General features: G+C 71.0%; 50 protein-coding genes (1 of these 50 only partly in view). 18 read left to right on the plus strand and 32 right to left on the minus strand.

Annotated features, from left to right (window positions below):
* Nucleotides 1-39: 39 nt before the first annotated feature.
* The 4 genes from ACFKCF_RS26005 to ACFKCF_RS26020 form a co-directional block, all read right to left on the minus strand.
* Complete coding sequence (locus ACFKCF_RS26005) at nt 40-480, minus strand: HIT family protein (protein ID WP_394497462.1); 441 nt, start codon at nt 478-480, stop codon at nt 40-42.
* 157 nt (nt 481-637) lie between these two features.
* Nucleotides 638-1,084: an NUDIX domain-containing protein gene (locus ACFKCF_RS26010; protein WP_394497464.1), complete on the minus strand. Its 447-nt coding sequence runs from the start codon at nt 1,082-1,084 to the stop codon at nt 638-640.
* Entirely contained in the window at nt 1,077-1,724 is a 648-nt protein-coding gene (locus ACFKCF_RS26015) for a class I SAM-dependent methyltransferase (RefSeq protein ID WP_394497465.1), read from the minus strand. Before ACFKCF_RS26015 ends, ACFKCF_RS26010 begins: the two co-directional genes overlap by 8 nt.
* Nucleotides 1,725-1,762: 38 nt before the next feature.
* Nucleotides 1,763-2,773: an NAD(P)-dependent alcohol dehydrogenase gene (locus ACFKCF_RS26020; RefSeq protein WP_394497466.1), complete on the minus strand. Its 1,011-nt coding sequence runs from the start codon at nt 2,771-2,773 to the stop codon at nt 1,763-1,765.
* 93 nt (nt 2,774-2,866) lie between these two features.
* Between ACFKCF_RS26020 and ACFKCF_RS26025 the strand changes: the two genes are divergently transcribed.
* The 4 genes from ACFKCF_RS26025 to ACFKCF_RS26040 all read left to right on the plus strand — a co-directional run bounded on the left by ACFKCF_RS26025 (nt 2,867) and on the right by ACFKCF_RS26040 (nt 4,387).
* Nucleotides 2,867-3,205 carry a hypothetical protein gene (locus ACFKCF_RS26025; protein WP_394497467.1) on the plus strand — a complete coding sequence of 113 codons (339 nt, stop codon included), beginning with the start codon at nt 2,867-2,869 and terminating at the stop codon, nt 3,203-3,205.
* Entirely contained in the window at nt 3,183-3,626 is a 444-nt protein-coding gene (locus ACFKCF_RS26030; RefSeq protein WP_394497469.1) for an acyl-CoA thioesterase, read from the plus strand. Before ACFKCF_RS26025 ends, ACFKCF_RS26030 begins: the two co-directional genes overlap by 23 nt.
* A 138-nt stretch (nt 3,627-3,764) precedes the next feature.
* Nucleotides 3,765-3,989 carry a type II toxin-antitoxin system VapB family antitoxin gene (locus ACFKCF_RS26035; RefSeq protein ID WP_364838048.1) on the plus strand — a complete coding sequence of 75 codons (225 nt, stop codon included), beginning with the start codon at nt 3,765-3,767 and terminating at the stop codon, nt 3,987-3,989.
* The gene (locus tag ACFKCF_RS26040; protein WP_394497470.1) at nt 3,986-4,387 is read left to right on the plus strand and encodes a PIN domain nuclease; all 402 of its coding nucleotides are present in this window, start codon (nt 3,986-3,988) and stop codon (nt 4,385-4,387) included. The genes ACFKCF_RS26035 and ACFKCF_RS26040 overlap by 4 nt, the downstream gene beginning before the upstream one ends.
* A 218-nt stretch (nt 4,388-4,605) precedes the next feature.
* Here ACFKCF_RS26040 and ilvC read toward each other — a convergent pair whose 3' ends face one another.
* The 5 genes from ilvC to ACFKCF_RS26065 form a co-directional block, all read right to left on the minus strand.
* The gene (ilvC, locus tag ACFKCF_RS26045) at nt 4,606-5,589 is read right to left on the minus strand and encodes a ketol-acid reductoisomerase (protein ID WP_394497642.1); all 984 of its coding nucleotides are present in this window, start codon (nt 5,587-5,589) and stop codon (nt 4,606-4,608) included.
* A 21-nt stretch (nt 5,590-5,610) separates the two neighbouring features.
* Nucleotides 5,611-6,135 (minus strand): acetolactate synthase small subunit, encoded by a 525-nt coding sequence (ilvN, locus tag ACFKCF_RS26050; protein ID WP_394497471.1) that lies wholly within the window; start codon nt 6,133-6,135, stop codon nt 5,611-5,613.
* Nucleotides 6,128-7,867: an acetolactate synthase large subunit gene (locus ACFKCF_RS26055; protein WP_394497472.1), complete on the minus strand. Its 1,740-nt coding sequence runs from the start codon at nt 7,865-7,867 to the stop codon at nt 6,128-6,130. The genes ilvN and ACFKCF_RS26055 overlap by 8 nt, the downstream gene beginning before the upstream one ends.
* 204 nt (nt 7,868-8,071) lie before the next feature.
* The gene (locus ACFKCF_RS26060) at nt 8,072-10,699 is read right to left on the minus strand and encodes a putative bifunctional diguanylate cyclase/phosphodiesterase (protein WP_394497474.1); all 2,628 of its coding nucleotides are present in this window, start codon (nt 10,697-10,699) and stop codon (nt 8,072-8,074) included.
* Nucleotides 10,700-10,935: 236 nt separating this feature from the next.
* Entirely contained in the window at nt 10,936-11,754 is an 819-nt protein-coding gene (locus ACFKCF_RS26065; protein ID WP_394497475.1) for a 2-hydroxyacid dehydrogenase, read from the minus strand.
* Between the two features lie 128 nt (nt 11,755-11,882).
* Between ACFKCF_RS26065 and ACFKCF_RS26070 the strand changes: the two genes are divergently transcribed.
* Complete coding sequence (locus ACFKCF_RS26070; protein WP_394497477.1) at nt 11,883-12,941, plus strand: PQQ-dependent sugar dehydrogenase; 1,059 nt, start codon at nt 11,883-11,885, stop codon at nt 12,939-12,941.
* Nucleotides 12,942-13,144: 203 nt separating this feature from the next.
* Here the strand turns inward: ACFKCF_RS26070 and ACFKCF_RS26075 are convergent, their stop codons facing one another.
* From ACFKCF_RS26075 to ACFKCF_RS26085, 3 genes are all read right to left on the minus strand, one after another.
* Entirely contained in the window at nt 13,145-15,136 is a 1,992-nt protein-coding gene (locus ACFKCF_RS26075; protein ID WP_394497479.1) for a VanW family protein, read from the minus strand.
* Between the two features lie 92 nt (nt 15,137-15,228).
* Entirely contained in the window at nt 15,229-15,891 is a 663-nt protein-coding gene (locus tag ACFKCF_RS26080) for a response regulator (protein WP_394497481.1), read from the minus strand.
* Between the two features lie 87 nt (nt 15,892-15,978).
* Nucleotides 15,979-17,571, minus strand: a complete 1,593-nt coding sequence (locus ACFKCF_RS26085) for an ATP-binding protein (RefSeq protein WP_394497482.1) — start codon at nt 17,569-17,571, stop codon at nt 15,979-15,981.
* 183 nt (nt 17,572-17,754) lie between these two features.
* On the opposite strand from ACFKCF_RS26085, the gene ACFKCF_RS26090 reads away from it, so the two are divergent.
* Genes ACFKCF_RS26090 through ACFKCF_RS26100 form a run of 3 tightly spaced genes read left to right on the plus strand, consistent with a single transcriptional unit; the run spans nt 17,755 to nt 20,720 of the window.
* Nucleotides 17,755-18,726 carry a tripartite tricarboxylate transporter substrate binding protein gene (locus tag ACFKCF_RS26090; RefSeq protein ID WP_394497484.1) on the plus strand — a complete coding sequence of 324 codons (972 nt, stop codon included), beginning with the start codon at nt 17,755-17,757 and terminating at the stop codon, nt 18,724-18,726.
* Nucleotides 18,726-19,211, plus strand: coding sequence for a tripartite tricarboxylate transporter TctB family protein (locus ACFKCF_RS26095; protein ID WP_394497486.1), 486 nt, complete (start codon nt 18,726-18,728; stop codon nt 19,209-19,211). Before ACFKCF_RS26090 ends, ACFKCF_RS26095 begins: the two co-directional genes overlap by 1 nt.
* On the plus strand, nt 19,212-20,720 hold the full coding sequence (locus ACFKCF_RS26100) for a tripartite tricarboxylate transporter permease (protein ID WP_394497487.1): 1,509 nt from the start codon (nt 19,212-19,214) through the stop codon (nt 20,718-20,720). It begins immediately after the preceding gene.
* On the opposite strand, the gene ACFKCF_RS26105 is transcribed toward ACFKCF_RS26100, so the two are convergent.
* The 7 genes from ACFKCF_RS26105 to ACFKCF_RS26135 form a co-directional block, all read right to left on the minus strand.
* Nucleotides 20,704-22,065, minus strand: coding sequence for an MFS transporter (locus tag ACFKCF_RS26105; RefSeq protein ID WP_394497489.1), 1,362 nt, complete (start codon nt 22,063-22,065; stop codon nt 20,704-20,706). The two genes, ACFKCF_RS26100 and ACFKCF_RS26105, sit on opposite strands and share 17 nt — an antisense overlap.
* A gap of 161 nt (nt 22,066-22,226) precedes the next feature.
* Nucleotides 22,227-23,714 carry an Asp-tRNA(Asn)/Glu-tRNA(Gln) amidotransferase subunit GatB gene (gene gatB / locus ACFKCF_RS26110; RefSeq protein WP_394497643.1) on the minus strand — a complete coding sequence of 496 codons (1,488 nt, stop codon included), beginning with the start codon at nt 23,712-23,714 and terminating at the stop codon, nt 22,227-22,229.
* Nucleotides 23,715-23,716: 2 nt separating this feature from the next.
* Entirely contained in the window at nt 23,717-25,207 is a 1,491-nt protein-coding gene (gatA, locus tag ACFKCF_RS26115) for an Asp-tRNA(Asn)/Glu-tRNA(Gln) amidotransferase subunit GatA (RefSeq protein WP_394497491.1), read from the minus strand.
* A 67-nt stretch (nt 25,208-25,274) separates the two neighbouring features.
* The gene (gene gatC, locus ACFKCF_RS26120) at nt 25,275-25,574 is read right to left on the minus strand and encodes an Asp-tRNA(Asn)/Glu-tRNA(Gln) amidotransferase subunit GatC (RefSeq protein WP_185068184.1); all 300 of its coding nucleotides are present in this window, start codon (nt 25,572-25,574) and stop codon (nt 25,275-25,277) included.
* Between the two features lie 254 nt (nt 25,575-25,828).
* Nucleotides 25,829-27,901, minus strand: coding sequence for a putative bifunctional diguanylate cyclase/phosphodiesterase (locus tag ACFKCF_RS26125; protein ID WP_394497492.1), 2,073 nt, complete (start codon nt 27,899-27,901; stop codon nt 25,829-25,831).
* A gap of 499 nt (nt 27,902-28,400) precedes the next feature.
* Nucleotides 28,401-30,590, minus strand: coding sequence for an NAD-dependent DNA ligase LigA (ligA, locus tag ACFKCF_RS26130; RefSeq protein ID WP_394497494.1), 2,190 nt, complete (start codon nt 30,588-30,590; stop codon nt 28,401-28,403).
* Nucleotides 30,591-30,696: 106 nt separating this feature from the next.
* Complete coding sequence (locus ACFKCF_RS26135; RefSeq protein WP_394497496.1) at nt 30,697-31,689, minus strand: methionine synthase; 993 nt, start codon at nt 31,687-31,689, stop codon at nt 30,697-30,699.
* Nucleotides 31,690-31,713: 24 nt separating this feature from the next.
* On the opposite strand from ACFKCF_RS26135, the gene ACFKCF_RS26140 reads away from it, so the two are divergent.
* Complete coding sequence (locus ACFKCF_RS26140) at nt 31,714-32,346, plus strand: MBL fold metallo-hydrolase (RefSeq protein ID WP_394497498.1); 633 nt, start codon at nt 31,714-31,716, stop codon at nt 32,344-32,346.
* Here ACFKCF_RS26140 and mnmA read toward each other — a convergent pair.
* Nucleotides 32,339-33,397 carry a tRNA 2-thiouridine(34) synthase MnmA gene (gene mnmA / locus ACFKCF_RS26145; protein ID WP_394497500.1) on the minus strand — a complete coding sequence of 353 codons (1,059 nt, stop codon included), beginning with the start codon at nt 33,395-33,397 and terminating at the stop codon, nt 32,339-32,341. The genes ACFKCF_RS26140 and mnmA overlap by 8 nt on opposite strands.
* A gap of 67 nt (nt 33,398-33,464) precedes the next feature.
* On the opposite strand from mnmA, the gene ACFKCF_RS26150 reads away from it, so the two are divergent.
* Complete coding sequence (locus tag ACFKCF_RS26150; RefSeq protein WP_394497501.1) at nt 33,465-34,508, plus strand: DUF695 domain-containing protein; 1,044 nt, start codon at nt 33,465-33,467, stop codon at nt 34,506-34,508.
* A 19-nt stretch (nt 34,509-34,527) separates the two neighbouring features.
* On the opposite strand, the gene ACFKCF_RS26155 is transcribed toward ACFKCF_RS26150, so the two are convergent.
* Entirely contained in the window at nt 34,528-35,691 is a 1,164-nt protein-coding gene (locus ACFKCF_RS26155) for a cysteine desulfurase family protein (protein WP_394497502.1), read from the minus strand.
* Nucleotides 35,692-35,744: 53 nt separating this feature from the next.
* Between ACFKCF_RS26155 and ACFKCF_RS26160 the strand changes: the two genes are divergently transcribed.
* The 8 genes from ACFKCF_RS26160 to ACFKCF_RS26195 all read left to right on the plus strand — a co-directional run bounded on the left by ACFKCF_RS26160 (nt 35,745) and on the right by ACFKCF_RS26195 (nt 43,135).
* Nucleotides 35,745-36,257, plus strand: coding sequence for a TetR/AcrR family transcriptional regulator (locus ACFKCF_RS26160; RefSeq protein WP_394497504.1), 513 nt, complete (start codon nt 35,745-35,747; stop codon nt 36,255-36,257).
* 450 nt (nt 36,258-36,707) lie between these two features.
* Nucleotides 36,708-37,904 carry an MFS transporter gene (locus ACFKCF_RS26165; protein ID WP_394497506.1) on the plus strand — a complete coding sequence of 399 codons (1,197 nt, stop codon included), beginning with the start codon at nt 36,708-36,710 and terminating at the stop codon, nt 37,902-37,904.
* 70 nt (nt 37,905-37,974) lie between these two features.
* Entirely contained in the window at nt 37,975-38,646 is a 672-nt protein-coding gene (locus tag ACFKCF_RS26170) for a rhomboid family intramembrane serine protease (protein ID WP_394497508.1), read from the plus strand.
* Nucleotides 38,643-39,089 (plus strand): HIT family protein, encoded by a 447-nt coding sequence (locus tag ACFKCF_RS26175; protein ID WP_394497510.1) that lies wholly within the window; start codon nt 38,643-38,645, stop codon nt 39,087-39,089. The genes ACFKCF_RS26170 and ACFKCF_RS26175 overlap by 4 nt, the downstream gene beginning before the upstream one ends.
* A 119-nt stretch (nt 39,090-39,208) precedes the next feature.
* Nucleotides 39,209-40,108 carry an ATP-binding cassette domain-containing protein gene (locus ACFKCF_RS26180; protein ID WP_394497512.1) on the plus strand — a complete coding sequence of 300 codons (900 nt, stop codon included), beginning with the start codon at nt 39,209-39,211 and terminating at the stop codon, nt 40,106-40,108.
* Complete coding sequence (locus ACFKCF_RS26185) at nt 40,105-40,869, plus strand: hypothetical protein (RefSeq protein WP_394497514.1); 765 nt, start codon at nt 40,105-40,107, stop codon at nt 40,867-40,869. The genes ACFKCF_RS26180 and ACFKCF_RS26185 overlap by 4 nt, the downstream gene beginning before the upstream one ends.
* 26 nt (nt 40,870-40,895) lie before the next feature.
* Nucleotides 40,896-41,597, plus strand: coding sequence for a response regulator transcription factor (locus ACFKCF_RS26190; protein WP_394497516.1), 702 nt, complete (start codon nt 40,896-40,898; stop codon nt 41,595-41,597).
* Nucleotides 41,594-43,135, plus strand: coding sequence for a sensor histidine kinase (locus ACFKCF_RS26195; protein WP_394497518.1), 1,542 nt, complete (start codon nt 41,594-41,596; stop codon nt 43,133-43,135). Before ACFKCF_RS26190 ends, ACFKCF_RS26195 begins: the two co-directional genes overlap by 4 nt.
* A 56-nt stretch (nt 43,136-43,191) precedes the next feature.
* Here ACFKCF_RS26195 and ACFKCF_RS26200 read toward each other — a convergent pair whose 3' ends face one another.
* The 11 genes from ACFKCF_RS26200 to ACFKCF_RS26250 all read right to left on the minus strand — a co-directional run.
* Entirely contained in the window at nt 43,192-44,052 is an 861-nt protein-coding gene (locus ACFKCF_RS26200; RefSeq protein WP_394497520.1) for a hypothetical protein, read from the minus strand.
* A 410-nt stretch (nt 44,053-44,462) separates the two neighbouring features.
* Nucleotides 44,463-45,416, minus strand: coding sequence for an electron transfer flavoprotein subunit alpha/FixB family protein (locus tag ACFKCF_RS26205; RefSeq protein ID WP_394497522.1), 954 nt, complete (start codon nt 45,414-45,416; stop codon nt 44,463-44,465).
* A gap of 19 nt (nt 45,417-45,435) precedes the next feature.
* On the minus strand, nt 45,436-46,215 hold the full coding sequence (locus tag ACFKCF_RS26210) for an electron transfer flavoprotein subunit beta/FixA family protein (RefSeq protein ID WP_394497523.1): 780 nt from the start codon (nt 46,213-46,215) through the stop codon (nt 45,436-45,438).
* 194 nt (nt 46,216-46,409) lie between these two features.
* Complete coding sequence (locus tag ACFKCF_RS26215) at nt 46,410-47,615, minus strand: serine/threonine-protein kinase (protein WP_394497525.1); 1,206 nt, start codon at nt 47,613-47,615, stop codon at nt 46,410-46,412.
* Between the two features lie 35 nt (nt 47,616-47,650).
* A complete protein-coding gene (locus ACFKCF_RS26220; protein WP_394497526.1) occupies nt 47,651-49,450 on the minus strand; it encodes a serine/threonine-protein kinase in 1,800 nt (599 codons plus the stop codon).
* Between the two features lie 16 nt (nt 49,451-49,466).
* Entirely contained in the window at nt 49,467-51,422 is a 1,956-nt protein-coding gene (locus tag ACFKCF_RS26225) for a protein kinase (protein ID WP_394497528.1), read from the minus strand.
* A 131-nt stretch (nt 51,423-51,553) separates the two neighbouring features.
* A complete protein-coding gene (locus tag ACFKCF_RS26230; RefSeq protein ID WP_394497530.1) occupies nt 51,554-52,066 on the minus strand; it encodes a YbaK/EbsC family protein in 513 nt (170 codons plus the stop codon).
* A gap of 75 nt (nt 52,067-52,141) precedes the next feature.
* Nucleotides 52,142-53,692, minus strand: a complete 1,551-nt coding sequence (locus ACFKCF_RS26235; RefSeq protein WP_394497532.1) for a flavin monoamine oxidase family protein — start codon at nt 53,690-53,692, stop codon at nt 52,142-52,144.
* 52 nt (nt 53,693-53,744) lie between these two features.
* Nucleotides 53,745-54,587 carry a M55 family metallopeptidase gene (locus ACFKCF_RS26240; protein ID WP_394497534.1) on the minus strand — a complete coding sequence of 281 codons (843 nt, stop codon included), beginning with the start codon at nt 54,585-54,587 and terminating at the stop codon, nt 53,745-53,747.
* A gap of 16 nt (nt 54,588-54,603) precedes the next feature.
* Nucleotides 54,604-55,809, minus strand: a complete 1,206-nt coding sequence (locus tag ACFKCF_RS26245; protein WP_394497535.1) for a DUF6395 domain-containing protein — start codon at nt 55,807-55,809, stop codon at nt 54,604-54,606.
* Nucleotides 55,800-56,167 carry the 3' portion of a hypothetical protein gene (locus tag ACFKCF_RS26250; RefSeq protein ID WP_394497537.1) on the minus strand. The gene runs 1 nt beyond the window's last position, so 368 of the gene's 369 nt are visible here — the last part of the coding sequence; only part of the start codon is in view: it crosses the right edge, with 2 bases visible at nt 56,166-56,167; the stop codon is at nt 55,800-55,802. Before ACFKCF_RS26250 ends, ACFKCF_RS26245 begins: the two co-directional genes overlap by 10 nt.

Consider the following 56,167-nt stretch of genomic DNA (forward strand, 5'->3'; position numbering starts at 1 on the left):
TTCGGCGAAAGCTGATCGCCGGGTGAGCGCCCCGCCGCTTCAGGAAAGGAGGCGGCGGGGCGCTGACTGGAACCGGCGGATCTCCGCCCCCAGCCCGCGCAGCGACTCGACCGGGAGCTCGACCTCCGTCCACGGAGGCGTGAGATCCGTGTCCGTGTAGCGCGGGACCACGTGAATGTGGAAATGGAAGACGCTCTGCCACGCGGTTTCGCCGCTCGCGTGCCACAGATTGACGCCCTTCGCCCCCAGCGCGCCCACGAGCCGGCGAGACACCTCCACGGTGGCCCGCATGACGTGGGCCGCCTCGTCGGGCGGGATCTCCGTCAGATCCCGGTGATGCGTTCTCGGCACGACGAGCGTGTGCCCTTCGGTGGCCTGGGCGACATTGAGGAAAGCGATCGTGTGATCGTCCTCGTGGATCGTCTGTGAGGGCTCGGTGCCCTCGGCGATCCGGCAGAAGGTGCATGTGGCGCCGCTCATGCCGCGGACTCCCGCATGCGACTGAAGGCCCCGGCGGACGAGACCGTGATGCCGCCGTCCGCGAGCACAGCGAGCCGGCGAGCGGCCTCGGTGTCCGTCATGGATCACGATGCTGGCAGCCCCTCCGAAACCCGCTCAACCGATTATCCGGCGCCGCTTATTGGGTGTCGTGCTCGAACAGGCGGTGGAGGAGCGCGCCCTGGCCGGATTGCAGCACGTGGCCGTGTCGGAGCGGGATCCAGAAGCACTCGAAACGCGTGGGCGGCTCGTTACCGTCATGGTCCTCGCTGCTCGCCCACCGGTCCGGGGTCTCCTCGTGGAGGGTCAGCTGGAAGATGTGGCGGCGTTGGAGCTCGGCGCGGTAGGGGGTCATGTCGTACTCGGCCACCCCGAGTTTCCGCACGACGGTGAGATCGTGGAGGCCGGTCTCCTCCCGCGCCTCCCTGAGCGCCGCGTCCCAGGGGTCCTCCCCTTCCCTGACGGTCCCTGCGGGGACCTGCACGCCCACTTCCTCAGGGCTGTAGTCGACGTGGCGGAACACGAGCAGCTCGTCATCTCGGACGATGTAACAGAGGGCCTTGTCGCGGATCGGTCTGTCAGGCATAGGCGATGATCGCATAGCGCTCGTCGTACACGGGACCGCCCCAAAGGTCGGCGTCGTCGCTGAGCGGCTCGACGCGCAGGTCGGCGACCAGCGGGCGGACGGCGGCGGCCAGGTCGGCGGCGCCGAGACCGCCGTGCCAGGGCAGCGAGCCGGCTCCCTCCACATAGGGCGACCCGGTCTCCCGCCAGCGGCCCTCCACGAGCACGAGCCTGCCGGACGGGCGCAGGCGGCCGGCCCACTCGCGCAGGGCCGCCTCGGGGTCGGGCAGGGTCCACACCAGGTGCCGGCAGAGCACCACGTCGAAGCGGTCGTCGCCGGTGGGCGGGGCGGCGGCGTCGCCGACCAGGAACCGCCCCGCGAGCCCGGCGGACGACAGCTTGGCGCGGGCCTGCTCGATCATCCGCGGCGCCACGTCCACACCGGTCACCCGGTGCCCGGCCGCGGCCAGCAGCAGGGACAGGGAGCCGGTGCCGCAGCCGACGTCGAGGACGTCGGCCGGATGGGCCGGGGTCCAGGCACGCAGGCGGCGGTCCCAGGCGGCACGCGTGCGGTCGGCCCGCAGGCCGTGGTCGGGCTCCTCGTCGAAGGTGGGGGCGGCGGCGTCCCAGTAGCCGGTGATCGCGGAGGTGAGATCGGACATGGGCCCGATCCTCTCAACCGCCACCGACAATCCCGCCCTCATGCCATCGTGATGACGACCTTGCCCCGGGCGTGCCCTCGCTCGAGGTAGGCGATCGCCTCGGGGACCTCGCTCAGCGGATGGGTTCTGTCGATGACCGGCCTGATCTTCCCCGCTTCGAGCAGGTCGCGCAGGGCCACGAGATCGTCGGTGCTCTCGTCGGCCACGTATCCGGCGACCAGGCTCTGCCGTGCGAACATGGACGACACCATCACGTGGATGATGCGGACCATGACCCCCAGCCAGCGTCCGCCCTTGTCGCCGCTGTTGTGGACGTAGACGCCCCGGGGAGCGAGCACGCGCCGGCAGTCCGCCAGCGAGCGGTTGGCCACGTTGTCGAGGATGACGTCGTAGCGCTCGCCGCCGCGCGTGAAGTCCTCCTTGGTGTAGTCGACGACGTGATCGGCCCCGATCGACCGCACGATCTCCGCGTTCCCGGGCCCGCACACGCCGGTCACCTCGGCGCCCAGCGCCTTGGCGATCTGCACCGCGAACGACCCCACCCCGCCTCCCGCCCCGTTGACCAGCACCTTCTGCCCGGCCCTGACCTGCGCCTTGTCGCGGAGAGCCTGTAACGCGGTGACGGCCGCGAGCGGCACGGCCGCCGCCTCCTCGAACGTCAGCCCGGCCGGTTTACGCACCACGAACCCCTCCGCCGCAAGGGCCACGTACTCGGCGAACGCGCCCCGGCAGAAGCCGTACACCTCATCGCCGGGCCGCAGCGCGGTGACGCTCCTGCCGACGGCCACGACCTCCCCGGCCAGGTCGGCGCCCAGCAGATGGGCCTTGGGCCGGGTCAGCCCGGCCTGCGCCCGGAAGATGTAGGGCAGGCCGCGCAGCAGGTGCCAGTCGCCCGCGTTGACGGAGGCCGCCCGCACGCGGACCAGCACGTCGTCGTCGCCGAGCTCGGGCTTGCCGACGTCCTGGAGCTTGATGACGTCGGGCGAGCCGTAGGAGTGGTAGCGGACGGCCTTCATGGCGATGCCTCCATGGTCAGAGTCTTCGTTCATATGTAAGATTCTTCTTACACATGAAAGACGGTAACACCGGCCGACCGCCGACGACAATGCTCATCGATCGGTAGCAATTGCTGACCTATGGAGATGGAGCCATGGCCGCAGAAGGATCAGATAGCCGCGGCGCTACGCCAGATCAGCGCCGGATTCGCGGCGCTGGCCGATGCGATCTCGGCTGATCCGGCCCAACCCTCAGCGGACAGCCGGCATCGAGCGCTCATCGCCGAATGGGGGCGCGATGGCCTGACCAGGACCGAAGCCAGCGCGCTGTTCCGCAAGCACGGCTTCTCCCCCCAGGCCGCCGGCGGCTGGGCCCGAGGCGACTGGCTGGAGGTCCGCGAGGACGGCCGCCGCTATCTCACCGACCGTTCACTGCGCCGGCTGACCGAGCAAGGAGCTCCCGATGACGCACAGCCCCGTGACTGAGCCCTTCAGCGTCCGCCTCGAAGTCCGCATTTACGAGATCGACCCACAGCTCCACCTCAACGGCGGCTTTTACATCCAGTACGCCGACCACGCCCGCTTCACCTGCGTCCGGGCCGCCGGGGTGTCGATCGAGGATCTGCTCGGCAGCGGCCTCGGCCCCGTCAACCTCGAGACCGTCATCAAATACCACCGTGAGCTGCGTGGCGGCGACGAGGTGGACGTCACCTGCGACTGGGAGTGGAGCGGCGGGAAGACCTATCGGGTGCGCCATCTCCTGCGGCGGGTGGACGGCACCGTGGCGGCCGAGGTGAGCCACGTGAGCGGCCTGCTCGATCTGAAGACCCGACGACTGGTTCCCGATCCTGACCGCGAGTGGCGCACGAGAGCCACCGAACCCGAACTCCTGGGCCTCATGCCCTAAGGGCAGCCCCTGCGGACCGGCCGACCGCAGGACCACCTGGTCAGGCAAGGCATCCCCCGGAGCCGCGCTTGACCTCGCCGTCTTACGTCCATGTGTATATACTGATTGAAAATCGTATATACACATGGGGTGACAGGCATGACCAAGACAGTGATCGACCTCGACGATGAAGCCTTGGCCGAGGCCGCAAAGCTCCTTGGCACCTCGTCAAAGAAGGACACGGTCAACGCCGCACTGCGGGAAATCGTTGACCGGCGCAGACGGGCGGCTGCAGTGGCTCGCATGCGTGAGATGGTGGCCACGGGGGAGATCGACTTCTCTGTCCTCGAGAAGGGCGACGACGCGAACCAGGCCGTGGCGTGACAGAGCTCTTTCTCGTCGACACCAGCGCGTTGATCCGCTTCTACAGAGGACAAGTCGGCGCTGAATGGGACCAGACAGTCTCTGCAGGTCTAGTTGGCATCTGTGAGCCGGTGCGGCAGGAGTATCTGCGCGCTGGCGGAGGGCGACCTGCCTTCTACGAGGCCGACAGCCTGCTCCATGAGACCTTTCCGTACTATGTGATTCCGCATTCGGCCTGGGATGAGACGAGCCGATTGCAGCGCGAACTGGCGGACAAAGGTTGGCACCAATGTGCTTCCCCGGTGGATCTCCTCATAGCCATTACAGCTCGACATCACAAGCTGACCCTGCTTCACGCTGATGGCGACTTCGAAACCATCGCGCGCCTGACAGGACAGCAGTCGCGCTGGATCAGTTAAGTGTCCCGCGATCGGTGAGTCTGATCCACATAGTCGCCGTTTAACATGCTTGGTCGGTTGGCGCGAAGCGCCCGCGCGCCGGCAGGCGCGCCCAGGAAGGACGCCCGAGCGCAGCGAGGACCGCTCGGGGCGGGATCCAGCAGGCCAATCACCCAGACGGGCAACGGGTGGGTGCGCCTGGCCCACCACACCCGTTGCCCAATCCAGCAAACCCCGAACTACGCCTTCAGCCAGCTCATCATCGGACGCAGCTTGGCGCCCGTCTTCTCGATCGGGTTCTCGGCCAGCTCCTCGCGGTAGCGGCTGAACTCCTTCTGGCCGCCGTCGAACTCCTCGACGAGCTGCCGCGCGAAGGTGCCGTCCTGGATCTCGCCCAGGATCCGGCGCATCTCCTGACGCGTCTCGTCCGTGATGACGCGCGGGCCGCGGGTGTAGCCGCCGTACTCGGCCGTGTCGGAGACGGACCAGTACATCTTCGAGATGCCGCCCTCGTACATGAGGTCGACGATCAGCTTCATCTCGTGCAGGCACTCGAAGTAGGCGACCTCGGGCTGGTAGCCCGCCTCGATGAGGGTCTCGAAGCCGGCCTTGATCAGCTCGGACACGCCGCCGCACAGCACGGCCTGCTCGCCGAACAGGTCGGTCTCGGTCTCCTCCGTGAACGTCGTGCGCAGCGCGCCGGCGCGGGTGCCGCCGATGCCCTTGGCGTACGAGAGCGCCAGGTCCAGCGCCTTGCCCGAGGCGTCCTTCTCGACGGCCACGAGACACGGCACGCCGCGCCCGGCCTCGAACTGGCGGCGGACGAGGTGGCCGGGGCCCTTGGGGGCGACCATGCACACGTCGACGCCCTCCGGCGCCTCGATGAGGCCGTAGCGGATGTTCAGGCCGTGGCCGAAGAACAGCGCGTCACCCTCGACCAGGTTGGGGGCGACGTGGTCGGCGTACAGGTGGCGCTGGATGTGGTCCGGCGCGAGGATCATGGTGAGGTTGGCCTCCTCGACCGCCTCCGCCGGGGTGACGACCCGAAGCCCGTCGTTCTCGGCCTTCTCGCGGCTCTTGGAACCCTCCGGCAGGCCGACGCGCACGTCCACGCCGGAGTCACGCAGGGAGAGCGCGTGGGCGTGGCCCTGGCTGCCGTACCCCAGCACGGCCACGTGGCGTCCCTGGATGATCGACAGGTCGGCCTGGTCGTCGTAGTAAATCTCGGTCACTTGCTAAACCTTTCAGGCGGTACGGTCCAGTGCCCTGAGGGACCGGTCAGTGATGGAACGGGCGCCGCGGCCGATGGCCACCATGCCCGACTGGACGAGTTCTTTGATCCCGAACGGCTCGAGGACCTTGACGAACGCCTCGAGCTTGTCGGGGGTGCCGGTGACCTCGATGGTCACGGCGTCGGCGGCCACGTCGACGCAGCGCGCGCGGAAGAGGTTGACCAGCTCCAGCACGTGGGACCGGCTGTCGGCGTCGGCCTTGACCTTGATCAGCATCAGCTCGCGCTGGACGGACTGCGACGGGTCGAGCTCGACGATCTTCAGCACGTTCACCAGCTTGTTGAGCTGCTTGGTGACCTGCTCAAGCGGCAGCTCCTCGACGCTGACCACGATGGTCATGCGCGAGATGTCGTCGTGTTCGGTCGGCCCCACTGCCAGCGAGTCTATGTTGAAGCCCCTTCGGCTGAACAACGCGGACACGCGTGCCAGTACGCCCGGCTTGTTCTCGACAAGCACCGACAGAGTATGCCTACTCATCCTCGTTCTCCCACTTGGGCGCCATGTCACGGGCGATCTTGATGTCGTCGTTGCTGGTGCCTGCCGCGACCATGGGCCAGACCATGGCGTCCTGGTGGACGACGAAGTCGACCACGACAGGCACGTCGTTGATCTCCATGGCCTTCTTGATCACGGCGTCCACGTCCTCGGCACGCTCGCATCGCAGGCCCACACAACCATAGGCCTCGGCCAGCTTGACGAAGTCGGGGATGCGGCGGACCGTCTGCAGGTCGGTGTTGGAGTAGCGCTGGTCGTAGAAGAGCGTCTGCCACTGGCGGACCATGCCGAGGTTGCCGTTGTTGATGACGGCGATCTTGACCGGCACGCCCTCCAGGGCGCAGGTGGCCAGCTCCTGGTTGGTCATCTGGAAGCAGCCGTCGCCGTCGATGGCCCACACCGTGGATTCGGGGCGGCCCATCTTGGCGCCCATCGCGGCCGGGACGGCGAAGCCCATCGTGCCGAGGCCGCCGGAGTTGATGAACGTGCCGGGGTTCTCGTAGTCGATGAACTGCGCGGCCCACATCTGGTGCTGCCCGACGCCGGCCACGTAGTACGTGTCGGGCCCGGCGATCGCGCTCAGCCGCTCCATGACGTACTGGGGCGCCAGCGTGCCGTCCTCGTACGTCTCGTAGCCCAGCGGGTAGGTCTGCTTGTAGCCGTTGAGCGCCGTCCACCACTCGGTGTAGTCGCCCTTCTGGCCGGACGCCTGGATCACCGCGACCAGGTCGCCGATGACCTCCTTGCAGTCACCCACGATCGGCACGTCGGCGTGGCGGTTCTTGGAGATCTCCGCCGGGTCGATGTCGGCGTGCACGACCTTGGCGTACGGGGCGAACGACGCCAGGTCGCCGGTCACCCGGTCGTCGAAGCGCACGCCCAGCCCGATGAGCAGGTCGGCCTTCTGCAGCGCGCCCACGGCCGACACGCTGCCGTGCATCCCCGGCATGCCCATGTGCTGCGGGTGGCTGTCGGGGAACGTGCCGCGCGCCATCAGGGTGGTGACGACCGGGATGCCGGTCAGCTCGGCCAGCTGCAGCAACTCGGCGGAGGCATGCGCCTTGTGGACGCCACCGCCGACGTACAGGACCGGCCGCTTGGACTCGGCGATCAGCTTGGCGGCCTCGCGGATCTGCTTGGAGTGCGGCCTGGTGACCGGGCGGTAGCCCGGGAGCTGCATGGTCGGCGGCCAGCTGAAGGTGGTGTCGGCCTGCAGCGCGTCCTTGGAGATGTCGACGAGCACCGGGCCGGGCCGGCCGGTGGAGGCGATGTGGAAGGCCTCCATGATCGTGCGGGGGATGTCCGCCGGGTCCGTGATCAGGAAGTTGTGCTTCGTGATCGGCATGGTGATGCCGGAGATGTCGGCTTCCTGGAACGCGTCCGTGCCGATGGCCGCGCTGGCCACCTGGCCGGTGATCGCCACGATCGGCACCGAGTCCATGTACGCGTCGGCAATCGGCGTCACCAGGTTGGTGGCACCGGGACCGCTGGTGGCCATGCACACCCCGACCTTGCCGGTCGCCTGCGCGTAGCCCTCGGCCGCGTGACCGGCGCCCTGCTCGTGGCGTACGAGCACGTGCCGGACCTTGGTCGAGTCGTAGAGAGGATCGTAGGCCGGCAGAATGGCACCGCCCGGGATCCCGAACACTGTGTCGACTCCAACGTGCTCCAGCGCCCTCACCAGGGCCTGTGCACCTGTCATCCGTTCGGTCATCGGCTCGTTCCTTGCGTGGCTACTCGCTTAAGGACATAAAAAATGCCCCTTCCCACCGGACGGCGGGTCTGGGGCGGCGCGCAGGTCGAAGTGCTTCGCTATCGGCCTGCGCGCCGGCGAAGTACTACGAGAATCTCACTGCGAAGCATGGCCTACACCATAGCCGCACCGAATGCCCTGGTGTCAACTTCGTGGACACTTGTCTCAAACAGTGAGACTCGTACGCATCAACGAGTCGACTCCGCGCGCCGCCATCGGCCGTGCGACCAGGAAACCCTGACCCTTCGTGCACCCCATCCGCTTGAGCAGATCGAGCTGCTCGGGACGCTCTATCCCCTCTGCCACCACGATAAGCCCGAGGTCGTGGCCGAGCCGCACGATCGTCCGGGTGAGCAGCGTCAGCGTGTCGTCCTTGCCCAGCCCCGACACGAACGACGGATCGATCTTGATCATGTCGACCGGGAGCTGCCGCAGGAACGCGAGCGACGCGTAACCCGTGCCGAAGTCGTCGATGGCCAGCCGCACGCCGAGCGCCCGCAGCTCCGACAGCCGCTTGATCGTCTCCTCGGCGTCCTCGACCAGCATCTCCTCGATCACCTCAAGGGTGAGCGCGGAGGCCGGCAGCCCGCTCTCGGCCAGCGCCTCCTCGACCGTCTCGACGAACCGCGGCGCGGTGATCTGGCGGGCCGAGAGGTTGAGCGACAGGCCGATGTCCCAGGCCGAGGCCCGCCAGGCGGCCACCTCGCGGCACGCCTCGCGCAGGATCCACTCCCCCAGCGGCACGATCAGCCCGGTGTCCTCGGCCGGGCCCAGGAACTGCTCCGGCGGCACGAACACCGACCCGCGCCACCACCGCACCAGCGCCTCGACCGAGGTCACCCGCGAGGTGGCGAGATCGACGATCGGCTGGTATTCGATCGCGAACTGCTGCTCGATCAGCGCCCGCTGCAGGTCGGCCGCCAGCTCCAGCCGGCGCACGACGTCGGCGTGCATCTGCGCGGCGAACACCTCCACCCGCCGCCCGCCCAGCTCTTTGGAGCGCGCCATCGCGACATCCGCGTTACGGATGAGGTCGCCCGCCGGCATGTCGTCCTCGGTGAAGGCCACGCCCACGCTCGCGGTGAGCGCCACGTCGCGGTCGGCGACGCGGAACGGCTCCTGCGAGACCGCGCGTACGAGCCGCTCGGCCAGATCGACCGCGACCTGCGCGTCGCCGCCCGTCTCCACGAGCACCGCGAACTCGTCGCCGCCCCACCGGGCGAGCGTGTCGTCGGCGCGTACGGCGCCGCGCAGCCGGCGCGCGGCCTGCCCGAGCAGGTAGTCGCCGCTGGCGTGGCCCACCGAGTCGTTGACCGAGGTGAACCCGTCGAGGTCGAGGAAGATGACCGCGACGTTGGCCGCTCCCGCGCCGGAGGTGCGCCCCGAGAGCACCTCGCGGGTGCGCTCCTCGAAGTAGGCGCGGTTGGGCAGCCCGGTGACGCCGTCGTGGAAGGTCAGGTGGGCGACCTGGTTGCGCAGCGCCTCCTCGTCGCTGACGTCCCTGGTGGTCACCAGCAGCAGCTCGTCGCCGCCGACGTGGCGGGTGGCGACCGACTCGGTGGGCCGCCACGTGCCGTCGGCCGCGCGCACCCGGCAGGCGATCAGGCAGGCGCCCGGCGCGGCGTTGTCCTCGTCGAGGTGCATGGCGCGCAGCGCGACCTGGATGCCGGGGACGTCCTCCGGGTGGATGTAGTCGAAGATCGATCCGCCGACCACGTCTTCGGGGCGGTAGCCGTACGTGACCTCGACCCCGGCGTCGATCTCGCTCACCACACCCTCGTAGTCACACAGGAACACCACGTCGCCGGTGCTCTGGGCGAGCTCCCTGAGCTGCCGCTCACCGAGCTTGACCAGGCCGCGCAGGCGCATGTTGGTCGCCGAGACGAAGAACAGGCGGACGAGCAGGAGCAGCACCACGGAGACCGCGACCACCACGACGCCGGTCACGGGCCGCTCGGCCCCGGCGCCCGCCAGGTGGGCGAGCAGCGTGCAGGCGGCCACGGCGACCAGCCCCATCGGCACCAGCGCGACCACCCCGCCGACGGCGGACCTGCCCGCCGCGCCCGGATGCGGCACCCACGGGACGGCCGCGAGCAGCAGGAACGCGACGGGCGCGAGCATGACGGTCCAGATCTGCGGGTCGCCGCCGTCGAGCCTGGCCACCCCGGCCGCCAGGCCCGCCACGGTCATGGTGGCGAGCGCGCCGACTCCTGCCAGGGCGAGCGGCCAGGAGGAGGCCCGGCTCGTCAGCACCGACGGGATCACGGCGCACGTCACCAGCAGCGCGATCATCGGCGGCAGCATGACCAACGTGAACGCCGCCGGGTCCGCCGCGTCGTCGTAGACGTGCCGCAGCGCGGCCACCCAGCCGATCAGGAAGAGCGAGGCGGCGCACAGGTAGGCGTCGGTGACATGCCGTAAAACGACCCGGGCCGGGAATCTGCGGTCGGCGGCGATCAGCGCGCCCCCCGCCGTCACCACGGTGCCGAGCAGCACGAACAGGTCGGCGAAGCTGACCAGGAAGCTCTCGGCGAACGGGCGCAGCGCCACGCCGGCGGCCCAGATGACGGCTCCGCCGCCCATCCAGCGCGCACCCAGCGCCGTCGGCCGGTGACCGGCCGACTTCGCCGAGGCGAACAGCAGCGAACCGGCCGCGATCAGCGCCGCCAGCCCGCCGGCGACAGCGCCGGTGAGCAAGGCCTGACCGCGTATGCCGAGCGCGGCGGCGAAGGCCACCGCGCCTGCCGCCGCCGCGGCGGTCAGCGGCACCCGTGGATCACGCCAGCGGATCACAGTCGTTGCCCATCCCGTCTCGAACCCTGCACCTGCGACCGCCGAAGCCCGGTCGATCACTTCGCCAGTGTGTGCGCTCGTGGGTGCGCGGGTGGTGACAACGCCGATGTCGTCACCGATCTGATAACCACACAGACCAATTTCCGCCAAGAGATCCTTGACAGCGAGTCAGGACCCCCTCGCAAAGGCAACCGTACGCACCGAAGGTCACGGACCAGCCACGTTCCGGGATCCTCTCAGTACGTGTCGGTGATGACGTTGACCAGCGGTTCGCCTGCGAGGTAGCGCAGCAGCTGGGCACGGATCAGGCGCAGCATGCGCCGCCCGGACGCGGGGGTGCTGCCCGCGACGTGCGGAGTGATCAGTACGCCCGGAGCGCTCCAGAGGGGGTGGCCCTCGGGCAGCGGCTCGGGCGCGGTCACATCCAGCGCGGCGCGTAGCCTACCGTTCTTGAGCTCCGCGATCAGTGCGTCCGTGTCGACCACGCCGCCCCTGGCGGCGTTGACCAGCACGGCGCCGTCCTTCATCCGCGCCAGGAAGGCCGCGTCGACCATGCCCGCGGTGTCGGCCGTGGCGGGCACGAGCAGCACCACGACGTCCGCCTCCGGCAGCAGGGCGGGCAGCTCGTCCATGGCGTGCACGCCGTCGCGGGCACTCCTGGCCACGCGTACGACCTCGACCTCGAAGCCCTCCAGCCGCCTCTCCAGCGCGGCGCCGATGGAGCCGTGGCCGACGATGAGCACGGTCGAGTCGGCCAGCACGTCGGTGTGGTGGTAGGTCCACTCGCCCCTGCGCTGCGCGTCCACGAAACCGGGGAACTCCCGCAGCACCGCGACCATCGCCCCGACGGCCCACTCGGCGGTCCCGGCGTCGTGCACGCCGCGGGCGTTGCACAGCACCGCGCCGTCCGGCATGTGCGGCTGGTACGGCTCCACGCCCGCGGTGACGGTCTGCACCAGCCGCAAGGAGCTCATCCTGGCCAGGGTGCCCGGCACGTCCGGCACGGTGACGAGCGGCGGGATCCAGACCTCCACCTCCTCGATTCCTTCCGGCATCGGGGCCGTGCCATCGTAAACAGCACATTCGACCCCAGGCAGGTCGGACAGGACATCAGCCACCGAATCGGACGCAACCCAGGTCTTCATGCCGAGAACCTTACGGCTCCAAGGGAAGTATGGAACACATGAGGAAGCTCTGGACGATCATGCTCATGGCCGTTCTCACCGCCTGTTCCAGCGGTCTGGCCAGCGACGGGGAGGTGACGCCGACCTCCACCGTGCCGGCCGGGGCCGGGCCGGGGGAGCCCAGGGACGTGGTGACGGGGCTGGCGGTGCCGTGGGCGATCGCGTTCCTGTCCGGAGGCGACGCGCTGGTCACCGAACGTGACACGGCCAGGCTGCTGCGCCTGACCCGGGACGGGAAGGTCACCTCGCTGGGCACGATCCCCGGGGTGAGCCCGGCCGGCGAGGGCGGGCTGATGGGGGTGGCGGCGAAGGATCAGCAAATCTTCCTTTACTACACCGCCGAACAGGACAACCGGATCGTCCGCTACCAGCTCACCGGCGACCGTCTCAGCGACGAGCGGGTCCTGGTGCGGGGCATCCCCAAGGGCGGGATCCACAACGGGGGACGGCTCGCGTTCGGACCCGACGGATTCCTGTACGCCTCCACCGGCGAGACCGGCGACGACCAGCTGGCCCAGCAGCGCGACTCGCCGGCCGGCAAGATCCTCCGCATGACCGTGGACGGGGCTCCCGCGCCCGGCAACCCGTTCGGCACGCTCGTCTACAGCTACGGCCACCGCAACGTCCAGGGGCTCGCCTGGGACGCGTCCGGCCGCCTGTACGCGTCGGAGTTCGGCCAGAACACCTACGACGAGGTGAACCTCATCAAGGTGGGAGGCAACTACGGGTGGCCGGAGGTCGAGGGGCGCAGCGACGACTCGCGCTACGTCAACCCCATCGTCACCTGGTCCACCGACGAGGCCTCGCCGTCGGGGCTGGCGTACGCGAACGGCTCGCTGTGGGTGGGGGCGCTGCGCGGGACCCTGCTGTGGCAGGTCCCGTTGGGGGCGGACGGGTCGGCGGGCACGCCCGTCGCCCACTTCACCGGCCGCTACGGCCGCCTCCGCGCCGTCACCGCGGCTCCGGACGGCACGCTGTGGGTCGGCACCAGCAACCAGGATGGCCGCGGCTCCCCACGGCCGGGCGACGACCGCATCCTCTCGGTCCCGCTCTCGTAACCGCCTCAGAGGCCCCCAGACCGGAGCACATGCCCTCGGGGTGCCCCGGTACCGGGTGGACGGGTCCCGCGCCGCTCACAACGCCATACACCGCCCGCACGTAGGCGGCCTGCCACGGCCCTGGGCCGGGCGGGCGGTGACAGGCGAAACGCCTTCCGCCCGCCGCGGGACACCGCCGCGCCCGGGGCGCGGCCTGGGGAGGGTCAGCTCGTGGTGCAGGTGGTCTGGGGCTGGGGCCGGTACTTGGTGGTCAGCTTCTTGTCCTTCTTGACCACCTTGCCGTCCTGGTGGAACACCCGGGTCACGTCGATCGTGAACCCCTGCTCCCCCACCGTCGGCAGGCACCCGGGCGCCGAGCTGCTCTCCGTCCGGAACGGCCGGAAGTCCCGCTTCTCGGAGGTCACCGCCTCCACCTCGTCGTACCGCTTAGTGCTCCACAAGGTGACCGTCACCGACGTCTCCGTGAAGGCCGTCTTGACCAGCACGCCGAAGTCGGAGTCGTTGCGCCACTTCAGGTCCGTGTCCGGATAGAGCAGCGCCACGTCCCGCCCAGGCGGATAGCGAGGGGCGTAGTAGTCCATCGGCTGGTGCTCGACCAGGTCGAACCCGCCGAAGAAGGCGGCGTTGTACATGGTCGTGGCGAACTGCGAGACCCCGCCGCCGACGATGCTCACCATCCGCCCGCCGACGATCTGTCCCGCCTCGACGTACCCGTCCTCGACGGTGCGCTCGCCCACGATCTCGTTGATCGAGAACGTCTCCCCGGGCTTCACCAGGTGCCCGTCGAGCTGCTGCGCCATGCGCTGGATGTTCTTGACCCGAGGCTGGCCGGCGTCGAACGACGTGGTGAACGCGCCCACGTTCTCCTTGATCCCGAGGTCGCGTACCTGCTCCGTCGTGACGGCGGGGGCGACGGCGCCCAGCCGGACGGGGATCGTCCGGCTGCCGCCCTCGTCGAACACCCGCTCGGCGTCCCTGGCCAGCAGCTTGTCGTTCACGCCCCGCCCCGTGCGGGCGGGCACCAGGACCGGCTTGCCGTTCACGATGTCGTACGTGGCGTCACGCGGCTGCTGGGCCGCGTCAACAAGCCGGCTCTCCAGGGCCGCCAGCACCGCCGTGGTGTCGAACTGGGGCGCGAGCCCGCCGGAGCCGTCGGAGTTGTAGGTCAGGTTGGCGGCGATCATGGCCGGGGTGATCTGCGCCTGCTTGTCGCCGACAGTCAGCGTGACGGGGGCGGAGACGGCCGTCTTCGCCTTGGCGAGGGCGATCGCGACGGCCTCGGCGGTGGTGGCGGGCTTGGCCGGCCTGAGGGTGAGCACGACGTTGCCGCCGCCCTGCAGGAAGGCGTCGCCGATCCGGCGCACGGCGTCCTCCCGGTCGAGAAGCACGCCGTCCTGGGGCTGGCGGACCTTCGGCTCCAGCCCGGAGAAGGTCACCCGGCCCTCGTGCGGCTTCTTGTCGGCCGCCTCGGCCAGGCCCTCGACGGTCCTGGACAGCTGCGAGGAGTCGAGGTTCACCTTCGGCTGGAGCTCGGTCTTGCCGGTGAGGCCCCGCCACACCTCCTGCGGGCTGGGGAACCCGCTGGGCGCCTGGCCGATCGTGCCGACCACGTCGAGTTCGAGACCGGCCTCGTCGGCCTGGATGGTCTCCTTACGGCCGGCGATGTCGACCACGACCGGCCGGCTCAGCCGGTTGGCGAGCTCGTTGCGGAGCTTGTCGGCCGCCTGGGTGACGGTCAGCCCGCCGATGTCGACGCCCGAGACATGGGTGCCGCGCAGGACGGAGCCCGACATGAGCACGGCGGGCACCACGTACGCCAGCGCCGCCAGCACCACGATGAACACCAGCAGCGCCGGCAGGAGGCGGCGCTTGCGAGGAGGCTCGGGCTCGTACGGGCTCTGCCGCTCCGAGGGGGCGCCGAACACGGGCGCGGGCGGGGTCGGCGGTTCCTTGCCGTTCACCGGCCATGGCTGCGCCGGCGGCGCCACAGGGGGCAGCGCGCCGCCCGAGGGACCGCCCGGGGCGCTCGGGCCTTGGGCCGGCCGGGGGTCCTGCCTGTCCGTGGGGCCGAAGATGTCCCGGGAGACGCCCGGGGGCAGCCCTTCGATCCGCGGCTTCTTGGAGACGCCCGACGTGGGTAATGGCACCGAGGCGAACGGGTCGGTCGGTGATTCGATCGGTCCGGCGTTACGCACGCCTCAATCTCCTCCCGGTCCGCAGCCAAGTCTCAGGCAACAGTAAGGCACGCGGATCCGCATATGTCACGGGAAATGGCTACGGAAGTGTGTCAACCTAGCCACCGGTAGCGATGTTCCGGTCGGCCGGCGGTGCCGTAACGGGGCCGGAACTCGGCCTGTCCGGCCACGCACAGGTATTCGAGATAGCGGCGGACGCTCACCCTCGACAGGCCCGTGAGCTCGGCCGTCTCGGCCGCCGACAGGTCTCGGCCCGCCTCCCGCAGGGTCTCCGCGACCAGCTCGCACGTGGCCGCAGACAGCCCCTTCGGCATGGGGGCGGAAGTCTTGGGGCTCCCGAAGAGCCGGTCCACGTCGTCCTGCCGCGCCTCGGGGCCGATGGCGGTCAGGCGCCTGCGGGTGTCGGCGTACTGCTGGAGCCGGTCGGTCAGCGAGGCGGCGGTGAAGGGCTTGATGAGGTAGTTGACGGCGCCGCCGCGCATGGCCTCCCTGACCGTGGGCACGTCGCGGGCGGCGCTGATCATGAGAACGTCCACGTCGTGGAGCTGTTTGAGCACCTCAAGTCCCGACATGTCGGGCAAGTAGATGTCGAGCAGCACGAGATCCGGCCGGAGCTCGGCCGCCGCGGCGAGCGCGTCGGCCCCGCTGTGCGCGACCGAAACGACCCGGAAGCCGGGTACGCGCGCCACGTAGCCGCTGTGGATGCGGGCGACCATGAAGTCGTCGTCCACCACCAGCACCCGAATCTCACTCATGACCGCACCTCCGCCGCGGGTCCCGGCACGCGCCCCTTTGCCGCGGGTCCCGGCACGCGCCCCTTTGCCGCGGGTCCCGGCACTGGATCACGTGCGGGCCTTCGCCGGGAGCAGGGCCGTGAAGACCGCGCCGCCCGAGTTCCGTACCCGTACCCAGCCGCCCCGGCGCAGACACGCCTGCCGGGTCAGCGCCAGCCCGAGCCCGCGCGGCCCCGACTGGGCGGCCTTGGTGGTGAACCCCTCCCTGAACACCTCTTCCACCAGGTCGGGCGCGATGCCCGGCCCGGAGTCGCCCACCCGTACGCGCAGCCCGTCGGCGTCGGCCTGCACCGACACCTCGATCGTGCCCTCGGCGCCGTCGAGCGCGTCGATGGCGTTGGCGACCAGGTTGCCGACCACGAGGACCGCGTCCTGCGGGTCGCCGAGCAGGCCCTCGGGCACGTCCGAGTCCTCCGACAGCACGATCCGGGCGCCCCGCTCGGCCGCCTCGGCGGACTTGGCCAGCAGCAGGGCGGCCAGGGTGGGGTCCTGGACGCGTTCGCGCAGGTCGGTGGCGTAGGTGCCGCGGGTGGTGCGGGTGATGAAGTTGACGGCCGCCTCGTGCTCGCCCAGCTCCAGCAGGCCGACGATGGTGTGCATGCGGTTGGCGAACTCGTGCGCCTGCGCCCGCAGCGCGTCCGTCGCGCTGCTGGTGTCGTGGAGCTCGCGGGCCAGCCGGGTCAGCTCGGTGCGGTCGCGCAGGGTGACGACCCAGCCGCGGTGCTGGCCGCGTACCGAGACCGGGGTGCGGTTGAGCACCAGCACGCGCTCCCCGTGCAGCACGACGCGGTCCTCGCCCGGGTCGGCGCCCCCGAGCACGTCGCGCATGCGCTCGGAGACCGGCATCTGTGTCAGGTCCTCGCCGACGTTGCCCAGGAGCTCGCGGGCGGCGTCGTTGACCAGCGTGACGCGGCCGTTGAGGTCGAGCGCGAGCACGCCCTCCTTGACGCCGTGCAGCACGCCCTCGCGCTGCTCCAGCAGCGCGGCGATCTCGCGCGGCTCCAGCCCGAACGTCTGCCTGCGCACCCGCGCGGTGATCACCGCGGCCAGCGTGAGGCCCGCCAGCAGCACGGCCAGCGCCGTCCACACCAGCGGCGGAAGCGCGGCCCCGAGCTGGCCGACGACCGTGGTCTCCAGCACGCCGACCGAGACCAGGCCGATCACGCCGCCGTACTCGTCGCGGATGGGGGCCTTGCCCCTGACCGTGGTGCCGATCGTGCCGGTCTCGGTGCCGACCCAGCTCCTGCCCGTCTTGAGCACGGTGGTGCCGTCGGTGGACAGCTGCTTGCCGATCAGCAGGGCGTTGGGATGGGCGTAGCGCTTCTGCTCGGCGTTGGCGATCACGACGTAGTCGGCGCCGGTCTCGTGCTGCACGCTCATGGACAGCGGCTGCAGGACCGACTCCGGATTCTTCAGCTTGAACGCTTCCCTGACCTGTGGGAGCCCTGCCACGGACTGCGCGATGGCCAGCGCCCGCTGCTGGTGCAGCGAGTCGAGCTGGTCGCGCGTGTGCTCGGCCCACACCCCTGCGGTGCCCCCGACGGCGAGGATCACGATCACCATCTGGAGCACGAACAGCTGGGTGCCGAGGGAGGCGTCACGGACCCTGCGATGGATCCGCAGCGAAGCGAGGACATCCATCGCAGGCCGCCGAGCGGGGCTCGGCCAAACAGCACGCACCCTGCACATGGAAACAAACGCAGGTCACGGCCAGGTTGCGACCAATACGACCACTAAGACGGCAAGCGTGCAAAGCCTCGACGTGGGCGGGCCGGGGCTTCACGATCCCAGTTTTACAACCGTGAAACACCCCCTGGAGTGATCATGCGCTTGCGCGTATTCGCCGCCCTCGCGGCATTCTCCCTCGCCGCGCTGACCGGCTGCGGCGAGTCAGGCACCGGCACGTCCGCCAGCGGCTCCTTGCGGATCATGGCTCCGGCCTCCCCCGGCGGCGGCTGGGACCAGACCTCCCGCATCGCGGAGCAGGCGATCAAGGCCGCCGACTCCAAGCGGAAGGTCGAGGTGTACAACGTGCCCGGCGCGGGCGGCACCATCGGCCTGGCGCAGCTCGCGGGCGAGAAGGGCAACGGCAACCTGCTGATGACCATGGGCCTGGTCATGGTGGGCGCCATCGAGCAGAACAAGTCCAAGGTCACCCTGGCCGAGACCACTCCGATCGCCAAGCTGACCGAGGAGTACGAGATCGTCGTCGTCCCGGCCGCGTCCCCGTACAAGTCGCTCGCCGACATGGTGGCGGCCTGGAAGGCCGACCCGAAGAAGGTGTCGATCTCCGGCGGGTCCGCCGGCGGCACCGACCACATCGTGGCCGGCCTGATGGCCAAGGCCGCGGGCGTCGACCCCAAGCAGGTCAACTACATCGCCCACTCCGGCGGCGGCGAGGCGCTCAACGAGCTGCTCGGCAACAAGGTCAGCGCGGGCATCTCCGGCGTGGCCGAGTTCGCGGAGCACGTCAAGTCCGGCAAGCTGCGCGCCCTCGGCGTGACCTCCGCCGAGCGGATCCCCGGCCTGGACGCGCCCACGCTGAAGGAGGGCGGCCTGGACGTCTCGCTGGCCAACTGGCGCGGCTTCGTCGCCCCCGGCGGCCTGTCCGACGCCGACAAGAAGGCGCTGACCGACCTGGTCACCAAGATGCACGACTCGCAGCCGTGGAAGGACGCGGTGACCAAGAACGGCTGGATCGACTCGTTCCAGACCGGGCAGCAGTTCACCGACTTCCTGAACTCCGAGCAGACCCGGGTCAAGGGCATCATCGCCGAGATGGGGCTCGTTTCCTGATGGCTCGCTGGTGGCGGCCCGAGCTCGGGCTGGCGGTCGTGGTGCTGGGCCTGGGCGTGCTCGTCGTGATCGGGACGCTGGACGTCTCCGCGGCGGCCTCCCAGCTCGGCATCGGGCCCCGATTCTTCCCCATGCTGGTAGGCGGCGCCATGGTGCTCATCGGCCTGTTCTACGTGGTCGACGTCATCCGCGGCGGCCACGGCGACCCCGAGGAGAGCGAGGACGTGGACGTGGACGCGCCCACGGACTGGCGCAGCGTCGGGCTGGTCAGCGGGATCTTCCTGGCGTTCACGGCGCTCCTCAACGTGCTCGGCTGGATCATCGGCGCGAGCCTGCTGTTCTTCGGGCTGTCGCTGGCGCTCGGGGCCGAGCACAAGGGGCGCTCGGCCGTGATCTCGGTGGTCGTGGGGCTCGCCACGTACCTGCTGTTCGTCAAGGGCCTCGGCGTGGCGCTGCCGGGCGGGCTGCTGGCGGGGGTGATCTAGGTGGAGTCGTTCCAGCTGCTGATCGACGGCTTCGCCGCCGCGCTCACCCCGGTCAACCTCCTGTACGCGCTCGTCGGCGTCACGCTCGGCACCCTGGTCGGCGTGCTGCCCGGCATCGGGCCCGCGATGACCGTGGCGCTGCTCCTGCCGATCACGTTCACGGTGCCGCCGGCCAGCGCGTTCATCATGTTCGCGGGCATCTACTACGGCGGCATGTACGGCGGTTCGACCACCTCCATCCTGCTCAACACGCCCGGCGAGTCCTCGTCGATGATCACGGCGCTGGAGGGCAACAAGATGGCCCGGCGCGGCCGGGCGGCGCAGGCGCTGGCCACGGCGGCCATCGGCTCGTTCGTGGCCGGGACGATCGCGACGGCGCTGCTGGTCGTGGCCGCGCCCGCCGTGGTGAGCTTCGCGATCTCGTTCGGCCCGGAGGACTACTTCGCGCTGGCGATCCTCGCCTTCACCGCCGTGTCGTCCGTGCTGTCCCGCTCGGTCGTGCGCGGCCTGGCCTCCCTGGGCCTCGGCCTGGTGATCGGGCTGGTCGGCATCGACCAGCAGACCGGCCAGGCCCGGCTCACCATGGGCATCCCGCAGCTGCTCGACGGCATCGACGTCGTGATCGTCGCGGTCGGGCTCTTCGCGCTCGGCGAGGCCCTCTACGTGGCCTCGCGGCTGCGCCACGCGGCGCCCGAGGTGGTGCCCGTCGGACGGGCGTGGATGGGGCGCGCGGACTGGCGGCGCTCGTGGTTCCCGTGGCTGCGCGGCACGGCGCTGGGTTTCCCGTTCGGCGCGCTGCCCGGCGGCGGGGCGGAGATCCCCACCTTCCTGTCGTACGCGGCCGAGAAGCGGCTGGCGCGCGGGGAGGCCCGCGAGGAGTTCGGCAAGGGGGCCATCGAGGGTGTGGCCGGGCCCGAGGCGGCCAACAACGCCTCCGCGGCGGGCACCCTGGTCCCGCTGCTCACGCTGGGCCTGCCCACGTCCGCGACGGCCGCGATCCTGCTGGCCGCCTTCCAGCAGTACGGGCTCCAGCCCGGGCCGCAGCTGTTCGACCACAACCCGGCGCTGGTGTGGGGCATGATCGCGTCGCTGTTCATCGGCAACACGATGCTGCTGGTGCTGAACCTGCCCCTCGCGCCCCTGTGGGCCCGCGTCCTGCGGATCCCCCGCCCGTACCTGTACGCCGGGATCGTCCTGTTCGCCGCCCTCGGCGTCTACGCCCTGAACGGCACCGTCGTGGACCTCGTGGTCCTGTACGTCCTGGGCCTCCTGGGCTACGCCATGCGCCGCTTCGGCCTGCCGGTCGCCCCCGCGGTGATCGGCATGATCCTGGGCCCGATGGCGGAGATCCAGCTCCGCCGCGCCCTGGCGATCGGCGCGGGCGACGTGACGGTCCTGGTGCGCAGCCCGGTCGCCGTGGTGCTGCTGGTCCTGGCCGCCCTGGCGCTGCTCACGCCGGTGTTCAGGACGCTGTCGGCCCGGCGGCGGGAGGTCACGCCGGTCGATTGACGGGCTCACGAGCTGGTTCCGCCGGTGCGACCGGGTCGGCGGAACCGCTCGCTGCCCGCCGCGCGAAAGACCGGGGCGCGATCGCCAGCCCGGCCAGCGCCATGACCAGCGTGGCCGCGTACACCGTCCAGTAGCCCGAGTGGGCCGCCGTGAACAGCGCGCCGGTGACGGCCACCGCCACCACCGAGAACACCGACTCGCCCACCTGCAGCGCCGAGCTGTTCCTGCCCTGCTCGCCGGCCGCCGACAGCTCCAGCGTCAGCACCGACAGCGTCGGGTAGAGCAGGCCGATCCCGAAGCCCGTGATGATCCACGCCGGGTAGGCCAGCGCCACCGGCACCGCCGTGAACGTCACCGTGCCCATGAGCAGGATGCCCAGCGCCATCATGGCCGAGCCCAGCCGCAGGTTCGTCACCTGCCTGAAGGTCTCGCGGCCCTGCAGCCACGAGGCGAACGACCAGGTCAGCGAGCCTCCCATGAGCACGAGGCCGGCCGCCAGCGTCGACAGGCCGCGCGCTTGGATCAGCATGAGCGGCACGATCACCTCGGCGGCGAAGAAGGCGCCGGAGGCCAGGCCGCGCAGCCCCACCACGGACGGCAGCCCGCGGGCGGCGCGGAGCGTACCGGCGGGAAGCAGCCTGGGCAGCGCCACGAGCAGCACCGCCAGGCCCGCGATCAGCAGCACGATCCGGCCGTCGCTGCCGTACTGCATGAGCCCGGCGCCCACGGCCGTCACGACCGCCCAGCCGACCTTCCCCAGCAGGCCGGGCTCGGACTCGCTCTGCCCGCCGGCCAGCGGCTGGCCCGCCAGCCCGCGCAGCAGCACCAGGCCGCCCGCCACGGTCAGGATCGGCACCAGCAGGAACACCCAGCGCCATCCGAGCGTCTCTGTGACCACGCCCACGATCGCCGGCCCCGCCATCGAGGGCACCACCCACGCGGTCGCGAAAAGGGAGAAGATCCGCGGATGCAGCTCCTCGGGATAGACCCGGGCCACCACCACATAGAGCGCCACGCTGACCAGCGCGCCGCCGAACCCCTGCAGGAACCGGCCCGCGATCAGCACCTCCATGCTCGGCGCCAGCCCCGCCACCGTCAGCCCGCCGACGAACCCCGCCACCCCGGTCCACAGAGGCGCCAGGGGACCGCGTACGTCCGCCCACCGTCCCCCGAGCACGGTGCCCACCACGCTGGCGGCCATCGCCCCGCTGAAGGCCAGACCGTAGAGCTCCAGCCCGCCGAGCTCCTTGGCCACGACCGGCATGGCGATCGCGACCGCCATGTACTCGAAGGCCACCAGCGACACCATCGCCACCAGGCCCGCCGTCAATGCTTTTCTCTTCATGCTGCGAACGCTACGGAGACCCGCCTCCCGGCGCCTCCAGCGCCGGTCCTAGCCGGCCCCCGCAATTGGGCCTAGGACCCCCCACACCAAGAAGGGCCCCGCCGTCGGAACGGCGAGGCCCTCAGTGGTTTGCCCGGTTACTCCTCGGCGGTCTGCCCGCGCTATTCGGAGACGCCCAGCTTCTCCAGGATCAGCTGGCGGGCGCGGGCCGCGTCGGCCTTGCCCCTGCTGGCCTTCATGACGCCGCCCACCAGGGCGCCGGCCGCGGCGATCTTGCCGGACCTGACCTTCTCGGCCGCGTCGGCGTTGCCGGCCAGCACCTGGTCGATGATGGCCAGCAGCTCGCCCTCGTCGCTGACGATCTGCAGGCTGCGCTTCTCGACCACCTCGTCCGGCGTGCCCTCACCGGCCAGCACGCCTTCGAGCACCTCGCGCGCCAGCTTGTCGTTGAGCGCGCCGGAGGCCACCAGCTCGGTCACCCTGGCGATCTGCGCCGGGGTGATGGGCAGGTCTGCCAGCGCGGTGCCGCTCTCGTTGGCACGCCTGGCCAGCTCGCCCATCCACCACTTGCGCGCGTCCGCCGCCGGGGCGCCCGCCGCGACCGTGGCCTCGACCAGGTCGATCGCGTCGGCGTTGTGCATGGCCTGCATGTCGAGGTCGGACAGCCCCCACTCGGCCTGCAGCCGCTTGCGCTTGACCGACGGCAGCTCGGGCAGGGCCGCCTTCAGCTCCGCCACCCAGGCGGTGTCGGGCGCGATCGGCACCAGGTCGGGCTCGGGGAAGTAGCGGTAGTCCTGCGCCTCCTCCTTGGACCGGCCCGACGTGGTGGTGCCGGTGTCCTCGTGGAAGTGGCGGGTCTCCTGAATGATCTTCCCGCCGTCGGCCAGGATGGCCGCCTGACGCTCGATCTCGCTCCGCACGGCCCGCTCGACGCTGCGCAGGGAGTTGACGTTCTTGGTCTCCGTACGGGTGCCCCACTCCTCGGAGCCGCGCGGCATGAGCGAGACGTTGACGTCGCACCGCAGCGAGCCCTCCTCCATGCGCACGTCGGAGACGCCGAGGGAGCGCATGATCTCGCGCAGCTCGGTGACGTACGCCTTGGCCACCTCCGGCGCGAGCCGGTCGGTGCCCGGGATGGGCTTGGTCACGATCTCGACCAGCGGGATGCCGGCGCGGTTGTAGTCGACGATCGAGTAGTCGGCCCCGTGGATGCGCCCGGTCGCGCCGCCCACGTGGGTGGACTTGCCGGTGTCCTCCTCCAGGTGCACCCGCTCGATCCCGATCCGCACGGTCTGCCCCTCGACCTCGACGTCGAGGTAGCCGTCGAAGCAGAGCGGCTCGTCGTACTGCGAGATCTGGTAGTTCTTCGGCATGTCCGGATAGAAGTAGTTCTTCCGGGCGAAGCGGCACCACTCGGCGATCGAGCAGTTCAGCGCCAGGCCGATGCGGATGGTCGACTCGATGGCCGCGGCGTTGGCCACCGGCAGCGACCCGGGGAGCGCCAGGCAGGTCGGGCAGACCTGCGTGTTGGGCGGGGCGCCGAAGGCGGTCTTGCAGCCGCAGAACATCTTCGACTTCGTGCCCAGCTCGACGTGCGTCTCCAGGCCCAGCACCGGCTCGAACCGGTCGAGCGCTTCGTCATAGACCATGGTCATAGCGACGGGGCCTCCTTCAGCAGCGGGCCGCCCCAGCGGCTCTCCAGGGCCTTCTCGACGGCCGCACCGACGCGGTAGCAGCGGTCGTCGGCCAGGACCGGCGCCATGATCTGCAGGCCGACCGGCAGGTTGTCCTCGTCGGCCAGGCCGACCGGCACCGACATGGCCGCGTTGCCCGCCAGGTTGGACGGGATGGTGCACAGGTCGGCGAGGTACATCGAGATCGGGTCGTCGGCGCGCTCGCCGATCCCGAACGCCGTGGTCGGCGTGGTCGGCGACACCAGCACGTCGACCTGCTGGTAGGCGGCCTCGAACTCGCGGGAGATGACCGTGCGCACCTTCTGCGCCTGGCCGTAGTAGGCGTCGTAGTAGCCGCTCGACAGCGCGTACGTGCCGAGCATGATGCGCCGCTTGACCTCGGCGCCGAACCCGGCGGCCCTGGTCAGCGCCATGACCTCCTCGGCGCTGCGGGTGCCGTCGTCGCCGACGCGCAGGCCGTAGCGCATGGCGTCGAAGCGCGCCAGGTTGGACGAGCACTCCGACGGCGCGATCAGGTAATAAGCGGGCAGCGCGGTCGTGAACGACGGGCACGAGACCTCGACGACCTTGGCCCCGAGCGACTCCAGGAGCTGGACGGCCTCGTGGTAGCGGGCCAGCACGCCGGGCTGGTAGCCCTCGCCGGCGAACTCCTTGACGACGCCGATCCGCATGCCGGCGACGTCGGCGTGCTTCGCGGCCTCGACCACGCTCGGCACGGGCGCGTCGATCGAGGTGGAGTCCATCGGGTCGTGCCCGGAGAACGCCTCGTGCAGCAGCGCCGCGTCGAGCACGTTGCGGGCGAACGGGCCCGGCGTGTCGAGCGAGCTGGCGAACGCGATGATCCCGTAACGGGACGAGCCACCGTAAGTGGGCTTCATGCCCACGATGCCGGTCACCGCGGCCGGCTGCCGGATGGAGCCGCCCGTGTCGGTGCCCGTGGACAGCGGGGCCTCGTACGCGGCCACGGCGGCGCTGGAGCCGCCCGACGAGCCGCCCGGCACCTTCGTCAGGTCCCACGGGTTGCGGGTGACCTGGTACGCCGAGTTTTCCGTGGAGGAGCCCATGGCGAACTCGTCCAGGTTGGTCTTGCCCAGGAAGACCAGCCCGGCCTCGCGCAGCCGCGCGGTGACGGTCGCGTCGTACGGCGGGCGCCAGCCCTCGAGGATCTTGGACGCGGCCGTGGTCGGCATGTCGCGCGTGGTGAAGATGTCCTTGTGCGCGATCGGCACGCCGGCCAGCGGGCCGAGCTTCTCGCCCGCCCTCAGCCTGGCGTCGACGGCGCGCGCCTGCTCCAGCGTCGTCTCGCGATCGACGTGGAGGAACGCCTGGACCTTGGGCTCGACCTCGGCCATGCGGTCGAGATGCGCCTCGGCCACCTCGACGGCCGACACCTCGCCACCGGCGATCATGGATCCCAGCTCGGCGGCGGTCTTTCTGATCAGACTCATGCGCCCTCCTTCGTCGGGCACATGAGCCTGACAGAGCTGTGCTTAATTGTTCGCTCGCTACGCTCGCTCATGCCTCCTCCCCGAGGATGCGCGGCACCCGGAAGCGGTCGTCCTCGACGGCGGGCGCGCCGGAGAGCGCCTGCTCGGGCGTCAGGCACTGTCGTACCTCGTCGGCACGGAAGACATTGGTCAGCGGAAGCGCGTGCGACGATGGCGGCACGTCCTCGGCGGCGACCTCGGCCACCTTCGCAACCGCTTCGATGATGGCATCGAGCTGGGTGGCGTAGTGGTCGAGTTCGTCGTCGGTGAGCGCCAGCCTGGACAACCGGGCCAGGTGTGCGACCTCGTCGCGGGTTATGGCGGACATGAGTCGTGTAACCCGTTTCGTGGATGGAGTCTTTGGACACTGCCATCCTAGGGGGCTTGACGTGGCACCCCCGAACCGATTAACCGCGCCGAAACGAACCTCACCCTGCGCCCGCTCGTCATCCGCTCGGGAACAGGGGGCCGGCTGCGGCGCGGAACGGCTGCTCCTACCGCTGGGAGGGCGTCTTCGAGCCCTCCGCGCTGCTTCCTGCCCGCCTACCTGCTCCGGCGCGTCCCGCGTAAGCGCCCGCCGGGTCAGGCTGACCGGCTGACCTCGGGCTGGTAGCCGTACTCGATCCCCGGCCCCGCGCCGGTGTGCTCCCTGAGCCAGACGGTGGCGTCGGCGGCGGGCATGGGCAGCCCGAACAGCCACCCCTGCCCCATGTCGCACCCCATCTCGTCCAGCCGCATCGCGACCTCGTCCGACTCCACGCCCTCCGCGACCGAGCGCAGGCCCAGCGAGCGGACCAGGTCCACGATCGAGCGGACGATCCGGTAGTCGTCCTCCGACTCGGCGATCCGGCGCACGAACGAGGCGTCGATCTTCACCTCGGACACCGCCAGGCGCTGGAGCCGGATCAGCGACGAGTAGCCGGTGCCGAAGTCGTCGAGCGCCAGCGGCACGCCCAGCGCGGCCAGCGCCTTGATGGTCTCCTGGGTGTAGGCCTGGTCGCCCGTCAGGATGCGCTCGGTCACCTCCAGCTGGATGGCCCCCGGCGGGAGCCCGGAGGCGGCCAGGCCGACCTCCAGCTGCTCCGGCAGGGCCGAGTCGAGCAGGTCGCGGGCCGAGATGTTGACGGAGATCTGCACCTGCAGCCCGGTGTGCCACCAGCGGGCCGCCTGCTCCAGCGCCGCCTCGATGACGTACGCGGTGAGGGGTCGCATCAGGTACGACTGCTCGGCCAGCGGCACGAACTCCGACGGCGGAATCATCCCGTGCACCGGATGGCGCCACCGCAGCAGCGCCTCGACGCCCTGGACGGCGCCGGTCCCGAGGCTGACCTTGGGCTGGAAGTGCAGGCGCAGCTCGCGGTTGTCGATGGCACGGCGCAGATCGCCGAGGAGGTTGAGGCGTTCGGGAGAGTTGCGGTCCTTGTCGGGCTGGTAGAGCTCCACCCCGCTGCGCCCCTCCTTCGCCAGGTACATGGCCACGTCGGCCCGCTGCAGCAGCAGCTCGAAATCGGGAGCGTGGTCCGGGTAGAGCGCGATCCCGACGGAACCGTCCACGTCGAAGGTCATGCCCTCCAGCCGGACCGGCTCGGTCAGCGCCGCCCGCAGCCGGGCCGCGACCTCCCTGGCCGCGTGGGCGTCCCTGATCGAGGGCAGCAGCACGGCGAACTCGTCGCCGCCGAGCCGGGCCACGACGTCTCCGGGGCGTACGGAATGGGTGAGCCGGTGCGCCACCATCTGCAGCAGCCGGTCGCCCACCGGATGCCCCATCGTGTCGTTGACCTCCTTGAACCGGTCGAGGTCGAGGAGGAACAGCCCGACCCGCTCGTCCTGCCGGGCCTCGGCCAGCGCCTCCTCCGTGCTGACGATGAGCATCTTGCGGTTGGGCAGGCCGGTCAGCTCGTCGTGCAGGGCCTGATGGTCGCGGCGCATCGAGAGCGTGGCGGTGAAGTAGACGGCGGCCAGCGGGGCGACGAAGAGGGGCACCATGCCGGGCGAGTGCTCCATGGCCACGACGACGAGGGGCGCCAGGCCGAGCAGCCCGACGTACACGAGGCTCTGCGGGACGACCGTGACCTTGAACACCCGCGAGATCGAGCGACGCTCGTGCAACGCGACCGCGCCGCACACCAGAGCGGCCCTGGTGGCGAAGTACGCGACCCCCGCCAGCGCGATCGCCGGCAGATCCGACCCCTCCGGCACCCAGGGCGCGGCCGGACTCGGCGCGATCCCGAACACCCCCAGCACCACGGCCGCCGCGGTGAGCGCGAGCGTCGACTGCGCGATGTTGAACATGACCCGATGCCATGCCTTGCGCGTCACCACCCCGTTCATGGCGACGGCGACGGCCTGCATGAGCACCGCGACGGGCAGCCCGAAGTGCAGGAGCACGGCGAAGGTGAACATGGTGGAGGGGTACGTGCCACCCACCGAGGCGGCGGACGACACCATCACGGGCCTCAGCTCGCCCAAGATCACCAGCACCGACAGCGCCCAGAACAGCGGCGTGCGGGCGAGCTCCACCAGCCCTACGGCGTCCAGCCTCAGCATGGCCACCATGAGCGCGGTGAAGCCGATCACGGTTACGCCCGCGAGGAACGCCCAGAGCGGCGTGCCGACGCGTGGTCCGGTGTCGCGGGTGTCGGTTGGGTCAGTCATCGGTAACAGAACCCCCATTAGGTCACTATGGGAGGGTACGACCTTCACCCCACTTCGCGAAACCAAGCGCGTACGTTCCGTCACTTCTCCTTTCCGACATATACCCAAAAACCACCCTGGGTAGCAAGCCGCCTACCCTCCCCACACACCAACCCCCGCAACCCACCAACACAGGTCGCCCATCCCGGCACCGCCCGCGCGCTGCCGTGCCACTCCCAGGCACCCGCTCCAGCACCGCATGACGCACGCCGCACACCGGCACCGCACCGGCTCATCGGCCAAGCGCCGCACACCAGCGCCGAACTCCCCCGCACCCCGTCCCACCGACGCGGCGCCCACGGTCTCGCGGTCCCGCACGCCACGACGCGGCGCCCGCTCCGCCGAGAGCCGCGACACCGCCGATGCCCCTCATCCGGGCCACGCGCACCTCACAGCAGGCGCCGTCCCACGTCGCATCCACCGCAGCAGCCGGGTGCCGCGACCCGGCTGTCGGAAGGTGTTAAGCCTCCGGGGTCACCGCCGCCTCCGCGGCCGCTTCCGGGCCCTCCTTCAGCAGGACCTCGAACCCGGCCCCGTCCAGGATCGGCACCCCGAGACTCACCGCCTTGTCGTACTTCGACCCCGCGTTCTCCCCCACCACCAGGAACGACGTCTTCTTCGACACCGACCCCGACACCTTCCCGCCCTGGCTGGTGATCGCCTCGGCCGCCGAGTCGCGGGTGTAGCCCTCCAGCGTGCCCGTCACCACGAACGTCAGCCCCTCGAGCGTCTGCGGCCCCTTCTCCGGCGCGGGCTCGTCCTCCATCCGGACCCCCGCGGCCCGCCACCGGTCGATGATCTCCCGGTGCCAGTCGACCGCGAACCACTCCCGGATCGTGGCCGCCACCCGGGGCCCGATGCCCTCGACGGCGGCCAGCTCCTCCTCCGAGGCGTTCATGATGCGCTCGATCGAGCGCATCTCGTCGGCCAGCGCGCGGGCGGTCGGCGGGCCGATGTGCCGGATCGACAGGGCGACCAGCACGTTGGCGAGCGGCGCCTGCTTGGCCCGCTCCAGCTCCTCGATGAGCTGCAGCGCGTTCTGGCTGGCCCCGCCGTCGATGTTGGAGAAGAAGGTGACGACCTTCTCCTGCCCGGTCTTGGGGTCGATCTTGGGCAGGCCGGTGTCCTGGTCGCGCACGACCGACTTGATGGGCAGCAGCTGCTCCAGCGTCAGGTCGAACAGGTCGGCCTCGGTGCGCACCACGGGCTGCTGGGGCGGCAGCGGCTGGGTGAGCGCGGTGGCCGCGACGTAGCCGAGGCCGTCGATGTCGAGCGCGCGCCGCCCGGCCGCGAAGTAGATGCGCTCGCGGATCTGGGCGGGGCAGCTGCGGGCGTTGGGGCAGCGCAGGTCGGCGTCGCCCTCCTTCTCGTACGCCAGCTCGGTGCCGCACTCCGGGCAGTGCGTCGGCATGACGAACTCGCGCTCCGACCCGTCGCGCAGCGCCGTCACCGGCCCGACGATCTCGGGGATGACGTCGCCCGCCTTGCGCAGCACCACGGTGTCGCCGATGAGCACGCCCTTCTTGACCACGATGGCGGCGTTGTGGAGGGTGGCCCGCTCGACGGTCGAGCCCGACACCACGACGGGCTCCATCACCGCGTACGGCGTGACCCGCCCCGTGCGGCCGACGCCCACCTCGATGCCGAGCAGCTTGGTGTTGACCTCCTCCGGCGGGTATTTGTACGCGATCGCCCACCGCGGCGCCCGCGACGTGGAGCCCAGCTCGCGCTGCGTGCGGAAGTCGTCGACCTTAACGACCACCCCGTCGATCTCGTACGGGGGATCGTGCCGGTGCACGCGGTAGTTCTCGATGAACTCGTTGACCTCGGTGAGCCCCGGCACCACCTGATAGAGATCGCTGACCGGCAGCCCGAACTCCCGCAGCCGGTCGTACACGTCGGACTGCGCCCGCGGCACGGCCGAGCCCTCCCAGATGCCGATGCCGTGCACCAGCATCCGCAGCGGCCGCTGGGCCGTGACGCGCGGGTCCTTCTGCCGCAGCGTGCCGGCCGCGGAGTTGCGCGGGTTGGCGAACGGCGTCTTGCCCTGCTCGACGAGCTGCTCGTTGAGCTTCTTGAAGTCCTCGACCGGGATGTAGACCTCGCCTCGGACCTCGACCAGGCTAGGGACGTCGTCGCCCGTGAGCCGGTGGGGGACGCCCTTGATCGTGCGGACGTTGGCCGTCACGTCGTCGCCCGTGCGCCCGTCGCCGCGGGTCGCCCCGCGCTCCAGCTTGCCGTCGCGGTAGACCAGCGCGATCGCCAGCCCGTCGATCTTGAGCTCGCAGAGGTAGGGCCCCGGATCGCCCTCGGCCAGCCGCTCGGCCCGCTGCATCCAGGCGGCCATGTCGGCTTCGTTGAAGGCGTTGTCGAGGCTCTCCATCCGGTTGAGGTGCTGCACCTTGGCGAAGTCGCCCGACACGGGGGCGCCGACCTTCTGCGTCGGCGAGTCGGGCGTCTGGAGCGACGGATGCGACTCCTCCAGCACGAGCAGCTCCCTGAACCACTCGTCGAACTGGGCGTCGCTGACCGTCGGCTGGTCGAGCACGTAGTAGCGCCAGCGGGCGTCGTCGACCAGCTCGCTCAGCTCGGCATGCCGCTTGAGCGCGGCCACGGGCACACCCGCGACCTCGGCGCCTGGCTCACTCACCGTATGCTCCCCTTCCGAACTGGAACCCAACTCGAGCCCGAACCCGAGCCCGTACGTCAACCTGTGCAAACGCTACCGCCGAGCACCGACAACCGGCGCGCCCGGCTCACCCTCCTTGCGGCCCGGCCTCCGGATCCTCCCTGAGCACCTGGGCACCCCTCCGGCAGGCCGCCAGGGCCGCGCGGGCGTACGCGGGTGACGCCCCGGCCAGCCCGCACGCCGGGGTCAGCACGACCTGCCCGGCCAGCCGGTCGGGCGCGAACCCGAGCCGCCGCCACAGGTCCAGCGCCGGTTTGGCGACCACCCCGACGTCCGGCAGCCGGACGTCCCGGCCGGGCACGACCCCCAGCAGGAACCGCAGACCCGCCTCGACGGCCTCCCCGACGGAGTCCTCGTCCCTGCGCCCCAGCCGCGCGGCGTCCACCGACACGCCGCGCACCCCGGCCCTGCGCAGCACGTCGAAGGGCACGGACGGCGCGCAGCAGTGCACGATCGGGGCGTCGAAGGAGCGCATCGACTCCTCCACCCGCCACTCCTCGACGGCCGCCAGCCGCCCGAACCCCGACGCCGTCGGCACGGTCCCCGCCAGCACGCCGGGCAGCCCCGGCTCGTCGAGCTGCAGCACGATCTCCGTCACCCCGGGCAGCCGCCGCCGCACGTCGGCGCAGTGGTCGGCGACCCCCTGCGCCAGCGAGGCGATCAGATCGCGGACGGCCCCCGCGTCGGAGAGCATCTTGTCGCCGTGTTTCAGCTCGATCGACCCGGCCAGCGTCCACGGGCCGCAGACCTGCAGCTTGAGCGGCCCGGAGTAGTCGTGGCCGACCTCCTCCAGCCCGTCGAGATCCCGCCGCAGATGATCGACGGCCCGCTGGTGGTCGCGCCCGGGCCGATCGGCCAGCCGCCACCCGGAGGGCTGCACCTCGACGGGCAGATCGACGAGCAGCCCGGCCGTCCTGCCGATCATGTCGGCGCCGACGCCTCTGGCCGGCAGCTCGGGCAAATACGGCAGTCCGGGCACCTCACCGAACACCACCCTGATCGCCTCGAGATGGTCCTCGCCCGGGTGCGAGCCGACTCCGGTGGCTTCCCACGTAGACATGGGCACAAGCGTAGGCTCTGCGGAATGGAGCTGACGAAACACGAGCACGCCTGTGTACGCGTGGAGAAGAACGGCAAGGTCCTGGTCGTCGATCCCGGGACGTTCAGCAAGGGACCGGTGCTCGACGGCGCCGACGCGGTCCTGATCACCCACGAGCACTTCGACCACGTGGACGTCGACAGGTTGAAGGCCGCCCCGCCCGACCTGGAGATCTACACCTGCGAGGGCGTCGCCGCGGATCTGACGGACGTTCCGGCGAAGATCCAGGTGGTACGGCACGGCGACGCGTTCGAGGCGGCCGGTTTCCGCGTGCGGGCCTTCGGCGAGTGGCACGCCAAGAACCATCCCGACGTGCCCGTCGTCCAGAATGTCGGGTTTCTGATCGACGACGAGATCTTCTACCCGGGTGACGCCTTGACGGTCCCTGGCGTGGACGTGCCCACCCTGCTGGTACCGACCGGCGGGCCGTGGCTGAAGCTCGGGGACATGATCGGATATCTCCGCGAGCTCCGCCCCCGGAGGGCGTTCTCCACCCATGACGGCCTGTACAACGACATCGGCCTCGGCCTGGTGGACCAGTGGCTGAAGGGCGAGTCGGAGGAGCAGCGCGCCGACTTCCGCCGCCTGACGGTCGGCGAGTCGGCCACGCTCAGCTAGCGAAGACGATCGTCGCCGAGCCGATCACGGTGTCGCCGGAGTAGAGCACCGCCGCCTGCCCCGCCGCCACCCCGGTGGCCGGGCGGTCGAGGTCGATGCGGAGGCCGCCGCCGGCCTCCTCGAAGCGGCACGCGTACACCTCTCCGTGCGCCCGCAGCTGCACGGTCAGGTCCTCCGACGTCGACGGGCCGTTCCACACCGGGCTGCCGCACGTGATCGAGGTGACCTCCAGCGCGGAACGCGGGCCGACCGTGACCGTGTTGGACACCGGCTCGATCGACAGCACGTAGCGGGGCCGGCCGTCGGCCGCCGGGCGGTCGATGTGCAGGCCCTTGCGCTGCCCGATCGTGAAGCCGTGGGCGCCCTGGTGGCTGCCGACGACCTCCCCGCTCTGGTCGACGATGGGGCCCTCGGCCGCGCCGAGCCGCTCGGCCAGGAAGCCGCGGGTGTCGCCGTCGGCGATGAAGCAGATGTCGTGGCTGTCGGGCTTGTCGGCGACGGTCAGGCCGCGCCTGGCGGCCTCCTCGCGCACCTGGGCCTTGGTCGAGTCGCCCAGCGGGAAGATCGCGTGGCTGAGCTGCTCGCGGGTGAGCACCCCGAGCACGTACGACTGGTCCTTGCCCTGGTCGGGGCTCCTGGACAGCACGCCGTCGACCAGCTTGGCGTGGTGGCCGGTGGCGACCGCGTCGAAGCCCAGGGCCAGCGCCCGGTCGAGCACCGCCGAGAACTTGATCTTCTCGTTGCACCGCAGGCACGGGTTGGGCGTGCGGCCCGCGGCGTATTCGGACACGAAGTCCTCCACCACGTCGCGCTGGAAGCGCTCGGCCATGTCCCAGATGTAGAAGGGGATGCCGATCACGTCGGCGGCGCGGCGCGCGTCGCGCGAGTCCTCGATCGTGCAGCAGCCCCGCGCGCCCGTGCGATGGGATCGGGGGTTGGCCGACAGGGCGAGGTGTACACCAGTGACGTCGTGACCGGCCTCGGCGATCCGAGCGGCGGCCACGGCAGAGTCGACGCCGCCCGACATGGCGGCAAGCACACGCAGTCCCATGACCGTTCCAGCGTACTGTCCGCGCGGGAGTGCGCGACCATGGCCGGGGTCTGCGAGTATTCAGGCCATGCGACTGTTCGGGCGCAAGGGCGCAGACGAAGAGGCCGGCGACGGGATCGCCGAGTTCTGGACGTGGTGGCAGGAGTCCAGGCCGGGGCTCGACTCCCTGGTCGCGAACGGCGACGTCGAAGGGCTCGAGGAGCGGCTGGCCCCGGCGGTCGCCGCGATCCACCCGGGCCTGGTCTGGGAGGTGGCTCCCGGCAAGGAGGCCGCGCACGCCCTGGTGGTGACCGCGGCGGGCGACCCCGAGCTGCGCTCGCTCGCGCACCGCTGGGCCAAGGCGGCGCCGTCGTCCGACATGCTGTGGGAGTACCACCCGTCGCGCCAGGCCAACCCGCAGGCCATGGACCTGACGCTCGACGTCGGCGGCTTCGAGTTCGCGCTCGACAAGCTGATGCTGGGGCTGCGGGTGCCGAGGGATCAGCCGCGGGTCGACGTGTCCGCGTACCACCCGATCTTCGGCGAGCTGGACGAGGACACCAGGATGGAGGCCACCCTGCTGGCCCTCGACTGGCTGCTCGGCGAGGACGACGTGGCCCGGTGGGTGGGGGAGATCACGCCGGCCACGTTCCAGCCGATCGACTCCGTGGCCGCCGTTCACCTGCCCGCCGTGGTCGCCGACGTGGCCTCGGGCTACACCGAGGAGGAGTGGGTGCTGCTCGAAGGGCAGACCGGCAGCGGCGCGGCGCTGGTCGCCACGGCCCGCCACCCGCTGCGGCCGGTGGACTATCCGCTGTTCGACCAGCACATCGCGATCACGCTGCCGTACACCCACCGCGACGAGAACGGCCTGCCGGTCGGCGACTCGCTGACGGCGCTGCGCGACTTCGAGGAGCGGCTGGCCGCGCGGCTGCTCAAGCTGCGCGACGACGCGGTGCTGGCGGCGCACATGAGCGCCGAGGGGCATCGGATCATCCACCTGTACGCCGACCCGACCGGCGACGCGGCGATCCACGCGAAAGAGCTGATCGTGAGCTGGGAGGAGGGCGAGCCCCGGGTGGACGTGGCCACCGATCCGTCCTGGTCGGCCGTGGTGGCCTTCCTGACCTGAGGCCCCGGCTGCCCGGGGCTCAGCTGAGGCCGGCTCGGCGGGCGCGCTCGACGGCGGCGGGGAGCACCTCGATCAGCCGGTCGACGTCGTCGCGGGTCGAGGTGTGGCCCAGCGTGAACCTGAGCGACCCCCGCGCCGCCGCCGCCTCGGCCCCCATGGCCAGCAGCACGTGGGACGGCTGCGCCACGCCCGCCGAACACGCCGAGCCCGTCGAGCACTCCACGCCCTTGGCGTCGAGCAGCATGAGCAGCGCGTCTCCCTCGCAGCCGGGGAAGGAGAAGTGGGCGTTGCCGGGCAGCCGGTCGGCGGGGTCGCCGTTGAGCACCACGTCGGGGACGGCCTGGCGAACGCGCTGGATGAGCTCGTCGCGCAGCGACGTCAGGCGGCGGGCCAGGGCCTCCTGCTCCTTGACGGCGGTGCCGACGGCGGCGGCCAGCCCGGCGATGGCGGGCGCGTCGAGCGTGCCCGAGCGCACGTCGCGCTCCTGGCCTCCGCCGTGCTGCACGGAGACCGGTGTCAGCCCTCTGGCCAGCAGCAGCGCGCCGGCCCCCATCGGGCCGCCGACCTTGTGGCCGGTCAGCGTGAGCGCGTCGACCCCCGAGGCCGAGAACGACACGGGCAACTGCCCCACCGCCTGGACCGCGTCGGTGTGGAACGGGATGCCGTGGTCATGGGCGATGGCCGCCAGCACGTGGACGGGCTGGACCGTGCCGACCTCGTTGTTGGCCCACATGACGCTGATCATGGCCACGTCGTCGGGGGCGCGCTCGATGGCCTCGCGCAGCGTCTCGGGGTGGACCCGGCCGTACGCGTCCACGTCGAGCAGCTCGACCTCGGCGCCCTGGCTGTCGGCCAGCCAGTGGGCCGGGTCGAGCGCGGCGTGGTGCTCCACGGAGCTGATCAGCACGCGCCGCCTCGGACGGCGCGACCAGTAGAGGCCCTTGATCGCGAGGTTGTCGGCCTCGGTGCCGCCCGAGGTGAACACGACCTCGCTGGGCCGGGCGCCGAGCGCGTCGGCGATCGTCTCGCGCGCCTCCTCGACCACCCTGCGCGTCCGGCGGCCCGCCGCGTGCAGCGAGGAGGCGTTGCCGACGCATTTGAGCTGCTCCGTCATGGCCTCGATCGCCTCGGGCAGCATGGGCGTGGTAGCCGCATGATCAAGATAGGCCGACGGTCTGGTCACCCGATCAGGGTATCTCGTTTGCCACTGTACCGTCCGGACGGTACAGTACCGGCATGCGAAGAGACGAGCTTTTGGACGCGGCAGAGGATCTGCTCTGCGATCAGGGCTCGTCCGCACTCACCCTGGCCGCGGTGGCGGACCGGGCGGGCGTCAGCAAGGGCGGCCTCCTCTATCACTATGGCACCAAAGAAGCCCTGATCAAGGGCATGGTGGAGCGCCTGATCGAGGACTTCGACCAGCTCATGGCGGCGCAGTCCGGGCAGACCTACACCGAGCGCTACCTGCACGCCACGCTGGCCGCCGTCCGCTCCGGGCGGCTGCGACGATGGGCCGTGGTCACGGGCGCTTCCGGCAACCTCTTCCTGCTCGCGCCGCTACGCGAGGCGATGGCCCGCTGGCATCGCGAGGGGTTGAGCGAGGAGCCGGATCCGCGCGCGTCGCAGATCGTACGACTGGCGTGTGAGGGGCTCTGGGACGTGGCCAGCCACGACCCGGAGCTGAACACGGAGGACGATCTCCAGGCGCTCGAGACCCGGATGAAAGCGCTGCTCAAACCCCCTTCCTGACCCCCTGACCCGCCCGTGCGGGTCCTTCTGCGGCCTTCCCGGACGACGCGGTACGGCGCCGCCCCGACCGGGGACGTGGCCTGCCCACGGCGGGGGCGACGGCCGAGCCGCCACCCGGACCGGGCGGCGGACCCGTGCCCAGGCACGGGACGGCACGCGACCACCGCTCGACCGGGCGCACGTCGCCGCCCCGACCACTCGACCCCAGCGCTGGGCTCGGCCCCGGACCCTCGGCCAGAAGGCCCGGCCTCCGCGCTTGGCGACGGGAGCGGCGGCTTCGGCCGGCGACGGTGCTCACCGCTCATGACGAGCGGGCAGGCGCAACCTTGCCGGGCCACAACCGTCCAGCCCAACCCCACCCCACCCCACCCCACCCCACCCCGGCGCGGCGCTCGGGTGCCGGGCGGGCCACCAGACCTGAATATGCGAATTCTTGTGAGGAGTTAAGCGATGACCCGTTCCCTGAGGAGTGCCCGTTACGGGGCGGTTCTGACGTTTGTGCTGGGCGGACTGATGGTGGGCACCATGACGGTGCGCATCCCTGCGTTGACCGACAAGCTCGGCCTGTCCGAGTCGACGGTCGGCGCCGTCCTCCTCGTGTGGGGCCTGGGCGCGCTGGTGACCATGCAGTCCATGCGCCGGATCATGGCCCGTGCGGGCAGCCGGGCGGTGCTGCGGATCGGCGGGCCGCTCACCGCGCTGGGACTCGTGGCCGTGGCGTTCGCCCCGAACCTCCCGTCGCTCATGGTGGCCGTGGCGTTCTTCGGCATGGCGTTCGGCACCGTGGACGTGGCCATGAACGCCCAGGGCTCCACGGTCGAGCAGGCGTACGGACGGCCGCTGATGAACGGCATGCACGCCGGCTGGTGCGTGGGCGCCATCTCGGCGGGAGGGCTGGGCAGCCTGGCGATCGCCGTGGGGCTGCCGTTCACCGCCAACGTCGCGCTGATCGGCCTGATCTCGCTGCCCGTCATGATCCTGATCGGCCGTACGTACCTGCCCGAGCCCCCGGCGGCCGAGACCGCGACGGCGGCCCGCCGGCGCATGCCGCCGATCGTCTACCTGCTGGGCGCGATCATGTTCTTCGCGTTCATGGTCGAGGGCACGGTCGCCGACTGGAACGGCCTCTACATGCGCGACGAGCTGGGCGCCCCCGAGGCGCTGGCCGCCCTCGGCTACCCGGTGTTCGAGGCGGGCATGCTGATCGCCAGGCTCACCGGTGACCGGCTGCGGACCAGGTTCGGCGTCCGGGGCATGCTGACCGTCTCCGGGGTGGCGACCGCCGGGTTCTTCGCGGTGGTGCTGATGGCGCCGGCGGCGCTGGTGGCGGTGTTCGCGATGTTCTTCGTCGGGCTCGGCGTGGCGACGATCTCGCCGCTGACCCTGTCGCTGGCGGGCACCGCCACCGACTCCCCGGGACCGGCGATCGCCCAGGCGGGCGCCATGGGGTACGCCGGCCTGCTGCTCGGACCGGTCGTGATCGGCTTCATCTCGGACGCCACGTCGCTACGGACCGCGCTCGGCATCGGGGTCGTCCTGGGCGTGCTGATCGCCGCCGCCTCCCGCTTCCTCCCCCGGAGCGAGCCGGCCGCGATCGCCCCGGCCGTCACGCTCGCGGACCGCGAGCGCGTCGAGGTCGCGGCCTGACATTTGTCATCGTCAAGCCTCGTACATAGGCCACTGCCCCGTTCAGAGCCGCTGTGCGAGGCTGAACGCCATGTTCAAGCCGTACACCACAGCCGTGGTCTTCGTGATCACGGCGGTCCCCAGCCTCCTCCAGTTCGCGATCCCCGGTCTGGAGCCCGCCCTGATGCGGGACCCGGCCGCGATCAGCGGGGGTGAGTGGTGGCGGCTGGGGACGGCACTGGTGGTGCAGGACGGCGGCCTGCTGGGCACCCTGTTCAACCTGGTGTGCCTGGCCGGGCTCGGCTACTTCGCCGAGCGGGCGTTCGGCCCGGCCCGCTGGCTCGCCCTGTACGCCGCGGGGGCCGTGGCCGGGGAGGCGGCCGGATATCTGCTGAACGATCCGGGAGCGGGCAATTCGATCGCCGTCTGCGGCCTGGCCGGCGGCCTCGCCGTGGCCTCCGGCGAGAGGATGGGCCGCGCGCTGGGCGCGTACTACGCGCTCGTCCTGGGCGTCTTGATCCTCATAGGCCTGGGCACGTGGGGCGTCGTCGTCATGGTCGCGGCGGCGGCGGTCGGCTTCCAGCTGGTCGAGAAGCGCGAGCGCCTGCCCCTCTGGCTCTTCCCCGCCGTCGCCGTGCCCGCCGCGGGCGTGCTGGCCGCGTTGGCGGACCTCCACGGGGTCGCGCTGCTGGGTGGCATCATCATGGGATGGATCTTGAAAGGAACATACCCTTCGATGTCCAGGCGTACGAAGCCCGCGTGAAGTCGAGCCCGTGCTTCATCTGCGCCATAGTCGCCGGTGACCCGGCCTACACCCACGAGCGGATCGTCTACGAGGACGAACACCACCTGGCCTTCCTCTCCCGCTACCCCACCCTCCCCGGCTACCTCCTGGTGAGCCCGAAGCGGCACGTCGAGCACGTCGTGCGCGACCTCGACGAGGAGGCCTACCTCGCCCTCATGCGCGTGGTCAGGAAGGTGGCGCTGGCCGTCGAGGCGGTCGTGCCGTCGGAGCGCACGTACGTCCTGTCCCTCGGCAGCCAGCAGGGCAACGCGCACCTGCACTGGCACGTGGCCCCGCTCCCACCGGGCACCCCGTACGAGAAGCAGCAGTACCACGCGCTCATGTCCGAGAACGGCCTCATCCCCTGGACGCAGGCGCAGGCGGACGAGCTGGCCGCCCGCGTCAGGCGGGCGCTCTCCTAAGAGTTCTCTGTGGATCGGCGGCAGGCGGCGGTGGGCACGCCCACGTGGGGGCGCCCCGGCTCACAGACAACTCACAGACTCCTCAGAACTCCCCCAACCCCCGCCCACACGCTGGACCCATGATCCAGCTCGACGGACTGACCAAACGCTACGGCGACGTGCTCGCCGTTGACGATCTCACCTTCACGGTGCGCCCGGGGCTAGTCACGGGCTTCCTGGGCCCGAACGGCGCGGGCAAGACCACCACGATGCGCATGATCCTCGGCCTCGACCTGCCCACCTCGGGCACCGCCACGATCAACGGCCGTGCCCACCACGAGCTCCGCCACCCGCTGCGCGAGGCCGGCTCGATGCTGGAGGCGCAGGCCGTGCACCCGAGGCGCAGCGCGTACAAGCACCTGCTCTACCTCGCCCAGACGAACGCCATCCCCGACGTCCGCGTCGCCGAGGTGCTGGACCTGGTCGGGCTCACGGCGGTGGCGGGCAGGAGGGCGGGCGAGTTCTCGCTCGGCATGGGGCAGCGGCTGGGCATCGCCGCGGCACTGCTGGGGGATCCGCCGGTGCTGATTCTCGACGAGCCGGTCAACGGCCTGGACCCCGAAGGTGTCCTGTGGATCCGCACGCTCATCCGCGGGCTGGCCGCGGAAGGGCGCACGGTGCTGGTGTCCAGCCACCTGATGAGCGAGATGGCGGTGACGGCGGACCGCCTCGTGGTGATCGGCAAGGGCCGGCTCATCGCGGAGGGGGACATCGGCGACTTCACCGACGGCGGGGCGGCGGTGTTCGTGCGCACGCCCGACGCCGCCTCCTTCGCCCGGCGCCTGGAGCTGTCCGGCGCCCACGTCCAGCCCGGCGGTGCCGACGAGCTGCTGGTCACCGGCATGACGGCACCCGACGTCGGACGGCTGGCGGCGGCCGAGGGCGTGCCGCTGTTCGAGCTGGCCCCCCGCCGTGCGTCGCTGGAGGAGACGTTCATGGAGCTCACCCGGGAGAGCGTCGAGTACGGGGTCGCACGATGATCGACACTGGGGTGCTGAAAGCGGAGTGGACCAAGTTCAGCAGCATCAGGTCCACCATGGTGCTGTCGGCGGCGACCGTCGCCGTCGCGGGGCTGCTGGGGTGGCTGTTCAGCAGCACGGCCGCCAAGGAGTACGCCACGGCCACGGCGCAGGAGCGGCTCGACTTCCAGCCGCTGGACCTGGGCATGCGCGGTGTGTTCATCGTGCAGTTGCTGGTGGCGGCACTGGGCGTGCTGGTGGCCTCCTCCGAGTACGGCTCCGGCACGATGCGGCCCACCCTGGCCGCCGTGAGCAGCCGCGGCCGGCTGCTGGCGGCCAAGTGCGGGATCACCGTGCTGACCGCGCTGCCGGTGGGCGTGGCCGCGGTGTGGCTGATGTTCGTGACGAGCCAGATGACGCTGTCCACGGGTGGAGCGCCGTCCGTCATGCCGGGCGACCCTGTCGCGCTGCGGCTGCTGCTGTTCGGGCCGCTCGTGCTGACGCTCCTGGCGCTGTTCGGCCTGTCGCTGGGCGTCCTGCTGCGCGGCACGGCCCCCGCCGTGAACGTCAGCACCACCTTCCTCCTGCTCCCCGTCATGGCGGGGGCGTCGCCCGGTTTCCTGCGCGATCTCATCGGCGTCTACTGGCCGAGCATGGCCGCCCTCCGGTCCGTCTCCGGGCAGTCCGAGCTGCCGGGGGCGTTGGGGTTCGGGCTGCTGATCGGGTTCGTGGCGGTCATGCTGGTCGCCGCGTACGTCCGGCTCAAGAATCGCGACGCCTGACTACGCTGGACGGGGAGGTGCCTGTCGTGGGAGAACGGCTGCTCGTGGTCGACGACGAGCCCACCGTCAAGGAGTTGCTCTCCGCGACGCTGCGGTTCGCCGGCTTCACGGTGAGCTCGGCGGACAACGGCGCGCAGGCGCTGGAGTCGGCCCGGCGCGACCCGCCGGACCTGGTCCTGCTCGATGTCATGCTGCCCGATCTGGATGGGTTCGAGGTGATCCGCCGGCTGCGGAGCCTGCCGAGGGGCGGCGGGCGGCCCGGTCCGGTGCCGGTGCTGTTCCTCACGGCGCGGGACGCCACGGCCGACAAGATCAACGGGCTGAGGCTGGGCGGCGACGACTACGTGACCAAGCCGTTCGACCTGGAGGAGCTGCTGGCCCGCATCAGGGCCATCCTCCGCCGCACGGGCGCGACCCCCGACGATTCCACGCTGGTGGTCGGGGACCTCGAGGTCGATCCCGACGGCCACCAGGTCACCCGGGCGGGGCGTCCGGTACGGCTGTCGCCCACGGAGTTCCGCCTCCTCCTCCACCTGGTGCTCAACGCCGGGCGCGTGGTGCCCAAGTCCCAGATCCTGGAGCACGTGTGGCGCTACGACTTCGCCGGCGACACGAGCATCGTGGACACGTACGTGAGCTACCTGCGGCGCAAGCTCGACGCCGGCGAGCCCAGGCTGATCCACACCGTCCACGGCGTCGGCTACGTCCTGCGCAAGCCCAAGCGATGATCGGCCGGCTGTCCCTCGCCGCCCGGCTGCTGGTCATCGCGGTCGCGCTGCTGGTGGTCGGCCTGGTGGTGATCAGCTCGGTGGTGCTGCGCCAGCTCGAGACCCAGCTCATGGCACGCGTGGACGCCCAGTTGGAGCCGATGGGCAAGGCGGCGTCCGCGATCCCGCCGGACCTGGTCGTCAAGCTGTCGCGCAGCCCGATCCCGACGGGGCAGTTCGACCTGATGGGCAAGGGGTTCGTGGCCTACCTGGGGGCGGACGGGTCCGTACTCCGCGAGCTCGGCGACCTCGCCGGGCCCGCGCTGCCCCGGCTCGACAGCGCCGCGGTGGCTGCCCGCGCCGGGCAGCCGTTCACGGTGAACGGCACGGACGGCGAGGAGTGGCGGGCGGTGGCACTGCCCCGCGCCGGCCTGAACAGCCCGCGCCCCGGCTCCGGCCCCAGCTCCGGCCCCAGCTCCGGCCCCAGCTCCGGCTCCCGCTCCGGCTCCACGAACGGCCCGCGCTCCGGCGCTGGCGGCACGAGCCTCGGCCCGGCCGATCACACCGCGGTGGTGGCGGCGGTCTCGCTCGCCGAGCTGCGCACCACGGTCGACCGGCTCCGGGTAGCCTGCCTCCTCACGGGCGCCGTCCTGCTCGGCGTGCTCGCGCTCGCCGGCAGGGTCGCCATCAGGGCCGGGCTGGCGCCGCTGCGCCGGGTGGAGGAGACGGCGGCGGCCATCGCGGACGGCGACCTGACCAGGCGCGTGCCCGAGCCGGCCGGTCTGTCCACCGAGGTGGGCCGGCTGGCCCGCTCGCTCAACAAGATGCTGGCCCAGATCGAGCAGGGCGTCGCGGCGAAGGTGGAGTCGGAGGCCAGGATGCGCAGGTTCGTGGCGGACGTCAGCCACGAGCTACGCACCCCGCTGTTCGGCATCAAGGGCTTCTCGGAGCTCTACCGCATGGGCGGCACCGAGGCGGGGCCCGCGCTGGCCCGCATCGAGAGCGAGTCGGGCCGCCTGGCCCGGCTGGTGGAGGATCTGCTGCTGCTCGCCAGCCTCGACGAGAGCGACGGGCCGGAGCTCGACCTCACCCCCATGGACCTCCGTACGCTGGCCGCCGACGCCCGCCACGACTTCGCCGCGCTCGACCCGTCCAGACCCATCGCCTTCACCGGCCCGTCCGGCGGCCCGGCGGCGTCCGCACCCGTGCTGGGCGACGAGGCCCGCCTGCGGCAGGTGGTCAGCAACCTCGTCGGCAACGCCGTCACCCACACGCCCGCCGGCACCCCGGTGCGGATCGGCGTCGGGACGGACGGCGGGGAGTCGGTCCTGGTCATCGAGGACGAGGGGCCCGGGCTGAGCCCCGAGGAGGAGGCGCGCGTCTTCGACCGCTTCTACCGCGCGGACGCCTCCCGCGCGCGGGCGACGGGGGGCGCGGGGCTCGGCCTGGCGATCGTCCGCTCCATCGTCACGGCGCATGGGGGGCGGGTGGAGGTCCGCTCCGCGCCGGGCAAGGGCACGGCCTTCCAGGTCCGCCTCCCGGCCGCCGACCAGCGCTGAAGCCCTCCTCGAGGAGCGCAAGGGCGGCGCGTTTGCACCTCTGCGCCTTTGCCGTTCTATTGGTGCTGTGCACCGGTCTCGTCGAACAGGTCCTCAAGGGACTGGGCGGTCACCGCACGAGTGGCCCATGACTCCAACTGGGCCAGATCAGCGCAGGTCGAGATCCGGGTGCGCATGTCATCCGGAATGTCGAAGCCCCGGGCGCCCAGCACCAGCAGAAGCATCCTGACCGCCTCCTCCGCTTTGCCCTCCGCTCTGCCCTCCGCTCTGCCCTCCGCTCTGCCCTCCGCTTTGCCTTCTGCCTGGCCGCGGCCATAGTGCTCGCGGGCGAAGGGGCTGTAGACGGGCCAGGTGGTGGACGTCATGATGATCTCCTCCAAGAGGCGCCGCACGTCGGGCGCGGACATGCTGTATGCGTATTCATAGTACTTCGCAGCGTGTTCATCGCGCAGCTCTGCCAGCGCCATGACGAAAGCCTCCACCACCTTGTGGTCACGACCGTGGGCCATGACCGCCATGATCGACAGCGCCGGGCGAGCCACAGCCTCCTGAGGATCGGTGATGACCGGAATGTCATCCGGCCCCAACACCTGCGCCTGCAGGCGGTAGCCGCTCAATCCGGAATCGATGGGCTGCGCGTAATGGTCGGCAACACCACGATCGGGGCAGACAAGCAAGACCGTGACATCACAGCGCAGCATGAGCCACAGTGCGGCAGCGTAGCGCGCCAATTGCTTAGGATCCTTGGACTTGTCCTGCTGGACCTCCACGATGATGGCGTGCGCGGCGGTCTGCGGCGGCCCCAAGACAACGACCAGGTCGGACTCTATGTCGTCGGAGCGGCGAGTGTTGAAGGTGGACTTCTCCACCCGGACCAGCGGGGTGGCGGGCAACTCGACCCCCAGCAGATCACGCAAGACCTCCACCGCCAACTGGGGGCGGTCACTGAACATCTGAACGAGAGCGTCATGTCGGGGGGACGGCATGACACTTATTGTCACACAACCAGTACCCAAAGTTACGAGAATGGCGGCGGAACTGACTTCTCTGAGCGCGCGAGCCTGGAGCGCCACTCGACAGGCGGCAGCACCTCAGCGATGTTGTTGCGTAGTTTCCGGGCAGTAATGGCGGTCATCCCACAGCTGTAGGCCCCTGGCTACGCGTAGCGACGACTTCTCCCTCTTCGCACGCCTCTCGTGAACGCGATCGGCTGACGAATCGGCGAAGCGGCCTTTAAGCGGGGGTTTGGGGGGCCGCGCCCCCCAATGTCACAGCCTGAGCTCCCTGGCGCGAAACGCTATTGAGCGAAGGCCATGCTCCCCTGCGGCTACTTGCGCTTGTTGATCTCTTCGGTGAGCTGGGGTACGACCTGGTGGAGGTCGCCCACCACGCCGTAGTCGGCCAGCTCGAAGATCGGGGCCTCCGGGTCCTTGTTGATCGCGACGATCGTCTTGGCCGTCTGCATGCCGGCCCGGTGCTGGATGGCGCCCGAGATGCCCGCCGCGATGTACAGCTGCGGCGAGACCGTCTTGCCCGTCTGCCCCACCTGGAACTGGTGCGGGTACCAGCCGGCGTCCGTGGCGGCGCGGGAGGCGCCGACGGCGGCGCCGAGCGAGTCGGCCAGGCCCTCGATGATCGAGAAGTTGTCGGCGGAGCCGACGCCGCGCCCGCCCGAGACCACGATCGCGGCCTCCGTCAGCTCCGGCCGGGCGCCCTTCTCCTGCTTTACCCGCTCGACGATGCGGGCCGCCTTGGCGGCGTCGGACAAGGTGACCGGCACCTCCTCCTCGGCGCCGGCGGCGGGGGAGGCCTCGGGGGCGGTCGAGTTGGGGCGTACGGCGACGATCGGCGTGCCCTTGCTCACCTCGGACCGCACGTTGATGCCGCCGCCGAAGATGGACTGGTCGGCCACGAAGCCCTCGCCCAGGCCCACGGCGTCGGTGATGACGCCGGAGTCGGTCTTGACGGCCAGGCGCCCGGCGACCTCCTTGCCCTCGGAGGTGGCGGCGACGAGCACGGCGGCCGGGGACGTGGCGGCGACGAGCTGGGCGAGCAGCTCGGCCTTGGGCGCGACCACGTAGTCGACGATGTCGCTCGACGGAGCCACGTAGATCTTGTCAGCGCCGTACTCGGCGAGCCTGGCCTTGGCCTCGGCCGTGAGGCCGGGGCCCGCCCAGACGGCGGAGGGGGTGCCGAGCGAGCGGGCCAGGGTCAGCAGCTCCAGCGTGACCTTCTTGACCTCGCCTTCGACCTGTTCGACGAGAACGAGAATCTCCGACATATCAGCAAAACTCCCGTTCTCAGATGAACTTCTTGGACGCGAGGAAGTCGGCGGCCTTCGCGCCACCGTCGCCCTCGTCCTTGACGATCGTGCCGGCCGCGCGCGGCGGGGCGGCGGCGAAGTCGACGACCGAGGACCACGCGGCGGCCAGGCCCACCTGGGCGGCGTCGATGGAGGCGTCGCCGATGGCCAGCGTCTCGACCGGCTTCTTCTTGGCGGCCATGATGCCCTTGAACGACGGGTAGCGCGGCTCGTTGATCTTCTCGACCACGGAGACGACGGCCGGCAGGGTGGCCTCGACCTTGTCGAAGCCGTAGTCGGTGATGCGCTGGATCGCGATCGAGGAGCCGTCGACGTCGACCTTGTTGGCCAGCGTGAGCTGCGGCGTGCCGAGGCGCTCGGCCAGCATCGCGGCCAGCACGCCGGTGCGCGCGTCGGTGGACTCGGAGCCCAGGACGACCAGGTCGAACCCGATCTTCTTGAGCACCTGCGCCATCGCGTACGAGGTGGACAGCGCGTCGGAGCCGTGCAGCGCGTCGTCGCTGAGGTGGACGGCCTTGTCGGCGCCCATGGCCAGCGCCTTGCGGATGGTCTCGGTGGCCTTGCCGGGACCCATGGTGAGCACGGTCACCTCACCACCGTGGGCCTCCTTGAGCCGCAGCGCCTCCTCGACCGCGTACTCGTCAAGCTCGTTGACCACGCCGTCGACGGCGTCGCGGTCGAGCGTCTTGTCATCGGACCGCAGCTTGCGCTCGGTCGCAGTGTCGGGGACCTGCTTCACGCAGACGACGATGTTCATGGCCGGTGGCCGACCTCCCGTGTTCGCGTGCGCCACCGCCTCGTTGCGGCCGGCGCGAGTGCAATGCTGTCCAGACTGCCAGGTGCCCACCGGGCCACTGACAGAGGGTCTGCCCTAGCTTTCGCGAGTTATGTTACCCATGGGTAGCTTAACTGCAAACCCGCAGCTACCCACTATACAGAACTTTGTTCGGTCTAGGCCGACAGCAGGAACACGACCCCCACCACGAGTGCCGTACCCGCGAACAGCGCCAGCGTGAACGTGCTGAACACCGCCGCCAGCCCGAAACACAGTCCCACGGCCCCCGCCACGCTGACCAGGTCCGAGATCATGCGGCTGCGCCGGAACAGGCCTTTCGAGAGCAGCGCCACCCCGGCGTCGGCCACCACGACCAGCGCGTACGCCGCCAGCAGGAACAACGCCACCTCGGGCAGCGGCTCCCGGGCGGCGGCGGCCAGCAGCGACACGAACAGTCCCGAGCCGATCAGCCAGCGCCTGCGCACCTTCTCCCGATGCCTGGCCCTGGACTCCTCCACCGACCTGCGCGGCCGTTCCTTGCCCGGCCGCCACTCCCTCGTGGTCAGGTCGTCGGCGGCGCTCACCGCCCGGGGCTGGACGTGGCGTACGCGGGAGAGCGGCTCGACCCCCAGCTTGGCGCAGAGCTGGGCGGCCGTCGGCCGCGCGGCCAGGTCGGTGGACAGGCACTTGCGTAACAGCGACGCCAGCCACTCCGGGACGCCCTCCAGGTCGGGCGAATGGTGCACGACCCGGTAGGCCACCGCCGAGGCGGGCCCCTGCCCGTACGGCTGCCGCCCGGTCGCCGCGTACGCCAGCGTCGCCCCGAAGGAGAACACGTCGGCCTCCATGCCCGCGCTCTTGCCCTCCAGCACCTCGGGGGCCAGATAGCCGGGCGTGCCCACCACGGCGCCGGAGGCCGTGACCGACAGCGAGTCGAGCGCGCTGGCGATGCCGAAGTCGATGACGACGGGCTCGCCGTCGGCCATCATCACGTTGGCCGGTTTGAGATCGCGGTGCACCACGCCGGACTCGTGCATGGCGAGCAGCGCGTCGGCCAGGCCGGAGGCCAGCCTGCGCAGGTCGGCCACGGGCACGGGCACGGCGCTGAGCGGGCGGCCCTGGACGTATCGGGTCACGAGGTAGGGCCGGCCGCCCTCGAGCGAGGCGTCGAGCACCTCCGCCACGTGCGGCCCGCCGACCCGGCGCATGGTCTCCACCTCGCGCGCCAGCCTGGCCAGCGCCCCGCCGTCGGCGGTGACGTGGGGGTGGAGCACCTTGACCGCGACCGTCCGGCCCTCGGCGTCGAGGGCGAGATGCACCTCGCCGAACCCGCCCGCCCCGAGCTTGGAAAGCAGCTCATATGGGCCGAGGTGCTCGCTCATACCTCATCTCTCCCCCCGAGAGCCCGTGGGGACACTCAGGACCAGGGAGTCAGGAACCCCAGCCCGAGGTCGCTGAGCAGGCTGTCGATCAGCCCGGTGATCAGGCCGATCGTGCTCTGCTGGGCGTTGTTGGCCAGCTCGTCGATGACCGACTTCGGCGCCCGCCACGGGTACCACGACGGGTCCTGTCCCAACGCGAACATCACCGCGAACAGCGCCGCCGTGCCCACCAGCACGACCGCGACCAGCGCCGCGCCGGGGCTGCGCAGCACGCTCGTGAGCGTGCGGGTGACGGCCTGGCGCGGCGCGCCGCCGCCCGGCAGCACGAACAGGCCGCCCGCGAAGGCGCCCGCCGCGAACGAGGCCGCCTGGTTGACGCTCATCCCGCCCGCCCAGTGGAGCAGCCCCCAGACGCACAGGCCGAACAGCAGCGCCAGCGGCACGTGCACGGCCGTCACGAGCGCCGACTTGACCAGCGCCCAGGGCGTGCCGACCACCGCCAGCAGCGGATCGGCCGAGCTGCTGCCGCGCATCTGGCGCCGCTTGACCAGGTCACCGAAGAGGTATTCGCCGAGCCGCAGCACCAGCGCGAGCGCGACGGCGATCGCGCCGACCATGACCGGCATCATGACGGTCAGCGCCACCAGCGTGACCAGCAGGAGCAGGCCCACGACCTGGCTGCCGAACAGGTATCTCTTCCGCTCGGACGGCGGGGTGTACTGAGGCGGCGGCGTGTAGGGCCTGACCTGCGACGGCGAGGTGGGCGGCGGCGCCGGGTAGCCCGCCACCCGCTGGTCGGTGCGGGCCATCGGCCTGGCCGCGACCGGCGCGGGCACGTAGGGCGGCGGCCGCTCCTCCCGGCGCGTGGGCGGCCGTCCCTCCCGAGAAGGCCGCTCCTCCCGCTGCGGGGGCGGTGCGGTCTTGCCGTACTCGACCGGCGGCAGCAGGTCGGAGAACGTGTCCATGGTCCGCGTGCCGCCGCCCATGCGCTTGGTGCCGGTCGGCCCGTCGAAGGAGGTCTCGTTGAAGGTGGTCACGGCCGGGTCGAGCGCCCTGGCCATCCGCAGCAACTCGTGCGCGCTGGGCCGGGACGCGGGGTCGACCTGCAGCGCCCTGCTGAGCCAGCCGCGCAGCCACGCGGGCGCCTTGTCGATCTGCGCCCGCCCTTCCATGATGTTGAAGCAGACGGCCTCGAACGTTCCCGTGCCGAACGGCGGCGCCCCCGTCGCGGCGAAGAACACCGTCGAGGCCAGCGCGTGCACGTCGGCCGCCTGGGTGATCTCGGAGTCGCGGATGATCTCGGGCGCCAGATAGCCCGGCGTGCCCACGAACATGCCCGTCTGCGTCAGCCTGGTCGCGTTCACCAGGTGGGCGATGCCGAAGTCGATGACCAGCGGCTCGCCGTTGACCAGCATGACGTTGGACGGCTTGAAGTCGCGGTGGATCACGTCGGCCGCGTGGATGGCCACCAGCGCCTGGCAGAGGCCCTGGGTGAGCCTGATGACCTCGCGCGCCTCCAGCGGACCGTCGCCCAGGACGGTGTCCTCCAGCGTGCGCCCGGGGGCGAAGCGGGTCACGACGTACGGCTGGCCGCCCACGAGCTCGGCGTCGATCACCTCGGCGACGTGCGGGCTGCGCACCCGGCGCATGGTCTCGACCTCGCGGGTCAGCCGGTCACGCGCCTTGAGGTCGGCGGCCACGTGCGGGTGGAGCACCTTGATGGCGACTTCGCGGCCCTCACCGTCGAGACCGAGGTGGACGACCCCCATGCCGCCTTCACCGATCTTCCTGACCAGCCGGTACGGGCCCAGGCGTTCTGGTGCTTGGGTGCTCATCGCCACCTTCCCCGCGTCATCCCCCGGGATTCCCCCTTAGCCCATCTAGCTGTCTGATCACTGGATTGACGTTCAGCGGAGTCCATACGGCCCCCCTTGGCTTGTCCCCGAACGTGCCCGCGGCGAGGATCAGCGAGAGCGCGGCGGCCGCCGCGAGGGCCCCCGCCATCACCATCGCCGCTGTCCTCGAGGGTACGAGCGATGAGAGCGTTCTGCGCATTTGTTTGCCAGGACCCTCCACTCCCGGGCCCGCGCAGACGGTCCACAGCGCGACCGCGGCGCCCCAGGCCAGGGCGTTGGACGGGTCCATCCGGGCCACCACGGTGAGCAGCAGCGTCACCGGCAGGCCCAGGATGAGCGCGTACAGCACGAGCGCCAGCGTGATGCCCACCGATTTGGCCAGCGCCTGGGGGAAGGCGAACACCCTGACCACGTCGAGCGCGGCGGCCCCCGCGGCCCTGCGGGCGGTCAGCTGGGGCTGGGCCAGGTCGGCCGCGCGCAGCAGGACCGCGGCCGGGATCGCCACGACCGCGACCAGCACGGGCGCGATCACGGCCGCCACGATCAGCAGGACCAGCAGCATCGCGCCGGCCACGCCGTACGCCCGGGACCGCTGCAGCATCTTGCCCGGCGCGACCGACGGGATGTAGGGCTCCCGCTTGGTGCTCGGGTCGTGCTGCGGGTACTGCGGCGGGATGTACGGGGGCGGCTGGAGCGGGCTCGGCGCCGGGCGGGCGTAGTCGGGCACGTCGGGACCCGCGCTCGGCACCTGGGCATTGGGGACCGGGGCGTTCGGGACAGGTGTGTGGATCCGGCCGTAGTCGGGCGAGTCAGGGCGAACCCGTCGGGTGGGCACGTCGCCCTCCCCCGGCTGGGCCACGAGGCCGTGGTTGTTGACCGGCTGCTGCGGCTGCCAGGGCGGCGGGGTCAGGCCGCTCTCGCGCTGGATGCGGCGCAGCTCCTCCGGCGTCACCCTGCGGGTGGGCCACGGGTCCGGCTGGTTGGGCAGGAGCGAGACGTACTGCTGGTCCTGGGGCGGCGGGGCGGCCTGCTCCTGGGACTCCAGCAGGCTCTTGGGCGTCACCGGCGGCGTGGAGATGTCGTACGACGGCTTGTCCTGCACGCGCGGGGGCTCGGTCGGCCGCGGAACGGTCGAGATCTCGTCGGGCGAGGTGCTCGGCGCCTTCGGGAGCATCCGGGCGGTCTGCTCGGCCAGCTCGGCCGCCTTGGGGCGCTTGGCCGGGTTGCGCTGGAACGCGGCCTTCAGCAGCGGCTGCAACGTCGCCGGGGCGGCGCTCACGTCGGCCTTGCCCGCGGTGATGTTGTAGAAGATCATCTCCAGGGTGCCCTTGCCGAAGGGCGGCAGGCCGGTGGAGGCGTACAGCAGCGTGCCCGCCCACGCGTGCACGTCGACCTCGGGCCCCGCCTCCTGGCCCTCGATGATCTCGGGCGCGAGGTAGCCGGGCGTGCCGATGAACATGCCGGTCTGCGTCAGCCGCGTCGCGTCGACCGCCTGGGCGATGCCGAAGTCGATCAGGACCGGCTCGCCGTCGAGGATCAGCACGTTTCCGGGCTTGAGGTCGCGGTGGATCACGCCCACCGAGTGCACGGAGGCCAGCGCGGCGGCCACCCCGTGCGCGATCTTGACCAGCGAGGGCAGGTCGAGGGGCCCGTCGTCCTTGACGATCTCGTCGAGGGGACGGCCCGGGACGTACTGGGTGACGATGTACGGGCGGTGACCGGTGACATCGGCGTCGAGCACCTCGGCGATGTATTTGCTCCGCACCCGCCGCATCGTCTCGACCTCGCGCGAAAGCCGCCGCCTGGCGACCTCGTCGCCGGCGACCTCTCCGCGCAGGACCTTGACCGCCACCTGCCGCCCCTGCGGGTCGACAGCGAGGTGGACAACGCCCATCCCGCCTTCACCGAGCCGCCTGAGCAGCCGGTAAGGGCCTAGTCGGTCATCGTTCATGGCATGAAGCACCATACCGGCTTAATCCCCGCCCACGAGATGAACCATGAGGCCACATTCCCACTCGTACAACGTCCAGAAAGGGGCCATCGGTTTCCCATCCAACGGTCTCGAATCGGCTTCAGTTTCCCTCAACCGGCCAGCGGCAGCACCTCGGCGCTCTTCAGCCCGGCCAGCGCGGCCCCGGACACGGCCAGTTTCGATCTGCGCACACCGCTCCCGATCACCACTCTGGGGTGCTCCGCGACGTGCGTGTCCACCAGGATCGGCCAGTCGGCGGGCAGGCCCAGCGGGGTGATGCCGCCGTATTCCATCCCGGTCAGCTCGACCGCGTCGGCCATCGGCGCGAAGCTCGCCTTGCGGGCGTCGAGGTGGCGGCGGACCACTCCGTTGACGTCCACGCGCATCGTCGCGAGCACCATGCAGGCCACGTAGCGCGTCTCGCCGCCGCGCTTGGCCGCGACGACCACGCAGTTGGCCGACTCGTCGAGCGTCACGCCGTACCGCTCGCAGAACACCGCCGTGTCGGCCAGCTCAGGGTCGATCTCGGCCACCTCGACGCCCTCCAGCTCCGGCACGGCGAGCACGACCGGGTCGGCCAGCAGGTCGGTCCGTTCGTTGGCGGGCACCCAGTGCAACGCCATCCCATCTCCTCGATCTCAGCTCCGCGGATCGCTTCTCCCAGGAGCCTACGGTGGCCGCGGGAGTAGCGTGCGGCCTCACGCGGACTGCAGCACTCGCTTGTGCAGCTGGGTGACGGCGCTGCGGGCGGACTCCATGGCCCCCGCCTGCCATGCGATCAGGTGGGTGAGCCAGTCGCCCGCGAAGTAAACCCTTCCGGCGGGGCGTTGCAGAAAAGTGAAGGACGAATCAAAGTCGGGCCAGCGCACCCAGCCTCCCTGGATGTGCTGCTGGCGCTCCCAGGCGATGGAGACGCTGGACAGGACGTTCTGGCGGTATTTGCCGCCGTGGATCTTCTTGCCCTGGGTGAGCGCTCTGCGCCTTCTGTCCTCGGGGGTGAGGGCCGCGTACAGCTCGGCGTTCCGCTCGGTGTTGTAGTAGCCGACGAGGAGACCGCGCTCGGAGTGGTAGCCGTGGGACGGGTACCAGATGTGGGAGATGTCCAGGTCGGTCTCGGTCACGCCGCCGTAGATGCGGTCCTCCAGCTCCCACCAGCGCCGGCCGTACTCCAGGCCGATCTTGCCGGCGGCGACCGGGATCGGGGTGCTGAGCGCGGTGGTGACCTGGGCGCCGAGGTTGTGCGGGATCTTGGCGAGGATGTGGGGCGGCAGGGCGGCGATGCAGTAGTCGGCCTTGAGGCCGCCGCCCTCCCAGGCGACCTCGACGCCGTCCTCCAGGCTGGTGATCTTGGTGACCTTGGCGCCGGTCCTGATCCGGTCGCGGCCGACGGCCTCCGTCAGCTTGGTGACGATGGCGTCCATGCCGCCGACGGGCTGGAACATGGGGGTGGCCTGGTCGTAGCCGAAGTCGTTGGTGATGGCCCGGCCGGTGCCGGCGGCGAGGACCTGGTGGAGGGTGCCCGGGGCGTCGAGAGGGGCGCCGGTGTCGATCGCCGGATATTTCGTGAAACCACGGCGCATGGACCCCTCGTACTCGTGCTTCGGGCCCAGGTCGCCGAACCTCCTGAGGAAATCGAGCAGGCTCTCCCGGTCGGCCTTGCTGACGACCCTGTCCAGCGCGCCGACATTTGTCGCTTTAGCCAGTAATTCCGCGACATATCCGTACATGTCGGCTCGGGCGGTGCGCGCCCGCACCGTCTGACCGTTGGTGTGCACGTAGGCGGCGGCGTTGTGGTTGACGAAGGTCTCGATGGGGATGCCCAGCTCACGGCAGTAGTCGAGGGTCACCATCCAGGGGGCGATCCGGCCGGGGCCCGCGTTGAAGTAGACGCCCTCGCCGAACTTCACGTCCTGGGCGGGGCCGTTCAGCTCGGCCAGCCGGTCGCCGCCGCGCAACGTGAGGTTGCGCCCGCCCGCCTTCTCCCTGGCCTCGAGGAGCGTGCAGTCGTACCCGGCCTTGCCCAGCTCGTACGCGGCCGTCAGCCCCGCCACCCCGGCGCCGAGGATCACGACCTTCGCCGCCCCCTTGCCGCTCAGGCTGAAGTCGCCCGGCCGGGGGGCGACGAACTGCTTGTCCTGCTCGGACGGCGCCAGGCCGAGGGCGCCCATGGCGGCGTACATGGCGCCCGCGCCGCCCACCGCCCCGATCCCGACGAGCAACCCCCGCCGGGTCAGCGCCGCACCCTCCACGCCGCCCTTCCTCCCTGCTCCAGAAAATCCGCTCCGCGCCGTGAACCCGAGGTCAGCCGTACGGGCCGCTGCCGCAGGCGATCTGGCCGCCGATGGTGGCGAAGATGCCGAACAGGGCCATGACCTGCGTGAAGTCGTCCGTCGTGAACTCGATGTGCCGCGACCCCACCGACTTCACGCCCGGGATCAGGGCCACGGCCGCCGCGATGGCGGTGGAGTTCCACTCCACCCCGAGCGTGTACGGCGCGGCCACCGCATAAGGCGTGAAGTCGCTCAACCGGTTGAGCGCACGAGCCGTCGCCTCACGGATCCTGGCCTGGGCGACGCTCGGCGGCAGCAACTCGGCCGAGAACTTGTCGATCCCCTTCTTCACCGCGACCGTCTCGACGTCGCCGAGCAGCTCGCGCGCCTCTTCCCCGACGGCCTCGTCCCCGGCCACCAGCACGACCGGCACCCCGTGGAACCCGGCGCACGCCGCCACGAGCCGGGTCTCGCCGCACAGCTCGCCGTTCAGGTAGACGTTCTGGATCTCCTTGCCCATCCAGGTGTGGTTGAGCACGCCGTGCGGCACGCCCGCGCGGGCGTGGTAGCCGACGAAGCACGCCGCCTGGAACGAGCCGTCGAGCCCCTGGGCCATCCGCTGCGCCTTGCCCGGGCCGCGGATGAGGCTGGCACGCGGGTCGAGCAGGTCGATCCGGAGGTTCTTGGTGGAGCCGTGGGCGTCGTTGACCAGCACGCCGGCCGCCCCGGCGTCGAACGCCCCCTCGATGGCGGCGTTCGCGTCGGCCGTCATCAGCTCGCAGCCGCGCTCGTACCCACGCTTGCCGGCGTGCATCTCCTCGGGGTCGGTCAGCCCCGTCACGCCCTCCATGTCGACGGACAGATAAACCTTCACGCGTTCCCACTCCTCATCAGGCGCCCCATGTCTCCACCCGGCGGACCTCGTCCTCCGTCATGAGACCCACGTGCTTCTCGACGAACGCCGTGGCCTCCTCGCGCCACTGGTCCGGGATCTCGGCCAGGGCCCGCGGGTAGCAGTGGTCCAGCCAGGCCGTCGACTCCTCCGAGACGTCGAAGTAGTCGAGCGCCTTGGCGAAGAGCGTGTTCTCGATGCCGGGGACGCGGGCGAACCCGTACTGGATCATCTCCTGCCCCCCGTACGGCGGCTTCTTGAGGTACTTCTGCGCGACGGGGCGGTCGGCGGTGAGGGGGGTGTCGAGGGGGCGGCGCTCGACGGCCGCCTGGATGAGCTCCTTGTAGAGGCACTTCCCGCAGGTACGGCACGGGCCGTCGGTGCCGCGCAGGCACCAGCGCACGTAGTCCTTGAGGTCGGACCCCAGGGCCAGGCGCATCGTGGTCGCCTCGCTCACCCCGCCGACGGGGAGCACGATGTGCACGCCGGCGGCCGCGAACAGCCGGCCCCACCTGCCGTGCGGCGACCACATGGGGTTGTCGGGCGTGTAGCGCCACAGGTAGCGGCCCCCGCCGAGCCAGCGCGAGCCGAGCTCGTAGCCGAAGCCCAGCCCGCCGAGGTCGAGCTGGTCGGCGAGCAGCAGCGCGCCGGCCGCGACCGCGTGGTGCTCCGGGTAGCCGGGGCGCGGCTCGGCCAGGGTGAACTCCAGGTCGGAGGTGACCGTGCTCAGCTCGCGCCCGGTCTTGGCGGCGAGCTTGGCCAGGACGTCCGACCGGTAGTGGGACCAGCGGTTGGGCACGCGCGGGTGCGGCACCCGCCGGAAGTGCACGAACGGCGCCTGCGGGTAGACGGTGGCCGCCGCCACGGAGTCCGCGCCGCCGCTGTACGAGATCGCGAGCCGGGCCCCGGGACGGCGGGGTTCGGCCCCCACCGGCCCGGCCTCGACGCCCCATCCGGAGTGCAGGGCGTCGGCGAGATCCGCCGAGATGGCGCGGTCGAAGGAGATGCGCCTCCTGGTCCACGGCGCCACGACCGTCCAGGCGGCGACGGCGAAGAGGTCCGGGTGGGCGTCGTCGGGGACGCCCCCGATGGAGCAGGAGTTGATGGCCAGCTTGATGGGGTGCTCGTCGGAGGCCTTGCCCGTGATCTCGTCCTCCGCGTCGAGGCGGAAGGTCAGGCTCGTGCCTGTCCAGGTCACGCGCACGGCTGCTCCCCCGGTTGCCCGGAGGCGCGGCCGGCGCGGAGGTCGTCGATGGCCTGCCAGACCAGGACCTCGTTCTGGAGCACGCCGTCCAGCGCCTTGGCCGTCTCCTGGGCGAGCCGGTGGGTGTCGTCCAGCTTCGCCTTGTCGGCCTTGCCGATCCCGGCGCCGGTCGCCTGCGGGCGGGCGTTCCTGAGCCGCTCCACCTCGCTCTGGAGGGTGGCCATCTCCCGCCGGAGCGTCTGGACCTCCCAGAGCGCGTCCCTGATGTCCTGACGGTGGTCGGAAATGGAGATGTAGCGGGAGTCGAACCACGTACGCACGGCCTTCCGGAGCCGCGCAGGGACCAGGACGCGCATCA

The sequence above is a fragment of the Nonomuraea sp. JJY05 genome (assembly GCF_043496855.1).
In the GTDB taxonomy this organism is placed as follows: domain Bacteria; phylum Actinomycetota; class Actinomycetes; order Streptosporangiales; family Streptosporangiaceae; genus Nonomuraea.

What these genes read in the sequence shown, in the direction of transcription:
- ACFKCF_RS26005 (WP_394497462.1), bottom strand. Translation starts at nt 480, where the DNA reads ATGAGCGGCGCCACATGCACCTTCTGCCGGATCGCCGAGGGCACCGAG.
- ACFKCF_RS26010 (WP_394497464.1), bottom strand. Translation starts at nt 1,084, where the DNA reads ATGCCTGACAGACCGATCCGCGACAAGGCCCTCTGTTACATCGTCCGA.
- ACFKCF_RS26015 (WP_394497465.1), bottom strand. Translation starts at nt 1,724, where the DNA reads ATGTCCGATCTCACCTCCGCGATCACCGGCTACTGGGACGCCGCCGCC.
- ACFKCF_RS26020 (WP_394497466.1), bottom strand. Translation starts at nt 2,773, where the DNA reads ATGAACGAAGACTCTGACCATGGAGGCATCGCCATGAAGGCCGTCCGC.
- ACFKCF_RS26025 (WP_394497467.1), top strand. Translation starts at nt 2,867, where the DNA reads ATGGAGCCATGGCCGCAGAAGGATCAGATAGCCGCGGCGCTACGCCAG.
- ACFKCF_RS26030 (WP_394497469.1), top strand. Translation starts at nt 3,183, where the DNA reads ATGACGCACAGCCCCGTGACTGAGCCCTTCAGCGTCCGCCTCGAAGTC.
- ACFKCF_RS26035 (WP_364838048.1), top strand. Translation starts at nt 3,765, where the DNA reads ATGACCAAGACAGTGATCGACCTCGACGATGAAGCCTTGGCCGAGGCC.
- ilvN (WP_394497471.1), bottom strand. Translation starts at nt 6,135, where the DNA reads ATGAGTAGGCATACTCTGTCGGTGCTTGTCGAGAACAAGCCGGGCGTA.
- ACFKCF_RS26055 (WP_394497472.1), bottom strand. Translation starts at nt 7,867, where the DNA reads ATGACCGAACGGATGACAGGTGCACAGGCCCTGGTGAGGGCGCTGGAG.
- ACFKCF_RS26065 (WP_394497475.1), bottom strand. Translation starts at nt 11,754, where the DNA reads ATGCCGGAAGGAATCGAGGAGGTGGAGGTCTGGATCCCGCCGCTCGTC.
- ACFKCF_RS26070 (WP_394497477.1), top strand. Translation starts at nt 11,883, where the DNA reads ATGAGGAAGCTCTGGACGATCATGCTCATGGCCGTTCTCACCGCCTGT.
- ACFKCF_RS26080 (WP_394497481.1), bottom strand. Translation starts at nt 15,891, where the DNA reads ATGAGTGAGATTCGGGTGCTGGTGGTGGACGACGACTTCATGGTCGCC.
- ACFKCF_RS26085 (WP_394497482.1), bottom strand. Translation starts at nt 17,571, where the DNA reads ATGGATGTCCTCGCTTCGCTGCGGATCCATCGCAGGGTCCGTGACGCC.
- ACFKCF_RS26090 (WP_394497484.1), top strand. Translation starts at nt 17,755, where the DNA reads ATGCGCTTGCGCGTATTCGCCGCCCTCGCGGCATTCTCCCTCGCCGCG.
- ACFKCF_RS26095 (WP_394497486.1), top strand. Translation starts at nt 18,726, where the DNA reads ATGGCTCGCTGGTGGCGGCCCGAGCTCGGGCTGGCGGTCGTGGTGCTG.
- ACFKCF_RS26105 (WP_394497489.1), bottom strand. Translation starts at nt 22,065, where the DNA reads ATGAAGAGAAAAGCATTGACGGCGGGCCTGGTGGCGATGGTGTCGCTG.
- gatB (WP_394497643.1), bottom strand. Translation starts at nt 23,714, where the DNA reads ATGGTCTATGACGAAGCGCTCGACCGGTTCGAGCCGGTGCTGGGCCTG.
- gatA (WP_394497491.1), bottom strand. Translation starts at nt 25,207, where the DNA reads ATGAGTCTGATCAGAAAGACCGCCGCCGAGCTGGGATCCATGATCGCC.
- gatC (WP_185068184.1), bottom strand. Translation starts at nt 25,574, where the DNA reads ATGTCCGCCATAACCCGCGACGAGGTCGCACACCTGGCCCGGTTGTCC.
- ACFKCF_RS26125 (WP_394497492.1), bottom strand. Translation starts at nt 27,901, where the DNA reads ATGACTGACCCAACCGACACCCGCGACACCGGACCACGCGTCGGCACG.
- ACFKCF_RS26135 (WP_394497496.1), bottom strand. Translation starts at nt 31,689, where the DNA reads ATGTCTACGTGGGAAGCCACCGGAGTCGGCTCGCACCCGGGCGAGGAC.
- ACFKCF_RS26140 (WP_394497498.1), top strand. Translation starts at nt 31,714, where the DNA reads ATGGAGCTGACGAAACACGAGCACGCCTGTGTACGCGTGGAGAAGAAC.
- mnmA (WP_394497500.1), bottom strand. Translation starts at nt 33,397, where the DNA reads ATGGGACTGCGTGTGCTTGCCGCCATGTCGGGCGGCGTCGACTCTGCC.
- ACFKCF_RS26150 (WP_394497501.1), top strand. Translation starts at nt 33,465, where the DNA reads ATGCGACTGTTCGGGCGCAAGGGCGCAGACGAAGAGGCCGGCGACGGG.
- ACFKCF_RS26160 (WP_394497504.1), top strand. Translation starts at nt 35,745, where the DNA reads ATGCGAAGAGACGAGCTTTTGGACGCGGCAGAGGATCTGCTCTGCGAT.
- ACFKCF_RS26165 (WP_394497506.1), top strand. Translation starts at nt 36,708, where the DNA reads ATGACCCGTTCCCTGAGGAGTGCCCGTTACGGGGCGGTTCTGACGTTT.
- ACFKCF_RS26170 (WP_394497508.1), top strand. Translation starts at nt 37,975, where the DNA reads ATGTTCAAGCCGTACACCACAGCCGTGGTCTTCGTGATCACGGCGGTC.
- ACFKCF_RS26180 (WP_394497512.1), top strand. Translation starts at nt 39,209, where the DNA reads ATGATCCAGCTCGACGGACTGACCAAACGCTACGGCGACGTGCTCGCC.
- ACFKCF_RS26185 (WP_394497514.1), top strand. Translation starts at nt 40,105, where the DNA reads ATGATCGACACTGGGGTGCTGAAAGCGGAGTGGACCAAGTTCAGCAGC.
- ACFKCF_RS26195 (WP_394497518.1), top strand. Translation starts at nt 41,594, where the DNA reads ATGATCGGCCGGCTGTCCCTCGCCGCCCGGCTGCTGGTCATCGCGGTC.
- ACFKCF_RS26205 (WP_394497522.1), bottom strand. Translation starts at nt 45,416, where the DNA reads ATGTCGGAGATTCTCGTTCTCGTCGAACAGGTCGAAGGCGAGGTCAAG.
- ACFKCF_RS26210 (WP_394497523.1), bottom strand. Translation starts at nt 46,215, where the DNA reads ATGAACATCGTCGTCTGCGTGAAGCAGGTCCCCGACACTGCGACCGAG.
- ACFKCF_RS26215 (WP_394497525.1), bottom strand. Translation starts at nt 47,615, where the DNA reads ATGAGCGAGCACCTCGGCCCATATGAGCTGCTTTCCAAGCTCGGGGCG.
- ACFKCF_RS26220 (WP_394497526.1), bottom strand. Translation starts at nt 49,450, where the DNA reads ATGAGCACCCAAGCACCAGAACGCCTGGGCCCGTACCGGCTGGTCAGG.
- ACFKCF_RS26225 (WP_394497528.1), bottom strand. Translation starts at nt 51,422, where the DNA reads ATGAACGATGACCGACTAGGCCCTTACCGGCTGCTCAGGCGGCTCGGT.
- ACFKCF_RS26230 (WP_394497530.1), bottom strand. Translation starts at nt 52,066, where the DNA reads ATGGCGTTGCACTGGGTGCCCGCCAACGAACGGACCGACCTGCTGGCC.